Consider the following 45,283-nt stretch of genomic DNA (forward strand, 5'->3'; position numbering starts at 1 on the left):
CAAAGTTGTACCATATCCACGCTCAAGTGGTTCAACGACGAATTTGCCGTATTTGGCATCCTCGCTGATTTCAACCGTTTCGATTTTCGGCTTTTCGATTTCCAGCATTCCTTTAACCCTCCTTCAAAACGTCGAAACCCCGATTAAACCGATGACAGCTCAATCGAAATTCCCCCATGAATAAGTTCCCGAATGTGCACAACAACTGTTTTTCATTTCCCTGTAAGAATGACTATATCCCATTATTGACACATACGCAAATTCTATACAGAGAAATTAAACACGACGACGTTTTGGCGGACGGCATCCGTTATGTGGAACCGGTGTAACATCTTTAATTGCTGTAATTTCTAATCCAGCCGCTTGAAGTGCACGAATCGCTGCTTCACGACCAGCACCCGGACCTTTTACGTTTACTTCAACAGTTTTCATGCCATGCTCCATTGATGCTTTTGCAGCAGCTTCTGCAGCCATTTGTGCAGCAAACGGAGTAGACTTACGAGAACCTTTGAAGCCTAACGCACCTGCACTTGACCAAGAAATTGCATTTCCATGAACGTCTGTAATTGTGACGATTGTGTTGTTAAAAGTCGAACGGATATGAGCGATACCAGATTCAATATTCTTTTTTACACGACGTTTACGCGTATTCGTTTTACGTGCCATTCGTTCACGAACCTCCTTTACTTAATTATTTTTTCTTATTGGCTACTGTACGACGTGGACCTTTACGTGTACGAGCATTGTTTTTCGTATTTTGGCCACGAACTGGCAATCCGCGACGATGACGAAGACCACGGTAGCAACCGATCTCCATTAAACGTTTAATGTTTAAAGATACTTCACGACGAAGATCTCCTTCTACTTTTAAGCGATCTACGATTTCACGAATTTTTCCTAATTCTTCTTCTGTTAAATCGCGAACACGAGTGTCTTCAGATACGCCAGCTTCTGCTAAGATTTTTTGTGCAGTTGCTTTACCGATTCCGTAAATGTATGTTAATGAAATGACTACACGTTTGTCACGAGGAATATCTACACCTGCAATACGTGCCATGATTTGTACACCTCCTCAAGTTTTATCCTTGTTTTTGCTTATGCTTTGGATTTTCACAAATAACCATAACTTTTCCGCGTCTGCGAATGACTTTGCATTTTTCGCAAATCGGTTTTACAGATGGTCTAACCTTCATGTGAACTTACCTCCTTGTTCGTGCGGAGTGTTATTTATATCGATACGTAATTCTTCCACGTGTTAAATCGTAAGGTGATAATTCCACCGTCACTTTATCACCTGGTAAAATACGAATAAAATGCATACGAATTTTACCTGAAACGTGAGCTAAAACAGTATGACCGTTTTCAAGTTCCACTCGGAACATCGCATTAGGTAACGTTTCAACGACTGTACCTTCCACTTCAATTACATCGTCTTTCGCCATTGAACGGCTCTCCCTTCTTTTTTGAAATGAGTAACATGTTCAACTAACACGACCAGTTTAAAGCTTACGATGCGCATCCGCAAAGAAGGTTAAAGCGTTCAAAGTGTTGTTAAAATTTCATATCCCGTCTCAGTAATAGCAACCGTATGCTCAAAGTGAGCACAAAGTTTTCCATCTACTGTGACGACCGTCCAATTATCTTCTAACGTGCGAACATAACGGGTTCCTGCATTCACCATCGGTTCAATGCACAGAACCATGCCTGGCTTTAACCGCGGTCCTTTGTTTGGCGGACCGTAATGTGGAATTTGCGGATCTTCATGTAAGTCTTGACCAATTCCATGCCCAACATACTCACGCACAACGGAAAAGTTATGTGCCTCAACGTACGTTTGGATCGCATGGGAAATGTTCGTTAACCGTGCGCCAGGTTTCGCTTCTTCCAATCCGCGATACAATGACTGTTCTGTCACTTCTAATAGTTTTTTTGCCTCTTCGGAGATGACCCCGACCGGATATGTCCAGGCCGAATCGCCATGATATCCATTATATTTTGCGCCGATATCGATGCTAATAATGTCTCCTTCGCGAAGCACACGGTCTCCCGGAACGCCGTGAACGAGCTCTTCATTTACGGACGTACAAATGCTCCCTTGGAATCCATTATATCCTTTAAACGAAGGAATTGCATCATGTTTACGAATGAACGTTTCAGCAATATGATCGAGCTCTCTTGTCGTGATGCCTGGCTCGATATATTTTTGTAGTTCTTGATGAGTTAAGGCAACAATCCGGCCAGCTTCACGCATAATTTCAATTTCGCGTGGGGTTTTGCAAATGATCATTATTGTAAGCCCCCAAGTAATTCACAAATGTCAGCAAACACTTGATCAATATGTTGTTGTCCATTAATGTTGCGCAAGTACCCTTTCGCTGCATAAAAGTCAAGTAACGGCTGCGCTTGTTTCATATTAACTTCAAGACGATTTGCTACGGTTGCTTCGTTATCATCTGCGCGTTGATACAACTCTCCACCGCATTTATCGCAAACACCTGCTTGAGCTGGTGGATTGAATACGAGATGATACGTTGCGCCACATTCTTTACAAATGCGTCTGCCCGTTAAACGTTCCATTAAAATGCTCTTATCTACTTCGATGTTAATGACATAGTCAATGGAACGGTCTAATTGTTGAAGAAGTGTTTCTAACGCTTCTGCTTGAGCGACTGTTCGCGGAAAACCGTCAAGCAAAAATCCGTTTTGGCAATCGTCCTTGCTTAATCGTTCACGAACAATGCCAATAGTCACTTCGTCTGGAACAAGATCACCGCGATCCATATATGACTTCGCCTGTAAACCGAGCTCTGTTCCTTCTTTGATCGCTGCTCGAAACATATCCCCAGTAGAGATGTGAGGAATTTTGTATTTCTCGACAATTTTTTCTGCCTGTGTCCCTTTTCCAGCTCCTGGCAGACCCATTAATACTAAATTCATCAATTTCTCCCCCTCAGCTCTATATGAGGTAGAGGGAATAAAATTCCCAACACCTCTTTTTATTTAATAAAGCCTTTATAATGTCGCTTCACTAATTGGCTTTCTAGCTGTTTCATCGTCTCTAAAGCAACGCCGACGACGATCAGCAAACTCGTTCCTCCAATTTGAGCAGAAGGCGGTAGTTTAGCGAACTCGATAAAGAAGACAGGAAGAACAGCGATTGCTGCTAAAAATAGAGCTCCGACGAAAGTTAATCGATATAAAACGCGTGTAATGAATTCTTGCGTGTTCTTTCCTGGACGAATGCCTGGAATATAACCACCTTGCTTTTTCAAATTGTCCGCCATTTGTTCCGGATTAACTTGAACAAACGCATAAAAATACGTAAAGGCAACAATTAAAGCGATGTATATAATCATCCCAACTGGTTGTGTGTAGTCAAAAACTTTTTTAATCCACAATGTTACATCATTCGAGCCGAAAAACGATGCAATCGTCGGTGGAGTAATAATGAACGACACCGCAAAAATAACCGGAATAACACCTGCCGGATTGACTTTTAACGGAATGTGTGTCGAATGACCACCTACCGGACTACGTCCTTCTAATCGCTTCGCATACTGAATCGGAATTTTCCGAAACGCTTGTTGCATATAAATGACACCAACGATGACTGCAACAACTGCTAAAGCGACTAACAGTACTGTGACGATGCGTAAAAACAACTGATCGCCAGCATTTTGAAACTGCTGCACGTAAATTTGATTAAGCGTTGTTGGGATACCTGAGACAATCCCTGCAAAAATCAAAACAGAAATGCCGTTCCCAACACCTTTAGCTGTAATTTGCTCACCGAGCCACATTAAAAAAGCTGTGCCTGCTGTTAAAACGAGCGCAATAAGCAAATATGTCGGGATGCCTGGATTTTTAATAAGCACACCACCAGACATATTATGAAAACCGTATGACATAGCGAACGCTTGGATAAAACCAAGCACAATCGTAAAGTAGCGAGTAAACTGAGCGAGCTTACGGCGGCCTACTTCTCCTTGTTTCGACCATTCCGTAAATTTAGGAACAACATCCATCTGCAATAGTTGTACGATGATGGATGCCGTGATATATGGCATGACGCCCATCGCAAAAATAGAGAAATTTTTCAAGGCGCCACCGCCGAATGTGTTCAATACGCCAAAGGCATTGAACTGATCCTGCATTTTCAAGACGTCTGCATTTACGCCCGGCACAGGAATGAACGTACCGATGCGAAATACAATGAGCATAAGAAGGGTGAACATAATTTTTCTTCTTATATCACCCACGCGCATAAAATTGGAGATTGTTCGAAACATTAAATCACCTCAGTTGTACCGCCAGCAGCTTCGATCGCTTCTTTTGCAGAAGCAGAGAATTTATGAGCTTTTACTGTTAATTTTTTCGTAAGCTCACCGTCTCCAAGAACTTTGATGCCTGCTTTTAACTTGCTTACTACGCCTGTTTCAAGCAACAATTCTGGTGTTACTTCCGTACCGTCTTCAAAGCGATTTAATGCTTCAAGGTTAACGATCGCATATTCTTTACGATGAATGTTTGTAAAGCCGCGTTTTGGTAAACGACGGAATAAAGGTGTTTGACCACCTTCAAAGCCAATGCGTACACCGCCGCCAGAACGAGCGTTTTGCCCTTTGTGACCTTTACCAGAAGTTTTTCCGTTACCAGAGCCGATACCACGACCAACACGGTTGCGTTCTTTACGGGAACCCGGTGCTGGTTGTAATTCATGTAGCTTCATGTCTAGGCACCTCCTTATTCTTCTAATTCTTTTACTGTTACAAGGTGAGAAACTTTATTGATCATTCCACGAATGGCTGGATTGTCGTTATGAACAACTGTTTGATGCAATTTCCGTAAACCTAATGTTTTAACCGTCACGCGTTGGTCTTGCGGACGACCAATTACGCTGCGAGTGAGGGTAATTGCTAATTTTTTCGCCATCATTTTTCCCTCCCTTATCCTAACAGTTCCTCAACTGTTTTACCGCGCAATTTTGCTACCTCTTCAGCACGTTTCAATTGCTTCAAACCGTCGATTGTTGCGCGTACCATGTTGATTGGTGTGTTGGAACCGATTGACTTCGATAAAATATCGCTAACACCTGCTAACTCTAATACCGCACGCGCAGGACCTCCAGCGATAACCCCAGTACCTTCAGATGCTGGTTTTAAAATGATTTCACCTGCACCGAAATGTCCGATGACTTCATGTGGAATTGTTGTACCAACGATCGGTACAGTAATTAAGTTTTTCTTCGCGTCTTCAATCGCTTTGCGAATAGCATCTGGAACTTCTTGAGCTTTTCCTGTTCCAAAGCCGACATGACCGTTTTTGTCACCAACAACGACTAACGCAGCGAAACGGAAACGACGTCCACCTTTTACAACTTTAGCTACGCGGTTAACGGCAACAACGCGTTCTTCTAGTTCAAGTTTATTTGGATCAATGCGACGCATCTCTGTCCCTCCTTCTTAATTAGAATTGTAATCCAGCTTCACGAGCAGCGTCTGCAAGTGCTTTAACACGTCCATGATATAAATATCCGCCACGGTCAAATACAACCGATGTAATTCCTTTTTCAAGCGCACGTTTAGCAATCAATTCGCCCACTTTTTGAGCTGCTTCAACATTACCTGTTGACTCTAAATCGAATTCTTTATCTAACGTTGACGCACTAACGAGCGTCACAGCTTTCATATCGTCAATAATTTGTGCGTAAATGTGTTTGTTTGAACGGAACACATTTAAGCGTGGACGTTCCGCAGTTCCTACTACTTTACGACGAACACGAGCGTGTCTTTTTTTGCGAACTGCATTTTTATCAAGCTTAGTGATCATTCGTGTCACTCCTTTCATTTACCTAAGCAGCATTATTTCTTACCTGTTTTACCTTCTTTACGACGTACAACTTCGCCTTCGTAGCGAATACCTTTTCCTTTATAAGGCTCTGGTGAACGAACGGCACGAATGTTTGCTGCTAATTCACCAACACGTTGTTTGTCCGCACCTTTAACGATGATTTTTGTTTGTGAAGGAACTTCAATTTCAAGGCCTTCTTCTGGTTCGATTTCAACAGGATGAGAGTATCCTACGCTTAACACAAGCTTTTTACCTTGTTTTGTCGCACGATAACCGACACCAACAAGCTCAAGCGCACGCTCATAACCTTTTGAAACACCTTCAACCATGTTCGCAAGTAAGCTGCGAGTCGTTCCGTGAAGCGCACGATGATGCTTTTCATCGCTTGGACGCTCAACTGTTAAAACGTTGCCTTCTAATTTAATGACCATATCTGGATGGAACGTACGAGTAAGTTCACCTTTCGGACCTTTTACAGTAACTGTGTTACCGTTTAATGTAACTGTAACACCAGCTGGAATTTCCAATGGTTTTTTACCAACACGTGACATGTACTACACCTCCATTCGTTGCAAAATAATTACCAAATGTATGCTAACACTTCGCCGCCAGTACGTTTTTGACGTGCTTCTTTGTCAGTTAAAATACCTTGAGATGTTGAAAGAATTGCGATTCCTAAACCGTTCAATACGCGTGGTACTTCATCAGCTTTTGCATATACGCGCAAACCAGGTTTGCTAATGCGTTTAAGGCCTGTAATTACGCGCTCGTTGTTTGGACCGTACTTTAAGAAAATTCGAAGAATACCTTGTTTGTTATCTTCAATGTATTCGACATCACGAATGAAACCTTCACGCTTTAAAATTTCAGCGATTTCTCTTTTAATTTTTGAAGCAGGAACTTCAAGTTTCTCGTGACGCACCATGTTCGCATTACGAATGCGAGTAAGCATATCTGCAATTGGATCTGTCATCACCATTATGTTTTACCTCCTTCCCAACTCATGGGTTTATTACCAGCTTGCTTTTTTCACACCAGGAATTTGACCTTTATACGCTAATTCACGGAAACAAATACGGCAAAGTTTAAATTTGCGATATACAGAGTGTGGACGTCCACAACGCTCACAACGAGTGTACGCTTGCACTTTAAACTTTGGTGTGCGTTTTTGTTTCGCGATCATTGATTTTTTAGCCACGTTTTCGCCTCCCTCTTTTTACGAATGGGAATGATTATTTTTGGAATGGCATACCGAGCAACGTAAGTAATTCACGAGCTTCCTCGTCTGTTTTCGCAGTTGTAACGATGACGATGTCCATACCGCGAACTTTGTTTACTTTATCGTAGTCAATTTCAGGGAAAATTAATTGCTCTTTTACACCTAATGTGTAGTTGCCGCGTCCGTCAAAAGATTTTTTAGAAACACCACGGAAGTCGCGAACACGCGGTAAAGAAACAGACACGAGCTTATCGAAAAACTCGTACATACGCTCACCGCGAAGCGTTACTTTCGCACCGATTGGCATTCCTTCACGAAGACGGAAACCAGCGATTGATTTTTTCGCGCGTGTAACAACTGGTTTTTGACCAGAAATTAATGCGAGTTCTTCTACTGCGTTATCTAACGCTTTTGCGTTTTGCACCGCATCACCAACACCCATGTTGATGACAATTTTCTCGATTTTTGGAACTTGCATCACAGATTTATAGTTAAACTTGCTCATCAGAGCAGGAACAACTTCTTTCACATACTTTTCTTTAAGGCGGTTCATTTGAGTACCTCCCTTCCTCGATCACTTCATTATTTGTCTAAAATTTCACCAGAACGTTTCGCATAGCGAACTTTTTTACCGTCAACCACTTTGTATCCAACACGAGTTGGTAATCCTGTTTTTGGATCAAGAGGCATTACGTTTGATACGTGGATTGGCGCCTCTTGGCTGATGATGCCGCCTTGTGGATTTGCTTGAGAAGGTTTTACGTGTTTTTTCACGATATTTACACCTTCAACAAGCACTCGGTTTTTCTTTGGAAACGCAGCGAGAATAACGCCTTGTTTACCTTTATCTTTACCAGAGATTACTTGTACTTTATCACCTTTTTTTACATGCATCTGAATCGCACCTCCTTAAAAGGCTTTTCCTTTTCATTAAATCACTTCTGGAGCTAAAGAAACGATTTTCATAAAGTCTTTTTCACGCAATTCGCGAGCAACTGGTCCGAAAATACGTGTACCACGTGGGCTCTTGTCATCACGAATGATTACGCAAGCATTTTCATCAAAACGGATGTAAGAACCGTCTGTACGGCGCACACCACGTTTCGTGCGAACGACAACCGCTTTAACGACTTGACCTTTTTTAACAACGCCACCTGGTGTTGCATCTTTAACTGTCGCCACAACGATGTCGCCAACGTTCGCATAACGACGACCAGAACCACCTAGCACTTTAATGACAAGCACTTCACGTGCACCAGAGTTATCAGCAACTTTCATACGAGTTTCTTGTTGAATCATTGACGAAACCTCCTTTCGGATTTGTATCCATCATTCCGAACATATTCATTAAACAATAACAGCTTTCTCGACTACTTCAACAAGACGGAAACGTTTTGTCGCAGAAAGAGGACGTGTTTCCATGATTTTGACGATATCGCCCACTTTTGCTACGTTGTTTTCGTCATGTGCCTTATATTTTTTCGAATACTTTACGCGCTTGCCGTAAAGAGGATGCTTTTTATAAGTTTCTACAAGAACCGTAATTGTTTTATCCATTTTATCGGAAACAACACGGCCGACGAGAACTTTACGATTGTTGCGTTCACTCATTGTGCGAACCTCCTCTCGATTTCAATTATTTATTAGCAGCGATCTCTCTTTCGCGAATAACAGTTTTCATACGCGCAATCGCTTTGCGTACTTCACGAATACGAGCAGTATTCTCTAATTGACCTGTTGCCAATTGGAAGCGAAGGTTGAATAACTCTTCTTTCAACGCTTTAATTTTTTGTTCAATCTCGGCAGTGGTAAGTTCACGAATTTCTTTAGCTTTCATTTGATTCACCACCAATTTCTTCACGTTTTACGAATTTACATTTGATTGGAAGTTTGTGAGAAGCAAGACGTAACGCTTCGCGAGCTACTTCTTCAGAAACTCCCGCGATTTCAAACATCACTTTACCAGGCTTAACTACAGCTACCCAACCTTCAGGAGCACCTTTACCGGAACCCATGCGCACTTCAAGTGGTTTTGCTGTATATGGCTTTGAAGGGAAAATTTTAATCCATACTTTACCGCCACGTCTCATGTAACGAGTCATCGCACGACGAGCAGCCTCGATTTGACGGTTTGTAATCCATGCTGGCTCTAACGCTTGTAAGCCGTACTCACCAAAATGTACTTCTGTACCGCCTTTTGCGCGACCTTTCATGCGACCGCGATGTTCACGACGATATTTTACGCGTTTTGGCATTAACATGATTAATTTCCTCCTTCCTCAGTTTTCTTTTTCGTAGGAAGGACCTCTCCACGATAAATCCATACTTTCACGCCGATTTTTCCGTATGTTGTGTCCGCTTCTGCTGTTGCATAATCAATGTCAGCGCGAAGAGTATGAAGTGGAACTGTTCCTTCGCTGTAATGTTCTGAGCGAGCGATATCTGCTCCACCTAAACGACCAGATACCATCGTTTTAATTCCTTTAGCACCTGCGCGCATTGTGCGTTGAATTGCTTGTTTTTGCGCACGACGGAATGATACGCGGTTTTCAATTTGACGCGCGATATTTTCAGCGACAAGTTTTGCTTCTAAGTCTGGCTTTTTAATTTCAACGATGTTGATATGAACACGTTTGCCAGTTAATTCGTTCAACGCTTTACGAAGCGCTTCAACTTCAGATCCGCCTTTACCAATTACCATACCTGGTTTCGCTGTATGGATTGTAATATTTACACGGTTTGCTGCACGCTCGATTTCAATGCGAGAAACAGCTGCATCACTTAAGCGCTTTGTGAGGTACTCACGAATTTTAAGATCTTCGTGTAAAAGGTCCGCGTAATCTTTTTCAGCGTACCATCTTGATTCCCAATCACGGATAATACCAATGCGAAGACCGATTGGATTTACCTTTTGACCCACTGATTATCCCTCCTTCTTTTCTGAAACAACGATCGTGATATGGCTTGTGCGTTTGTTAATTGCGCTCGCACGACCTTGTGCACGAGGACGGAAACGTTTCAATGTTGGTCCTTCGTTCACATAAGCTTCTGTAACAACAAGTTTGTTCACGTCCATGTCATAGTTATGTTCTGCGTTTGCCACTGCAGATTTTAATACTTTCTCGATAATCGGAGAAGCAGCTTTTGGTGTATGGCGAAGAATCGCAACTGCTTCACTCACTTGCTTTCCTCGAATTAAATCAATCACTAAACGAGCTTTACGAGGAGCAATTCGAACCGTTCTAGCAACAGCTTTAGCTTGCATAAATGAAGCCTCCTCTCATATTAACGTTTTGTTTTTTTGTCATCAGCAGCGTGACCTTTGTACGTGCGCGTTGGCGCGAACTCACCGAGCTTATGACCGACCATGTCCTCTGTGATGTAAACTGGAACGTGTTTACGACCATCGTAAACAGCGATTGTGTGACCAATGAATTGTGGGAAAATTGTCGAACGACGAGACCATGTTTTGATCACTTGTTTTTGTCCAGTTTCATTCAACTTCTCAATTTTTTTCATTAAATGATCATCACAAAAAGGACCTTTTTTCAAGCTGCGACCCATAAGTGAACCTCCTTTCGTGATTGCTCTACGGTTCTTGTGAACCGTAGCTCAACCCCGTTATTTTTTACGACGACGTACGATAAATTTATCGGATTTGTTTTTCTTCTTACGCGTTTTGAATCCAAGCGTTGGTTTACCCCATGGAGTCATTGGAGACTTACGTCCGATTGGTGCTTTACCTTCACCACCACCATGTGGGTGATCTACTGGGTTCATAACAGAACCACGAACAGTTGGACGAATGCCTAACCAACGAGCGCGTCCAGCTTTACCGATGTTCACAAGCTCATGTTGTTCGTTACCAACTTGACCGACTGTTGCACGGCAAGTTGCTAAAATCATACGAACTTCACCTGAAGATAAACGAACGAGTACGTACTTGCCTTCTTTACCAAGCACTTGTGCAGATGTACCTGCAGCGCGCACTAACTGTCCGCCTTTACCAGGTTTTAATTCGATGTTGTGAATAACTGTACCGACTGGAATGTTTGCTAAAGGTAATGCGTTACCCACTTTAATGTCCGCATCTGGACCTGACATGATTTCCATGCCAACTTCTAAGTTTTTCGGTGCGATGATGTAACGTTTTTCACCATCAGCGTAATGAATTAACGCGATGTTCGCAGAACGGTTCGGATCGTATTCGATTGTAGCAACGCGTCCTGGAATGCCATCTTTATCGCGTTTAAAGTCAATAATACGATATTGACGTTTATGACCGCCACCTTGGTGACGAACTGTTAATTTACCTTGGTTGTTACGACCGCCTTTTTTCTTTAAAGGCGCAAGCAACGATTTTTCCGGCTTATCTGTTGTAAGCTCAGAGAAGTCTAAAACCGTCATACCACGACGACCGTTAGACGTTGGCTTATATTTTTTAATCGCCATGTCCGTTTCCCTCCTTCACTTTTAAACTTATACTTCAAATAGTTCGATTTCTTTGCTGTCTGGCGTTAACGTAACAATCGCTTTGCGACGACGATTTGTCAAACCACTATAGCGACCAACACGTTTGAACTTTCCTTTATAGTTCATAATGTTAACTTTCGCTACTTTCACGCCGAAAATCGCTTCGATCGCGTCTTTTACCTCTGTTTTGTTCGCTTTCACATCAACTTCGAACGTATATTTTTTCTCAGTCATTAACTCTGTTGAACGTTCAGTGATGACGGGGCGCTTAATAATATCGCGAGGATCTTTCATTATGCAAGCACCTCCTCTACTTTTTCCACAGCAGCTTTCGTAATGACAAGCTTGTCGTGGTTGAGTACATCAAGAACGTTAATTCCGCTTGCTGTCACAACTGTGACTCCTGGGATGTTGCGAGCTGAAAGAATAACGTTCTCATTTGCATCTGCTGTTACAATTAACGCTTTGCGATCAACAGAAAGATTGTTTAAAATTTTAACCATTTCTTTTGTTTTCGGTGCTTCAAGCGTTAAATTATCTAATACAACAATGCTGTTTTCAAGCACTTTTGAAGATAATGCCGATTTAATCGCTAAGCGACGAACTTTTTTCGGAAGTTTATAGCTGTAGCTGCGTGGAACTGGACCGAATACAACACCACCGCCGCGCCATTGTGGAGAACGAATTGATCCTTGGCGAGCGCGTCCAGTACCTTTTTGGCGCCATGGCTTACGGCCACCGCCACTTACTTCTGCACGATTTTTTGTTTTATGAGTTCCTTGACGTAAGGAAGCACGTTGCATAATTACCGCTTCAAATAACACATGTTTGTTCGGTTCAATACCAAATACGGCATCGTTTAATTCGATTTCACCGATGTTTTCTCCGTTTTGGTTGTACAATGCTACTTTTGGCATTGGGTATTTCCTCCTTTCTTAAAGAAATTATTTCGCTTTAACCGCGCTTTTAATGATGACAAGTCCTTTGTTTGGACCTGGCACGTTTCCTTTAATTAAGATTAAGTTGCGTTCTGGATCTACTTTAACAACTTTTAAGTTTTGTACTGTTACACGCTCGCCACCCATGCGGCCTGGAAGCTCTTTTGATTTAAATACACGGTTTGGAGCGATCGGACCCATTGAACCAGGACGACGATGGTAACGAGAACCGTGAGCCATTGGTCCACGAGATTGTCCGTGGCGTTTAATTACACCTTGGAAACCTTTACCTTTTGACGTGCCTGTTACGTCAACGATTTCACCTTCGTTGAAAATGTCCACTTTTACTTCTTGACCTACTTCATACTCTGCAAGATTCACACCACGAATTTCACGAATGAAGCGCTTAGGTGTGGTGTTTGCCTTCGCAGCATGACCTTTTTGAGGCTTGTTCGCTAACTTCTCACGTAAATCTTCAAAACCTAATTGAATCGCTTCATAGCCATCGTTTTCAACCGTTTTCTTTTGAAGAACTACGTTTGGAGTCGCTTGAATAACCGTTACAGGAATAAGATCTCCGTTTTCAGCGAACACTTGAGTCATGCCGATTTTTCTTCCTAAGATTCCTTTCATCTTTCACACCTCCTATATCGCAATTACAACTTGATTTCAATATCGACACCAGACGGTAAGTCTAAACGCATTAAAGAATCTACTGTTTGTGGAGTCGGATTAACGATGTCAATTAAGCGTTTATGCGTGCGCATTTCGAATTGCTCACGAGAGTCTTTGTATTTATGAACCGCACGTAAGATCGTGTACACCGTTCTCTCAGTTGGTAACGGAATCGGTCCAGATACAGTTGCGCCTGAACGCTTTGCAGTTTCCACAATTTTCTCAGCAGATTGATCAAGAATTCGATGATCATATGCTTTTAAACGAATACGAATTTTTTCTTTTGCCATTATTTTCCCTCCTTCTTCGCCTATTTTCAAAATAGACATTCTCCATGGAAATTTCCTTCACACTCGCCATGGCAAAGCGGCCGGGTGTGTCAGCAACCTTCCACTTCATCGCAGTCAAAGACCAACGTTTATTATTATATATAATTTTTATACTCAATGCAAGTTTTTTATTTCTTTTCTTCGCAAACTGCCTTTCTTATTATACATATTTCATCATGCATTTTCAATGGAGTAAAAAATAAGTGGTCTAGCTGACCGCTAGACCACTTTCATCGATTACTCGATGATTTCAGATACAGAACCTGCACCTACTGTACGTCCACCTTCGCGGATCGAGAATTTTGTACCTTCTTCGATCGCGATTGGCGCGATTAATTCTACTGTCATTTCGATGTTGTCACCAGGCATAACCATCTCAACACCTTCTGGAAGTTGGATGATACCTGTTACGTCCGTTGTACGGAAGTAGAATTGTGGACGGTAGTTAGAGAAGAATGGAGTATGACGTCCACCTTCTTCTTTTGTTAATACGTAAACTTGCGCTTTAAATTTTGTGTGTGGAGTGATTGTTCCTGGTTTTGCTAATACTTGACCGCGTTGTACTTCATCACGAGAAACACCGCGAAGAAGTGCACCGATGTTGTCACCAGCTTCAGCTTGGTCAAGAAGCTTACGGAACATTTCAACACCTGTAACAGTTGTTGCTTTTGGCTCTTCAGAAAGACCGATGATTTCTACTTGGTCACCAACTTTTAAGATACCGCGCTCAACGCGACCAGTAGCAACTGTACCACGACCAGTGATTGAGAATACGTCCTCAACTGGCATCATGAATGGTTTGTCGATTTCGCGTTGTGGAGTTGGGATGTACTCATCAACAGCGTTCATAAGCTCGATGATTTTTTCTTCCCAAGCTGGATCTCCTTCAAGAGCTTTTAACGCAGAACCTTTGATTACAGGAACTTCATCTCCTGGGAAGTCGTATTCAGATAATAGATCGCGAACTTCCATTTCAACAAGCTCTAAAAGCTCTTCATCGTCTACCATGTCGCATTTGTTTAAGAATACAACGATGTAAGGTACGCCTACTTGGCGAGAAAGAAGAATGTGCTCACGAGTTTGTGGCATTGGACCGTCAGCAGCAGATACAACAAGGATCGCGCCGTCCATTTGCGCTGCACCTGTGATCATGTTTTTCACGTAGTCAGCGTGACCTGGGCAGTCAACGTGTGCATAGTGACGGTTGTCAGTTTCGTACTCAACGTGTGCAGTTGAGATTGTAATTCCGCGCTCACGCTCTTCTGGAGCAGCGTCGATTTGATCATACGCGCGCGCTTCTGCTTTACCTTGTTTCGCAAGAACTGTTGTGATTGCAGCTGTTAAAGTTGTTTTACCATGGTCAACGTGGCCGATTGTACCAATGTTGACGTGTGGTTTCGTGCGTTCGAATTTCGCTTTAGCCATTATAATATCCTCCTTAGTGTTTTTTATTTAAGTATAGAATGCTCGGAAGTGAAAGTGCACAGCACGTCCACTTCCAAGTCTTACATAAGTATTTATACTTGAACAATGCTAGAAAATCAATTATTCACCTTTATTTTTTTTGATGATTTCCTCAGCAATGCTTTTCGGAACTTCTTCATAATGGTCGAATACCATTGTGAATGTTCCACGACCTTGTGTATTGGAGCGCAATGAAGTTGCGTATCCAAACATTTCAGAAAGTGGAACCATCGCGCGAACAACTTGCGCGTTACCGCGAGCTTCCATACCTTCGACGCGACCGCGACGAGAAGTGATGTCACCCATGATGTCACCTAAATATTCTTCAGGGACGATGACTTCTACTTTCATGATTGGCTCAAGCAATACAGGGTCACATTTTGCTGCTGCGTTTTTCAACGCCATAGAAGCAGCGATTTTGAACGCCATTTCGCTTGAGTCAACATCGTGGTAAGAACCGTCGAATAATTTCGCTTTAATATCAACAACTGGGTATCCAGCAAGAACACCGTTTTGCATTGCATCTTCAAGACCTGCTTGAATTGCAGGGATGTATTCTCTCGGAACAACCCCACCGACGATCGCGTTTTCGAATTCGAAGCCTTTTCCTTCTTCGTTTGGTGAGAATTCGATCCAAACGTGACCGTATTGACCGCGACCACCAGACTGACGCACAAATTTACCTTCAACTTGTGCCGATTTACGGAATGTTTCGCGGTACGCAACTTGAGGAGCACCAACGTTTGCTTCTACCTTAAACTCGCGACGCATACGGTCAACGATGATGTCAAGGTGAAGCTCACCCATACCCGCGATGATTGTTTGACCTGTTTCTTGGTCTGTCCATGCGCGGAATGTTGGGTCTTCTTCTTGAAGTTTTTGTAGCGCTGTGCTCATCTTATCTTGGTCAGCTTTTGACTTCGGTTCGATCGCGATTTGAATAACTGGCTCTGGGAATTGCATAGACTCCAAGATGACTGGGTCTTTTTCATCACATAATGTGTCACCAGTTGTTGTATCTTTTAAACCTACAGCTGCCGCAATGTCACCTGCGTAAACTTGTGCAATTTCTTCGCGGTGGTTTGCGTGCATTTGTAGAATACGACCGATACGTTCACGCTTACGTTTTGTTGAGTTCAACACGTAAGAACCAGAGTTTAATGTACCAGAGTACACGCGGAAGAATGTCAACTTACCAACGTAAGGGTCTGTCATAATTTTGAACGCTAACGCTGCAAACGGAGCATCGTCACGCGCTTCACGAACTGTCTCTTCTTCTGTATCAGGAACAGTTCCTTTAATCGCCGGGATGTCGACTGGTGATGGTAAGTAGTCAACAACTCCATCAAGCATTAATTGAACACCTTTGTTTTTGAATGCAGAACCACAGAATACTGGGAAGAATTGAACAGAAACTGTCGCTTTACGAATCGCCGCTTTTAGCTCTTCTTTTGTAATTTCTTCCCCTTCTAAATATTTCATCATTAATTCTTCGTCAAGCTCTGCAACTGCTTCAATTAATTTCCCGCGATATTCTTCCGCCATATCACGATAGTCTTCAGGAATCTCGATGCGCTCGATGTTTTTTCCTAATTCATCGTGATAGTGATATGCGCACATTTCAACAAGGTCAATGATACCCGTAAATTGATCTTCTGCACCAATCGGTAATTGGACAGGGTGCGCATTCGCTTGTAAACGTTCATGAAGCGTTTTTACAGAGTATAAGAAGTCTGCGCCAATCTTGTCCATTTTGTTTACGAAAACGATACGCGGAACACCGTATGTAGTCGCTTGGCGCCATACTGTTTCTGTTTGCGGCTCTACGCCTGATTGTGCGTCTAATACCGCGACTGCACCGTCTAATACACGCAATGAACGCTCAACTTCTACTGTGAAGTCGACGTGTCCAGGTGTATCGATGATGTTAATGCGATGGCCTTTCCATTGAGCTGTTGTCGCTGCGGACGTAATTGTAATTCCGCGCTCTTGTTCTTGCTCCATCCAGTCCATCGTTGCTGCGCCCTCATGAACTTCACCGATTTTATGAACGCGTCCTGTGTAGAAAAGGATACGCTCTGTTGTTGTCGTTTTACCGGCGTCAATATGGGCCATGATTCCAATATTGCGAGTGTTTTCCAAGGAGAACTGTCTTGCCATATGGATTTTTTCTCCTTCCTTAAATGAAGTATCGTAATTTAATTTACATATAGGAATATAGGCGAACGAGCGATGGGCATGCTTTTTTATTTTCAACCGCATCGCTCTCACCTATTCTTAATTGAACGAAAAAATTACCAACGATAGTGTGCAAACGCTTTGTTTGCTTCTGCCATTTTGTGCGTATCTTCGCGTTTTTTCACAGCTGCACCTGTATTGTTTGCTGCATCCATGATTTCGTTCGCCAAACGCTCTTCCATCGTTTTTTCCCCACGAAGACGAGCGTAGTTCACGAGCCAACGAAGACCTAATGTTGTGCGGCGCTCTGGGCGCACCTCAACAGGAACTTGATAGTTTGCACCACCAACACGGCGTGCGCGAACTTCAAGAACTGGCATAACGTTTTTCAACGCTTGCTCAAACACTTCCATTGGATCTTTACCTGTGCGCTCACGGATGATATCGAACGCTGTGTAAAGAATTTTTTGCGCTTTACCTTTTTTACCGTCAATCATGATTTTATTGATTAAACGTGTAACTAGCTTTGAATTGTAAATTGGATCTGGTAACACATCTCGTTTAGGAACCGGACCTTTACGTGGCATAGTTTTTCCTCCTTTCAGTAAAAATCAACGAAAAATGTTGAATGTTATTTCTTAGCTGCTTTTGGTTTTTTCGCACCGTATTTAGAACGACCTTGCATACGGTTCGCTACACCTGCTGTGTCTAAAGCACCGCGAACGATATGGTAACGTACCCCTGGTAAGTCTTTTACACGTCCACCGCGAATTAATACAACGCTGTGTTCTTGTAAGTTATGACCGATACCTGGGATGTATGCAGTTACCTCGATACCGTTAGATAGACGTACACGGGCATATTTACGAAGCGCAGAGTTTGGCTTCTTTGGTGTCATTGTACCTACACGTGTACATACTCCACGTTTTTGCGGAGAGTAAACAGTTGTTTGAACTTTTTTGAAGCTGTTGTACCCTTTATTTAACGCAGGTGATTTAGATTTCACTACCTTTTTTGTACGACCTTTACGTACAAGTTGGTTAATTGTAGGCATGGTAAATTTCCTCCCTTCACAATCAAATTCAAGCCCACACATCCAGGTGGCTCATTTTTATGCAAAAACAAAGTTTTTGTAGTAACCCACAAAAACAGTTTTTAACGAATAATTGCAACAGCAGCCGCTCCTACGTCGATTTTACATGCTTTCCCGAGCTTTTTCATCGAGTCCACTTTACAAACAGGTACATTTGCTTCTTTTGCCGCTTCCAGCACTTTTTCGATAATTGCTGCATCCGCATCTTCGGCAATCACGATCTCATGTACCTTTCCATCTTTCAGAGCTCGCACTGTTTGTTTCGTTCCTACAATAATTTGTTTTGCCTGTGCGACTTTTTCATAAGACATGTAACATATCCTCCAAAGTGACAGGTTTTCGGAACACCTTTATTATGCTATCACTTTCTGAGTGCTGTGTCAACTATTATTTTTGGACCTATTGCTAGCATCGCTCGCTAGCAATAGGTCTATCATTATTTCGTTGTAACAACATCTTCGTCTTTTGCTGTTTTAATTATCGGCTTTACTTTGCGGTAACGAGCCATACCTGTTCCTGCTGGAACAAGCTTACCGATGATGACGTTTTCTTTTAGTCCAAGTAATTCGTCGCGTTTTCCTTTGATTGCTGCATCCGTTAAGACGCGTGTCGTTTCTTGGAATGATGCTGCAGACAAGAACGAATCTGTTTCAAGCGATGCTTTCGTAATTCCAAGTAATACTGGACGGGCCGTTGCTGGTCGTTTGCCTTCCATCAACACTTTCGCGTTTGCATCTGTGAATTGATGGATATCAAGTAATGTACCAGGCAACAAGTCTGTATCACCTGCATCAATGACACGCACTTTACGAAGCATTTGACGAACCATAACTTCGATATGTTTATCGCTAATTTCTACCCCTTGCATGCGGTACACTTTTTGTACTTCACGCAACAAGTATTCTTGTACAGCGTTCATATCTTTGACTCTCAACAACTCTTTCGGGTCGATCGAGCCTTCTGTTAATTCTTGGCCACGCTCGACTTTCTGCCCTTCTTGCACTTTCAAGCGCGCACTGTAAGGGGCTGTATACGTACGTGTCTCGACTTCGCCCTGGATGACAATCTCGCGTTGACGGTCACGCGTTTCGTTAATCGCCACAACAACACCATCTATTTCTGAAATGACGGCTTGACCTTTTGGATTACGCGCTTCAAATAACTCTTGTACACGCGGCAAACCTTGTGTGATATCGTCTCCTGCTACCCCACCTGTGTGGAACGTACGCATTGTAAGCTGTGTACCTGGCTCGCCGATCGATTGGGCTGCAATAATACCGACCGCTTCACCAACTTCGACTTCCGTACCGGTCGCCAAGTTACGTCCGTAACATTTTTTACATACACCATGACGCGTGTTGCATGTAAATGCCGAACGAATCCATACTTCTTCAATGCCTGCTTTGACAATCGCGTTCGCGATGTCTTCTGTAATCATTTCATTTTCGCGTACAAGCACTTCACCCGTTTCCGGATGTTTTACCGTCTTACGCGCATAACGTCCAATGAGACGATCTTCAAGCTTCACGATCACTTCTGTGCCGTCTTTTAACGCACGGATCAACGTACCACGATCTGTACCACAGTCATCTTCACGAATAATGACGTCTTGTGCAACGTCAACAAGACGACGTGTTAAATAACCAGAGTCCGCTGTTTTTAACGCTGTGTCCGCAAGACCTTTACGCGCTCCGTGTGTTGAAATGAAGTACTCAAGTACTGTTAAACCTTCACGGAACGAAGATTTAATCGGAAGCTCGATAATACGTCCAGCTGGGTTTGCCATTAACCCACGCATACCTGCAAGTTGCGTAAAGTTCGATGCGTTACCGCGGGCTCCAGAGTCACTCATCATGAAAATTGGATTTCGTTTGTCAAGCGACTCCATTAAGCGACCTTGAATTTTGTCTTTCGCCGCACTCCAAATCGAAATAACACGTTCATAACGTTCTTCATCAGTAATTAAACCGCGTCTGAATTGTTTTAATACCGTATCAACTTTTGCTTGTGCTTCTTCTAAAATTTCTTGTTTTTCAGGCAAGACAACAATATCCGCTACACCAATTGTAATACCGGCTTTTGTTGAGTACTTAAAGCCGAGATCTTTCATGCGGTCAAGCATTTTAGACGTTTCGGTAATTTTGAAACGTTTAAATACTTCTGCAATGATGTTACCGAGAATTTTCTTCTTAAACGGCGGAACGAGTGGACGCTTACGGATTTCTTCTTTCACGTTCACACCTTTATCTAAGAAATACTTATCCGGTGTTCGCTCTTCAATGTTTTCTTGCGTCGGTTCATTAATATACGGGAATGACTTCGGCAAAATCTCATTGAAGATTAACTTCCCAACTGTTGTGATAAGCAATTTATTATTTTGCTCTTCTGTAAACGTTTCGTTTTTCAACGAACCAGCATGAACAGCGATGCGTGTATGCAAATGAACATAACCGTTATGGTAAGCTAGCAACGCCTCGTCCGTATCTTTAAATACCATTCCTTCCCCAACAGCACCTTCACGTTCCATCGTTAAATAGTAGTTTCCTAAAACCATGTCTTGTGAAGGCGTAACGACTGGCTTTCCATCTTTCGGATTCAAAATATTTTGTGCAGCAAGCATAAGTAGACGCGCCTCCGCTTGTGCTTCTGCCGAAAGCGGTACGTGCACAGCCATTTGGTCACCGTCAAAGTCCGCATTGTATGCCGTACATACAAGTGGATGTAAGCGAATCGCACGACCTTCTACAAGCGTCGGCTCAAACGCCTGAATACCAAGGCGGTGAAGCGTTGGTGCGCGGTTTAATAGCACCGGATGCTCTTTAATGACAGATTCTAAAACATCCCAAACTTCTGGATGAACGCGCTCAATTTTTCGTTTTGCACTTTTAATATTATGTGCTAAGCCGCGTTCTACTAATTCTTTCATAACGAACGGCTTAAACAACTCAAGCGCCATTTCTTTTGGTAAGCCGCATTGATACATTTTCAAATTTGGACCGACAACGATAACAGAACGACCAGAATAGTCAACGCGCTTACCGAGCAAGTTTTGACGGAAACGACCTTGTTTTCCTTTTAACATATGGGAAAGCGACTTCAGTGGACGATTTCCTGGTCCTGTAACAGGACGACCACGACGACCGTTATCAATTAACGCATCGACAGCTTCTTGAAGCATCCGCTTTTCATTTTGCACAATAATGTTCGGTGCCCCAAGGTCTAATAGACGTTTTAAACGGTTGTTCCGGTTAATGACGCGACGATATAAATCGTTTAAGTCAGATGTCGCAAAACGCCCACCGTCTAACTGTACCATCGGACGCAACTCTGGCGGAATAACAGGTAGTACATCCAAAACCATCCAAGACGGGTCGTTACCAGAGTTACGGAATGCTTCAAGAACTTCAAGACGCTTAATTGTACGAGCACGACGTTGGCCTTGTGCTGTTTTCAATTCCTCTTTTAACGTTTCTACTTCTTTTTCAAGGTCTATGTCTTGTAGTAATTTTTTAATCGCTTCCGCACCCATTGAAGCTTGGAACGAGTTTCCGTACTTCTCGCGATACGCGCGATATTCTTTTTCAGAAAGCAATTGTTTCTTTTCTAATGGCGTATCGCCTGGATCCGTCACAACGTAAGATGCAAAGTAAATGACTTCCTCTAGCGCGCGAGGGGACATGTCTAAGACAAGTCCCATGCGGCTAGGAATTCCTTTAAAGTACCAAATATGTGAAACAGGGGCTGCTAGTTCAATATGACCCATGCGCTCACGGCGAACTTTTGCACGTGTAACTTCGACACCACATCGGTCACAAACGACACCTTTATAACGAACGCGCTTATACTTTCCACAATGACATTCCCAGTCTTTTGTTGGACCAAAAATGCGTTCGCAAAACAGACCATCTTTTTCTGGTTTTAATGTTCGATAGTTAATCGTTTCTGGTTTTTTAACTTCACCATACGACCAAGAACGAATTTTCTCGGGTGAAGCGAGTCCGATCTTCATATATTCAAATTTATTTACATCTAACAAGGGGCCTACCTCCCTTTTAATATCCAGGTTTTACCCTTATGTCAACACACTATTCTTTTACAACAACGCCCTCATCTTCTTTGGCTGACTCATCTGTAGGTGGGATGATGTCAACTGGTTGAACGTCATCATCTTCCCCGAAGTTTTCCATACTAATTTCTTTTTCATCACTTGACAAAACTGTTACGTCCATACCTAAGCTTTGTAACTCTTTAATTAATACTTTGAACGATTCAGGAACGCCTGGTTCTGGAACGTTTTCACCTTTTACGATGGCCTCATATGTTTTCACACGACCAACGACATCGTCTGATTTGACAGTTAAAATTTCTTGTAACGTATAAGCTGCACCGTATGCTTCAAGCGCCCATACTTCCATCTCACCGAAACGCTGACCACCAAACTGCGCTTTTCCACCAAGTGGTTGTTGCGTCACAAGCGAGTACGGACCTGTCGAACGAGCATGCAATTTATCGTCAACCATGTGCGCGAGCTTAATCATGTACATAATGCCGACAGAAACACGATTATCAAACGGCTCTCCAGTGCGCCCGTCGTATAGAACGGTTTTCGCATCGCGTGCCATTCCTGCTTCTTCTAACGTTGCCCATACATCTTCTTCACGAGCACCGTCAAATACAGGCGAAGCCACATGAAGACCTAACTTTCTCGCCGCCATTCCGAGATGCAACTCGAGTACTTGCCCGATGTTCATACGCGAAGGTACGCCTAACGGGTTTAACATAATGTCAACCGGTGTACCATCTGGTAAAAACGGCATGTCTTCCTCAGGTAAAATACGAGAAATAACCCCTTTGTTTCCATGGCGTCCCGCCATTTTGTCACCTTCGGAAATTTTCCGTTTTTGTACAATATACACACGAACAAGCTGGTTTACACCTGGAGGTAGCTCATCACCGTCTTCGCGAGTAAACACTTTGACATCGAGAACAATTCCACCTCCACCGTGCGGTACACGTAAAGAAGTATCTCGAACTTCGCGTGCTTTCTCGCCAAAGATAGCGTGCAACAGGCGCTCTTCTGCGGTTAACTCAGTGACACCTTTTGGAGTGACTTTACCGACAAGCAAGTCCCCATCCTTCACTTCTGCACCGATGCGTACAATACCGCGTTCATCTAAGTTGCGAAGCGCATCTTCGCCGACGTTTGGAATATCACGCGTAATTTCTTCTGGACCGAGCTTCGTATCGCGCGCTTCGGATTCATATTCCTCAATATGAATGGATGTATACACATCGTCTTTAACGAGACGTTCGCTCATAATAATCGCGTCTTCATAGTTGTATCCATCCCATGTCATGAACGCAACAAGCACGTTGCGACCAAGCGCTAATTCACCTTTTTCCATCGATGGACCGTCAGCTAAAATCTCACCCTTCTCTACAATGTCACCCGCTTTAACGATCGGGCGTTGATTGTAGCACGTTCCTTGGTTTGAACGAACAAACTTCAACAAACGATATTTATCTAAATCACCTTTTACTTCTTTTCCATCGACTTCAATTAAACGGCGCACCCAAATCTCCTTCGCTTCGACGCGCTCGACAATTCCACGATGCTTACAAATGACTGCAGCACCAGAGTCTTTCGCTGCAACATACTCCATTCCTGTACCAACGATTGGAGCTTCCGGTTGCATAAGTGGAACAGCTTGACGTTGCATGTTCGCACCCATAAGCGCACGGTTCGAGTCATCGTTTTCTAAGAATGGAATGCAAGCCGTCGCTACGGACACGACTTGTTTTGGTGAAACGTCTACATAGTCCACGCGATCGCGTTTAACGACAATGTTTTCACCACGGAAACGAGCAACAACGTTTTCTTCTAAAAACGTTCCATCTTCGGCAATCGGAACATTCGCTTGGGCAACAACGTAGTTGTCTTCTTCATCTGCTGTTAAATAGTCAATTTGATTCGTTACTTTGCCTGTCTCCGGATCAACACGACGATAAGGCGTTTCAATAAAGCCGAATTTATTCACTTTCGCGTATGTCGAAAGCGAGTTAATTAATCCAATGTTCGGACCTTCTGGCGTTTCAATCGGACACATGCGGCCATAGTGCGAATAGTGAACGTCACGCACTTCAAAACCGGCACGTTCACGTGTTAAACCGCCCGGACCAAGCGCAGAAAGACGACGTTTATGTGTCAATTCTGCAAGTGGGTTTGTTTGATCCATGAATTGTGATAATTGTGAGCTTCCGAAAAACTCTTTAATAGCCGCAATGACCGGACGAATGTTAATGAGTTGCTGTGGTGTAATTGTGTTTGTATCTTGAATGGACATCCGTTCACGAACGACGCGCTCCATGCGCGAAAGACCAATCCGGAACTGATTTTGCAGCAACTCTCCAACAGAACGAAGGCGACGATTTCCTAAATGGTCGATATCGTCTGTATCACCGACGCCATGCAATAAGTTAAAGAAGTAGCTAATCGATGCAATAATATCTGCAGGTGTAATGTGTTTTACTGTTTCTGGAATATATCCGTTACTAATGACTGTGATGACTTTTTCGCCATCTGGATCGTTTGGAGCATAAATTTTGATTGCTTGCAAAGCAAACTCATCTTCGACAACGCCCCCAAGCGGCTGGTATTTACGTATACCGATCCCTTTTTCAAGCTCAGGTAAAATGCGGTCGAGCGTTCTACGATCGAGAACCGTTCCTTTTTCAGCAATTACTTCACCCGTTTCCGGATGAACAAGTGTTTCTGCTAAACGTTGACCGAATAAACGGTTTTTAATATGGAGCTTTTTGTTAATTTTATAACGACCAACGCTTGCTAAATCATATCGTTTTGGATCAAAGAAACGAGAGATCAACAAGCTTTTTGCGTTTTCAACGGTAGGCGGCTCCCCTGGACGTAACCGTTCATAAATTTCAAGCAACGCTTTTTCTGTACTTTCCGTATTGTCTTTTTCTAACGTATTACGAATATACTCGTTATCACCAAGTAAATCGACAATTTCTTGGTCTGAGCCAAAACCTAACGCCCGTAATAACACGGTCACAGGCAACTTACGCGTACGATCAATGCGAACGTACACAACGTCTTTTGCGTCTGTTTCGTATTCGAGCCATGCACCGCGGTTTGGAATGACGGTAGCTGTAAAGCCACGTTTTCCGTTTTTATCTACTTTTCCGCTATAATATACGCTTGGTGAGCGAACAAGCTGAGAAACGATAACACGTTCAGCGCCATTAATAATGAATGTGCCTGTTTCTGTCATTAATGGGAAATCACCCATAAACACATCTTGTTCTTTTACTTCGCCTGTTTCTTTATTGATTAGGCGCACTTTGACCCGAAGCGGTGCTGCGTATGTAACATCGCGTTCTTTTGATTCTTCGACAGAGTACTTCGGTTCTCCTAAGCTGTAATCAATAAATTCTAGTGACAAATTCCCTGTAAAATCTTCGATCGGTGAAATATCTTGAAACATTTCACGCAATCCTTCGTCGAGAAACCACTGGTAAGAAGAAGTTTGAATTTCGATTAAGTTTGGTAGTTCTAACACTTCACTAATGCGCGCATAACTTCTTCGTTGGCGGTGTCGTCCGTATTGAACTAGTTGACCTGTCAACTGATTCACCCCTCAAATCAAACATTAATAACTTGTCATCAGACAAAAAAGAAATGGTTTCTTATAAGAAAACCACATGTTTGACCTATTATATATTTTATAAGTTTTTCCTTTAAAACTAAAATTATACATACATACACAGCATACATAAACTAAAAAAAATACACATTTAGCATTTTATAATGGTATCATACACAAAATTGGACGTCAAGCTTTTTGTGCTCGAATAATAAAGTAACCTTTCTTCTTTTCTACAACATCTACTTGATCAAAAATCGTTTTTAACTTTTCTAAAGCGGACGGAGCACCCTGTTTCTTTTGAATAACAACCCATAGTTGCCCACCAGAAAGCAAGTAGTTCGCACTTTGCTCAAAAATGGAATGAACGACTGCTTTTCCTGCACGAATCGGCGGGTTTGTCACGATCGATGCAAATACCCCTTCTACTCGATCAAATAAGTTACTTATGTAAATCCGGGCATTTTCAATACCATTTTGCTGTTTATTTTTCTTGGCTAACTCAATGGCTCGCTCATTCACATCGATCATATGCACCGTTCGATGCGGAAAATCTTTTGCTAGCGCTAAACCGATTGGCCCGTATCCACAGCCAACATCAAGAATATTTCCATGCACATCTGGTTCCATGAATGCTTCAATTAGTAACCTCGAACCGAAGTCGACCTCCTTTTTTGAAAATACACCTTGATCAACGGTAAATAAAAACTGATGACCTCGCAACGTATACGTCCATTGAAACGGCTTACTTTCTACAGCAGGTCGCTCCGTATAGTAGTGATCACTCATCACTCTCACCTCTCTTTCCTTCATTGTAAACGAACGCACATGAAAATACAAAAAAGCTCGCCACCTCGAGCGAGCTTTTTTATATCATTACTTGATTTCAACTTTCGCGCCAGCTTCTTCAAGTTTCGCTTTAATTTCTTCAGCTTCTTCTTTAGAAACGCCTTCTTTAACTGGCTTTGGAGTGTTGTCTACTAAGTCTTTCGCTTCTTTTAAGCCAAGACCAGTAAGTTCGCGTACAACTTTGATAACTTTGATTTTTTGCGCGCCGCCATCTGCAAGGATAACGTCGAATTCAGTTTTTTCTTCAGCAGCAGCACCAGCAGCAGCACCGCCAGCAACTACTACAGGAGCAGCAGCAGTTACACCAAATTCTTCTTCGATTGCTTTTACTAAGTCGTTTAGTTCTAAAACAGTCATATTTTTAACCGCTTCAATGATTTGTTCTTTAGTCATGATCGATCTTCCTCCTTAATGTTTTAATTTTAGGCGATTTGTAAATTAAGCACCTTGTTCTTCTTTTTTCTCAGCAACTGCTTTTGTAACAAGCGCAAAGTTGCGGATTGGTGCTTGAAGAACGCTAAGCAACATAGAGAGCAAGCCTTCGCGAGATGGAAGCTCTGCAAGCGCCTTAACTTCTTCAAACGTTGCTACGTTGCCTTCGATGATACCTGCTTTAATTTTTAACGCTTCGTTCTTTTTCGCGAATTCGTTTAAAATTTTCGCAGGAGCAACGACATCCTCATTGCTGAATGCAATTGCATTCGGACCTGTTAACGTTTCGTCTAAACCTTCTAAGCCTAACTCAGCAACAGCACGACGAGTTAATGTGTTTTTATACACTTTGAACTCGATGCCTGCTTCACGAAGTTGCTTACGAAGTTCTGTAACTTGAGCGACATTTAAACCACGGTAATCAACGATGATCGTTGATTTGCTCGCGCGAAGCTTTTCAGCAATCTCCGCTACTAGCTGCTGCTTTTGTTCAAGTACGCTGCTCATGTCAACACCTCCTGTAGAAGTTGAGTTTCGACACCACTTATACCGCCCAATAAAAAACCTCCATGTCAACGCAGACATGGAGGCCCCCGAAAAGTGCAAGATGCACTTATTTATGAGTCTCAACACCTCGGTAGGAAATTAAGCCTATATGAGGCACCTACTGTCTACGGTACAAATGATATTCGTTTTTCAAACAATAGATAGTATACTAAAGCGTTTCTAAAAAGTCAATATCTATAATTAGTTAGTAACAGCAACAGTAGAAGGATCTACTTTTACGCCAGGGCCCATTGTTGAAGCGACTGTTACGTTTTTCACGTATGTGCCCTTCGCCGCTGCTGGTTTCACTTTTAAGATTGTCTCATAAATTGTTGCAAAGTTTTCTACTAATTTTTCAGTATCAAATGATACTTTACCGATTGGCACGTGGATGTTTCCTGCTTTGTCAACGCGGTATTCCACTTTACCAGCTTTAATTTCATTGACCGCTTTCGCAACATCAAATGTAACTGTTCCTGTTTTAGGGTTTGGCATTAAGCCTTTTGGTCCTAAAATACGACCGATTTTACCTACTTCACCCATCATATCTGGAGTCGCAACGATCACATCAAACTCAAACCAACCTTGTTGAATCTTGTTGATGTAATCTGTATCGCCTACGTAATCTGCGCCTGCTGCTTCTGCTTCCTTCGCTTTTTCTCCTTTTGCAAGCACTAATACGCGACGTACTTTACCTGTACCGTGTGGTAATACAACCGCACCGCGAATTTGTTGATCTGCTTTCTTCGGATCAACTCCTAAACGGAAAGCAACTTCTACAGTTGCATCAAATTTTGCAACGTTTGTCTTTTTCACTAATTCGATCGCTTCTTTTACGCCGTATGCTTTGGAGCGATCAATTAATTTCGCTGCCTCTAAGTAACGTTTTCCTCTTTTTGGCATTTTTATTTCCTCCTTTTGTGGTTTTAACGGAAAGACCTCCCACGAATAAAGGTTGCGAAAACTATATAGTTCGCTTCCGCAACCTTCTCCAGCCAGATCTTCATTAATCTTCGATGACGATACCCATGCTACGCGCTGTTCCTTCGATCATGCGCATAGCTGCTTCAATGCTCGCCGCGTTTAAGTCTGGCATTTTTGTTTCAGCAATCTCGCGCACTTTGTCGCGCTTTACTGTTGCCACTTTATTACGGTTTGGCTCACCAGAACCAGACTCGATACCAGCCGCTTTTTTAAGTAATACAGCAGCAGGCGGAGTTTTCGTAATAAATGTAAATGAACGGTCTTCATATACCGTAATTTCAACAGGAATAATTAAACCTGCTTGATCAGCTGTACGAGCGTTGAATTCTTTACAGAATCCCATGATGTTAACACCAGCTTGACCTAATGCTGGACCGACTGGTGGTGCTGGATTCGCTTTCCCTGCAGGAATTTGCAATTTGACAACTTTAATTACTTTTTTAGCCACGAGACACACCTCCTTAAGTCCGTGATGTGGTATTAGGGATATTCCCTCCCACTCCATATATGAAAACAATCATCGCATTCGTCTCAATGATTGAGACATACTGACCTTAAAATATTATCACTTTTCTTGCTCATTTGCAAGTTGTTTACTATTATATTTTTTCAATTTGTGAAAAGTCAAGCTCTACTGGTGTTTCACGTCCAAACATGTCAACGAGCACAGTCACTTTTTGCTTATCCATTTCGATTTCTTGGATCGTTCCAACAAAATTCGCAAACGGACCTTCCTTAATGCGCACAGCTTCATGTAATTCGAAATCAAAGTCTAATTCGATCAAATCAACGCCCATTCGTTTTAAAATCGCAGAAACTTCTTCTTCCAAAAGTGGCGTCGGCTTCGACCCAGCACCGGCTGAACCAACAAACCCCGTTACCCCCGGCGTATTACGAACGACATACCAAGAGTCGTCTGTCATAATCATTTCGACGAGTACGTAACCTGGAAAAACTTTCTTTTTAACAACTTTCTTTTTGCCGCCTTTTGTGTCTGTTTCTTCCTCCTCAGGCACAACGACGCGAAAAATTTTATCTTGCATACCCATCGACTCAACACGCTTTTCTAAGTTCGTTTTTACTTTATTTTCATAACCCGAGTACGTATGAATAACATACCAATTCTTTTCCATTCGCTGGGACGATATCGTCCTTCCCTCCCTGAACAAATCTTTTTTAGGCAAAATAAAAACCCGTTACCGGGCTTTATTTCTTGTTTGTTATCTTTCATTATACCATGGATATACTACTACTATTCAAGTATAAAACGAACTAACTCTGAAATTCCTAAGTCAATAACAGCAAAAAATACAGTGAAAAATGCCACTGTCGCTAAAACGGTAATCGTATAGTTCACTAGCTCTTTTCGTTTTGGCCAGCTGACTTTTTTCATCTCGCGAACAACTTCGCGGAAAAATTTCGTTACTCGTTGCATAGGAAACCCTCCAACATCTCGGGATCATCAACTACTTCGTTTCGCGGTGAATCGTATGCGTATGGCATGTTTTACAAAATTTTTTCATCTCTAGTCGCTCATGGTGATGAGCTATATTTTTCATCGTTGAATAATTTCGGCTTAAACATTGGCTACACGCTAAAATAACTTTTTGGCGCATACGTTTTCCTCCGGGATACTACGTCTTAAAAACTGTATCATACAATATTTTTTTATGTCAATATTATAAACGAATTCCTTGAATTTCTACATACTTTTCTAATTTGCGTTTCACGCGTTGCAATGCATTGTCAATGGATTTCACATGACGATTGAGCTCTTCCGAAATTTCTTGATATGATCGACCTTCTAAATAAAGGAGAAGCACTTTCCTCTCTAAATCGCTAAGTAGTTCGGTCATCTTCTCTTCAATATGATCGAACTCTTCTCTATTGATAATTAGCTCTTCAGGGTTTGTGATTTTCGTTCCAGAAAGAACGTCCATTAATGTACGGGCAGAATCATCTTCGTAAATCGGCTTGTCCAATGAAACATAGCAATTAAGTGGAATATGTTTCTGTCGCGTAGCCATTTTAATAGCTGTAATCATTTGCCGAGTAATACATAACTCCGCAAACGCCTTAAACGAAGACTGCTTATCTTCTTTAAAATCTCGAATTGCTTTATATAACCCAATCATTCCTTCTTGCACAATATCTTCGCGATCTGCACCGACTAAAAAATATGAACGTGCTTTCGCTCGGACAAAATTTTTATACTTATGAATTAAATAATCAAGCGCTTCACTATCACCTTGGTGTACGAGTTCTACAATCATTTCATCTTCTAGTTGTTCGTAACGGCTTTGTTGTTTTTCGTTTGCATTTGCGCTCACGCCGATCCCCCCGCCCTGCACATGGATAAAAGTATTATACAGTACATTTTTTTACAGGGTCAATCGTTCATTTTTCCCCTCTTCGCCATTTTTCGAAAATTTTTGCGACTTCATCTGTCAGAGGAATTTTTGATATCGGCTTTTTTTGTTGAATATGCTTGACGTTCGTTGAAATATTTCGCTGCACCGCATCCACTTCAATGAGTAGCTCCCGAGCTGATTTGCGTAACGCTCCTTGACCAAAAATCGCCCATTGTTCTGTATAGTCTGACGTAGCGACATATACTTTTGTCCGAACTTGCTGGAGCGATTTCGCCAATTTCTCGATATGTTCATCAGCCGTTTCGTTTTCCTTTGTGAAAATGACCTCTACTTGATGATCGACATATTTTTTTGTTGTTCCTTGTACGAGGTGTGCGTCGAAAACAATAATGACTTTACAACCAGTAAACGCTTGATATTCGGCCATTTTCTCGACAAGTCGGTCGCGCGCTAAAGCTAAATCCGCATCACGTAGTTCTCGCAATTCCGGCCAAGCACCGATGATGTTGTAGCCATCAACGATTAAAATGTCCATTCTACTCACCTAATGGATGACGCTTTCGGTACACCTCATACATTAGCAAGCTCGCCGCAACAGAAGCATTTAATGATGTGACATGTCCAATCATTGGCAAGCGAACGAGCACATCACATTTATCTCGTAATAAACGGCTTATTCCTTTCCCTTCACTACCAATAACTAGGGCTAACGGAATAACCCCATCAAGTTGACGATAATCTTCATTTCCTTTTGCATCTGTTCCAAAAATCCAAACTCCCCGCTCTTTTAATTCATCTACTGTTCGCGCTAAGTTTGTTACACGCACAACAGGCACATATTCAATCGCACCCGTGGACGCTTTCGCTACCGTTGCAGTTAAACCGACCGAGCGACGCTTCGGGATAATAATGCCATGAGCGCCTACTGCATCAGCTGTTCGCATAATCGATCCTAAATTGTGTGGATCTTCAAGTTCATCTAGAATAATAAAAAATGGTGCTTCCCCTTGCTCTTCTGCCTTTTTAAATAAATCGTCTATATCATAGTATCGATATGCAGCGACTTGTGCAATGACTCCTTGATGATTGCCCTCACTTAATTGATCCATCTTTTTTTTAGGAACATATTGTACTGTAATACCCATCTCTTTTGCGAGCTGAATGATCGATTGTATTTGACCACGTTGGGAGCCTTCAGCAATCCATATTTTATTCATTTCTCGCCCGGATTTTAATGCTTCTAACACGGGGTTTCTACCAATAATGAGATCCATGATTACATCCTCCTTTCTTCATCATTGCGATGTACGTCTAATGCCCACCGTATTAATTGATGGAGACGTTCTTCATTTCCACTTAAAAAATGGTAACCAATTAACGCTTCGAATCCTGTGCTTTGACGATATGTTTGTACGTCTGTATTTTTCGGGGTACTCCCTGATTTTGCATTACGACCTCTTCGAACAATAGCCACTTCCTGTTCAGAAAGCTGGTTATGATTGAGCAACCATTGCAACACTTGTGATTGCGCTTTAGCACAAACGTATGTTTTTGCTAGGTTGTGTAAATCGTTTGGTTTTACTTTCCCTAAGGTAAGGAGGTGATGCCGTACGAATAATTCGTATACGGCATCACCAATATAAGCTAACGTTAAACCGTTTAACTGTTCAAAATCCTTAATTTTGTTAAACAAATGTAACATCGTCTTATCCTCTTCTCCATCTCGTTCCTTGTGGTGTATCTTCTAGAACAATGTTTTTTGCCTTTAATTCATCACGAATACGGTCAGCTAAAGCGAAATCGCGATTTTTCCGCGCTTCAATTCGCTGTTGGATAAGCGCTTCAATTTCTTCATCAAGTAATTCATCTTGTTGTAAAGAAAGGCCTAGCACATCAAAAAGCTGTTCAAATTGTTGTAAAAATGATTGAATAACCTGTTTCGATGTATGCTTTTCCATTAAGTATACATTTGCCTGTTTCGCTAATTCAAACAAAATAGCGATCCCGTTTGCTGTATTAAAATCATCATCCATTTCGCGAATAAACTCGTCTCTTAGTCCTCCAATTTTCGCTAGCCATTGTTCATCATTCGTCGTTAAATTCGTGCTGCTTTCTAAACGATGTTTTAAGTTCGCATAAGCTGTCTTTAAGCGTTCCAATCCGCTTTTTGCACTTTCAAGTAAAGGTTGGCTATAGTTGATTGGATGACGATAATGAACTGAAAGCATAAAGAAACGTAACACTTGCGGATCAACTTGCTTAATAATGTCGTGCACTAAAATAAAGTTCCCAAGGGATTTCGACATTTTTTCATTATCGATATTAATGTAACCGTTATGCAACCAATATTTCGCAAAAGGCTTTCCTGTTAGCGCTTCAGACTGAGCAATTTCATTTTCGTGGTGTGGAAACGTTAAATCTTGTCCCCCAGCATGAATATCAATCGTATCCCCTAAATATTTACGTACCATAGCAGAGCATTCAATATGCCAGCCTGGACGCCCTTTCCCCCATGGGCTATCCCAGTAAATTCCACCTTCTTTCGCCGCTTTCCAGAGCGCAAAATCAAGAGGATCTTCTTTTTTCTCACCAATTTCAATCCGAGCACCTGATTTTAGTTCGTCAATTGATTGATGGGATAATTTACCATAATCTGAGAAGCGGCGCGTTCGATAATATACATCACCGTCAACTTCATACGCATACCCTTTTTCAATGAGTTGTTCAATAAATTGGATAATCGCATCCATGTTTTCTGTCACTCGTGGATGAACGTCTGCTTTTTTGCAGCCAAGCGCTGTAATATCTTCAAAGTATGCTTCAATGAAACGTTCTGCAATGGTCGGTACATCTTCTCCTAATTCTTTTGCTGCGCGAATGAGTTTATCGTCTACATCTGTGAAATTCGAGACGTATTGCACTTCATATCCACGAAATTGTAAGTAACGTCGAATCGTATCAAACACAATGGCCGGGCGAGCGTTGCCAATGTGAATGTAGTTGTATACTGTCGGACCGCATACATACATTTTCACTTTATTTGGTTCTAACGGAACAAATGTCTCCTTCTTTCGCGTTAACGTATTATACACTTGAATGCTCATGGTTCACCGTTCCTTTCTTTAGTTCTTCTAATTGTGCTTTTAGTTGTCCGATTTCTGCTTCTAACTCTTTAAAACGATCTGCAATCGGATCCGGCAAATCACAATGATTTAAATCTTTATTCACACGCACGCCATTTTGTACAACGACGCGACCTGGAATTCCGACGACCGTTGAGTTTGGTGGGACGTCTTTCAATACGACCGATCCTGCCCCAATTTTACTGTTCTCCCCAACAGTAATCGAACCAAGTACCTTTGCACCAGTAGCAATCAAACAATTGTCTTTAATTGTCGGATGGCGTTTCCCTTTCTCTTTTCCAGTTCCGCCGAGTGTAACACCTTGATACACCGTCACATTATCACCGATCTCGCACGTCTCTCCAATCACAACCCCCATGCCATGATCGATGAAAAAGCGGCGACCAATTTTTGCCCCTGGATGAATTTCAATGCCCGTAAAAAAGCGACTAATTTGTGAAATGAGGCGTGCTAAAAAATAAAATTTTCGCTTATAAAGCGCGTGGGCAATGCGGTGCGCCCAAATGGCATGTAAACCTGAGTACGTTAAAATAACTTCTAAATAACTTCTTGCTGCCGGATCTTGTTCGAAAATCACTTCAATGTCTTCTTTTAGTGTTTTAAACATGCTGTTCCCCCCTTTGTTATCTTTCAAACAAAAAGCGTCTCTGTGTACAATGACACAGAGACGCTTCGTTGCGCGGTTCCACTCTGTTTAGCCTTTAAGGCTCACTCTTGCCCTTATAACGGAAGGGAATCCGCTCCATTCTACTACAGAACGTCTCTGGTTCGAAAGGAGACTCCGAGGTGCATTTCAAAAGAATCAAACATAAACCACTTCCAGCCAAGGTGGTTCTCTCTGACATGCTGATTCTTTTTACTTCTCCTCATCAACGCTTTCACCGATATGACTTACACCTATTTTATTATATAAACAAGGAAATGTTAACGAATGAATTGAGTTAATCGGGACAGCACCGTTTCTTTTCCGAGCAAACGAATCGCCTCTGGAAGTTCTGGTCCATGCGTTTGCCCTGTAACCGCTACGCGAATTGGCATAAATAAGTTTTTCCCTTTTTGTCCCGTTTCTTTTTGTACCGCTTTAATCGCCATTTTAATGTGGTCACTATCAAACGTTGCAAGCTGCTCCACTTGCTCATAAAATGCTTTTAACACAATCGGTACTTGCTCACCTGCTAAAACAGCTTTTGCCTCTTCATCATACTCGATTTCCTGTTTAAAGAACAACTCTGATAGCTCAACAATTTCAGCACCGTAACTCATTTGCTCTTGATATAGTGCAATTAGATCACGCGCCCATTGCTTTTGTTGATCAGTCATTTGCTCCGGCAAACGCCCTGCTCGAATTAAATGAGGGAGCGATAGTTCAACTAACCGATCCAAATCAAGTTTTTTGATATATTGGTTGTTCATCCATGTGAGCTTTTGTTTATCAAACATCGATGGCGATTTTGATAAGCGGGAAACATCAAACATGCGAATAAGTTCTTCTTTCGTGAAAATTTCTTCTTCTCCTTCTGGCGACCAACCTAATAGTGCAAAAAAGTTAAACATCGCTTCTGGTAAATATCCAAGTTCTTTATATTGAGAAACGAATTGAATAATTGACTCATCGCGCTTCGATAACTTTTTACGATTTTCATTTACAATCAACGTTAAATGTGCATATTTTGGTGGCTCCCAACCAAAATATTCATACACCATTAGCTGCTTCGGTGTGTTTGATAAATGCTCTTCACCGCGAAATACATGTGTAATTTTCATGAGATGATCATCAATGACAACAGCGAAGTTATACGTTGGGATACCATTCGCTTTGACGATCACCCAATCGCCAATATCTTTCGATTCAAACGATACGCGACCGCGCACCATATCTTCAAATTCATACACTTTTCCTTCTGGCACTTTTAAACGAATCGTATATGGTTTCCCCTCTGCTTCAAGCTGTGCGACTTGCTCTGGCGTTAGGTGACGGCATTTGCCGCTATACTGTGGCGCTGCAATACCTGCCGCTTTCTGTGCTTCACGCTCTTGTTCTAGTTCCTCAGGTGTACAAAAACATTTATATGCATGTCCTTTTTCTAACAATTCGTTTGTATATTGGCGATATATGTGCAGACGCTCCGTTTGACGATAAGGACCGTATCCCCCATCTTTATCGACCGATTCATCATATTCAATACCAAGCCATTTCAAGTTTTCGAGTTGTGACTGTTCGCCACCTTCTACATTGCGCTCAATATCTGTATCTTCAATGCGAACGATAAATTTTCCATGATGATGACGAGCAAACAAATAGTTAAATAACGCTGTGCGCGCACCACCAATATGTAAATGACCCGTCGGACTCGGCGCGTAGCGCACCCTTACTTCCTGTGACATGTCATGACCTCCATCTACCTAATTTCTGTACCCCATTGTACCGTAAACGCCATACAAAATCCATCATTCATTGTTTTTTTGTAACAAAACAACGGCTTGTGCGGCAATTCCTTCTTCTCTCCCTGTAAATCCAAGCTTTTCCGTCGTCGTCGCCTTTACGTTAACTTGTGAAACGTTTCCTTCTAATAATTCAGCAATTCTTTTTTGCATGTTTGGGATATATGGAGCCATTTTTGGTTTTTGAGCAATAATCGTACAGTCAATATTGACAAGCGTATACCCATGTTGACGCACAAGCTCCCATACACGTTGTAAAAGAATAGCAGAGTCAGCATCTTTGTATGCTTTATCTGTGTCAGGGAAATGCTTCCCAATATCGCCTTCACCGATAGCTCCTAAACAAGCATCAGCAATTGCATGTAACAGCACATCCGCATCGGAATGTCCAAGCAGTCCTTTCTCATACGGAATATTGATTCCACCAATAATAAGCGGCCGCCCTTCAGCAAACTGATGGACATCAAACCCTTGTCCAATTCGATACATCATTGATCCCCTCTCGCACGTAAAATAGCCTCTGCAAATAATAAATCTTCTGGTGTTGTAAGTTTAATGTTCGTATATTCGCCTTCTACAACGACGACGCGATGACCGATCCGCTCAACAAGACTTGCATCATCTGTTCCGATAAACTGTTCTTTTTTTGCGCGCTCATGAGCGTCGAGAATTAATGGCATGGAAAAAGCTTGTGGCGTTTGTACAGCCCACAAGCTCGATCGATCGACCGTTTTTTGAACATGGCCATCGATCACCTGTTTCATCGTATCCTTGACAGGAACAGCGAGCACGGCTGCTCCCGTCTCTTTTGCAACCTGAACAAGTTCGTGAATTTTTTTGATTGTTACAAACGGACGCGCACCATCATGGATGAGCACAATATGGCCATCATTCACCGCTTGTAATCCATTGTAGACGCTCTCTTGTCTTTCTTCCCCCCCTGAAACGAGGGTTTTCACTTTTTTTATTTCAAAATAACGAAGCATACGAACAAATTGCTCACGTTCTTGATTATTAATAACTAATACAATGCCTTGACATGAATCATCTCTTTCAAATACACGTAACGTATGAATAATAACGGGTACTCCTTCAAGCTCAATAAACTGTTTGTTTATTCCTGCATTCATTCGTCTTCCTTGGCCAGCTGCCGGTATAACGACATGGTAATTCATTTCCCTATCTCCTAACAGCTCATAATGCTTTTTCAAGTAGTTTTAATTTGGCAAAAATCATTCTTCCAGCCGAAGTTTGTAAGACGCTCGTCACAAGCACATCAACTCGTTTTCCGATGTAGTCTTTTCCGTCCTCTACAACGATCATCGTTCCATCATCTAGATAAGCAACACCTTGATTTTGTTCTTTTCCGTCTTTAATGACGTGAACATTCAATTCTTCCCCTGGAAGAACGATCGGTTTCACTGCGTTCGCTAAATCGTTAATATTTAATACCGGAACATTTTGCAACTCACATACTTTATTTAAATTAAAATCGTTTGTAACAACCACGCCTGATGTCAATTGAGCCAATTTGACAAGCTTACTGTCGACTTCTTGAATTCCTTCAAAATCGCCTTCATATATCTCAACGTTAATGGCTAACTCTTTTTGGATACGATTTAAAATATCTAGACCTCTTCTTCCACGATTTCTTTTTAGTGCATCCGAAGAATCGGCGATATGTTGCAATTCTTCGAGAACAAACCTTGGAATGACAATCGTCCCTTCCAAAAAGCCCGTTTGACAAATATCCGCAATACGACCGTCAATGATAACACTCGTATCTAAAATTTTTAGCGATTTCCCCTTTTTTTCTTCTTCCTCGCTGCCTTTTTTCTTTCCACTTCGATTCGGTAAAGAAAATAGATTCATTAGCTCATCGCGTTTTTTAAATCCGACTTGAAATCCTAAATAACCTAGCAATAGCGTAAGAAAAATCGGCAACATTGTGTTAACAAACGGAAATTGAATCGACTTTAACGGAATGACAACTAAAAAGGCAACAATGAGCCCAAAAATTAAACCGAGACTCCCGAATAATAAGTCTGTTACAGGTGCTTTGACTAACGTTTCTTCCATCCAATGAATAAGTCCAACCACATGATCGACTAACCAAAACGTGAGAAGGAATACGATGATCGCACCAACTGGGGCGGCTACATATGGGCTATCGACATAAGGAAGATCGTTTAGATGCAATAGTTTTAACAAAGTAGGAAAGAAAATAATTCCTAACATTCCCCCAGTAATTAAAAAAGATGCTTGCACAATTCGTTTTAACACGTTTTTCACCTCCTCTATTACATTATAAACAGTTTCCAATGTTTGAAACCAATCTGAACATCATTTTTAATTATTTTTTAATGGTTTTGTTAAAATATTGGGCGATTTTTCCCTTCCCCTAATGCATAATATAACGCCTCTTCTACATTAGTTACCCCAATAACTTCAACACCTTTTGGAATGTTCCAACCGCTGACGTTGCTTTTCGGAATAATAATACGCTGAAAGCCAAGTTTAGCAGCTTCCTGCACGCGCTGTTCAATGCGAGATACACGACGCACTTCACCTGTCAATCCGACCTCTCCGATCACAACGTCTGTATGGTTTGTTGGTTGATCACGAAAACTAGATGCAATGCTTACCGCAATTGCTAAGTCAATCGCAGGTTCGTCTAACTTTATGCCACCAGCCACTTTTAAATAGGCATCTTGGTTTTGAAGAAGTAGGCCGACCCTTTTTTCAAGCACCGCCATTAGTAAAGACACTCGATTGTGATCTATTCCTGTTGCCATTCGACGCGGCGTTCCAAAACTTGTCGGTGATACTAATGCTTGAATTTCCACTAACACAGGTCTTGTACCTTCCATGGAAGCGACAACCGTTGACCCTGCCGCACCTTTTGAACGCTCTTCTAAAAAGATTTCTGATGGGTTTTTGACTTCTGTAAGCCCCATTTCTTTCATTTCGAAAATACCGATTTCATTTGTGGAACCAAATCGATTTTTCACCGCCCGTAAAATGCGATACGTATGATGACGCTCTCCCTCAAAATATAATACAGTATCAACCATATGTTCTAAAATGCGCGGCCCTGCAAGCGCACCTTCTTTTGTAACATGCCCAACTATAAAAATCGCAATGCCTTTTGTTTTAGCTAGTCTCATCAACTCTGCCGTACATTCACGGACTTGCGAAACACTTCCTGGAGCTGATGTAATTTCTGATCGATATATTGTTTGAATCGAGTCAATGACGACAAAAGCCGGCTTCATCTCATCTATCGTTTGGATAATATGTTCTAAATTTGTCTCAGATAAAACATATAAATGTTCAGCTGTCACATCTAACCGTTCAGCACGCAACTTCGTTTGTTTTACCGATTCTTCTCCGGAAATATATAACACAGGGTGTGTATCACTTGCGAGTTGAGCACAAATTTGTAACAACAACGTCGATTTCCCAATACCCGGATCCCCACCGATCAAAACAAGAGAACCACGAACAATTCCGCCTCCTAACACGCGATTAAACTCCGTAAACTTCGTATCAATTCTCGGTTCCTGCGTCGTTTCTACTGTCGTAATCGATACAGGTTTAGCTGCTATCCCTTCTGTATGCACAAATAGTGCTCGGTTATGATGTTTTACAACCTCTGTTTCTTCGACCATCGCATTCCATGAATCACACCCTGGACATTTTCCCATCCACTTCGCCGTCTCATATCCACAGTGTTGACAAACGAATTTCGTTTTCCGTTTAACCATGATTCCATTCCTTTCATGATGAAAAACAAGGTATGCGTGTAAGCATACCTTGTTTTTTGTTATTTTACTGTCTCTTTTGTTAACACAACAAACTGACCGTCTTTTACATCCATGACAACTTTTTGTCCGCTGCTAATCGTTCCTTTTAACAATTCTTCAGATAAACGGTCTTCAACATGTTTTTGAATCGCTCGACGCAATGGGCGTGCACCGTATTCTAAGTCATAACCTTCTTCCGCTAATTTCTCAATCGCTGCATCCGTTAACTCTAAATCAATTTGTTGTTCTTGTAGACGTTTTTTCAGTTGCTCAACCATTAGTGATACAATTTCCTTCAAATGTTTCTTCTCAAGGGAATGGAACACAATAATTTCGTCAATTCGGTTTAAAAATTCCGGACGGAACGCTTTCTTCAACTCGTCCATCACTTTCCCTTTCATATCTTTGTACTGTTGGCTCTCGTCTTGCACATTAAAACCAACGTACTTATTTCTCTTCAACGCATCCGCACCAACGTTTGATGTCATAATAATGATCGTATTTCGGAAATCAACTGTCCGTCCTTTCGAATCCGTTAAACGTCCATCTTCTAACACTTGCAATAAAATGTTAAACACATCTGGATGTGCTTTTTCAATCTCATCTAATAAAATGACAGAATACGGCTTGCGACGAACTTTTTCTGTTAATTGTCCACCTTCTTCATAACCAACATATCCTGGAGGCGAACCGACAAGGCGAGATGTCGAATGTTTCTCCATATATTCAGACATGTCGATTCGAATCATCGCATCTTCATCACCGAACATCGCTTCCGCAAGCGCACGTGCCAATTCCGTTTTCCCTACACCCGTTGGACCGAGGAAAATAAACGAACCGATTGGACGTTTTGGATCTTTTAATCCAGCGCGTGCGCGACGAACCGCTTTTGCAACTGCTTTTACAGCTTCTTCTTGTCCGATCACACGGGAATGCAGAATCTCTTCTAGCTTTAATAATCGTTCGGTTTCTGTTTGAGCTAATTTGGAGACTGGGATTCCCGTCCAACTTGATACAACAGCTGCAATATCCTCCACAGTCACTTCTGAGTTTTCTTGACCTTGTTTTTCTTTCCATGCTCGTTTTGTTTCTTCAAGCTGTTCGCGCAGTTTTTGTTCCGCATCTCGTAACGATGCTGCTTTTTCAAACTCTTGGCTTTGCACTGCCGCATCTTTTTCTTTGCGAATTTCCTCGAGTTTTTGCTCGAGCTCTTTTAAATTCGGTGGGGTTGTAAACGAACGTAAACGTACTTTCGAACACGCTTCATCAATTAAGTCGATTGCTTTATCTGGTAAAAATCGATCCGAGATGTAACGATCTGAAAGTTTTACAGCCTGCTCAATCGCCTCATCTGAAATAGAGACGCGATGATGAGCTTCATAACGATCGCGTAGTCCTTTTAAAATTTGGATTGATTCCTCAACTGTTGGTTCACCAACATGAATAGGTTGGAAACGTCTTTCTAACGCAGCATCTTTTTCAATATATTTTCGGTATTCATCTAATGTTGTTGCCCCAATACATTGCAACTCCCCACGCGCAAGGGACGGTTTTAAAATATTTGATGCATCAATCGCTCCTTCCGCACCACCGGCTCCGATGAGCGTATGCAATTCATCAATAAACAAAATGATGTTGCCTGCTTGGCGAATTTCATCCATCACTTTTTTCAAACGATCTTCAAATTCACCACGATATTTTGTACCTGCAACGACCGTTCCCATATCGAGCGTCATCACGCGCTTATCGCGAAGGGTCTCTGGCACCTCGTTATTGACAATTTGTTGAGCTAGTCCTTCGGCGATGGCCGTTTTCCCTACACCTGGCTCCCCGATTAAAACAGGGTTATTTTTCGTTCTACGGCTTAACACTTCAATGACACGTTGAATTTCTTTACTTCTTCCAATGACAGGATCTAAACCACCTTCACGTGCGATCGCTGTTAAATCGCGAGCTAAACTGTCTAACGTTGGCGTATTCGCATGCGTTGTTCCCCCATGATGTCCTGAAGCAGACTCATTGCTTCCTAATAGTTGAAGTACTTGTTGACGAGCTTTATTTAAGCTTACCCCTAAATTGTTTAAAACGCGAGCGGCTACACCTTCTCCTTCTCGAATAAGACCGAGCAAAATATGTTCTGTGCCAACGTAAGAATGCCCAAGTTTCCTAGCTTCATCCATCGACAATTCAATCACTTTTTTGGCACGAGGTGTGTAATGAATCGTTTGCCCCACTTCATTTCCGCGCCCAATGAGGGATTCTACTTCTTTTTGGATTTTATCTGGTCCTAATCCGAGCGCCATAAGCGCTTTTGCTGCAATTCCTTCCCCTTCTCGAATAAGACCAAGCAAAATGTGCTCTGTCCCAATATTGTTATGTCCTAATCGAACAGCTTCTTCTTGTGCTAGTGCTAACACCTTTTGTGCCCGTTCTGTAAAACGTCCGAACATCATTTTCATCAACCTCCTTTAATTCACTTCCATTGGTATAATCGTTCACGAATAAGCGATGCACGACGCACATCCCGTTCTTGCGGGCGTAATGCACCACCAGCATATTTTTGTAAAAAGCCGGGCTGCGTCAAAATCATTAGCTCTGTTAAAATTGTTTTTGGCACGTTCGTAATATATCCGAGATCAATGCCTAACCGTACATCAGATAAACATTGGGCAGCTTCTTTTGAACCGATGATTCGACTGTTCGTTAACACACCGTAAGAACGATATACCCTATCTTCTAATTGTATGTTAGAAGTTTTGACTAATGCCTCACGTGCCATTCGTTCTTGTTCAATTAATTGACGAACAACCCCTGTCAAGTCTTCAACAATATCCTCTTCACTTTTTCCTAATGTAATTTGGTTTGAGATTTGAAAAATGTTTCCTAACGCTTCACTACCTTCTCCATACGTGCCACGAACAACTAGACCAAGCTGATTAATTGCAGGAATAATTTGATTCATTTGCTGCGTTAACACAAGGCCTGGCAAATGCATCATAACAGATGCGCGCAGTCCTGTTCCGACATTCGTAGGGCAACTCGTCAAATAACCGTACTTTTCATCAAAAGCATAGTCAATGTGTTGTTCAATCCAATCATCTAAGGCATTGGCCACTTTCAATGCTTCTTTCAACTGAAAACCAGCAAACAAACATTGAATACGAATATGATCTTCCTCATTGATCATAATACTTGCTTCTTCTTGCTCTGATAATAAACATGCACCAAATGTACAATCCTCAGCTAAATGAGGGCTGATCAAGTGCTTTTCAACTAACACACGCTTGTCAATAGTTTGTAATTCATTCATTTTTAATAAGACGAAAGGACCAAGATTACCGAAACGCTTTTGCGAAAACAAATGTTCAAACAGTTGAACAATTTGCATAGCCTCTTCATTTGTAAATACGGTCGGAAAAGAATATTGTTTCATATTTCTCGCCAAACGAATACGGCTGCTTAACACAATATCAGAATCTGGTCCCTCTTCGTTCATCCATGGACTGAGAGCGCGTTGAAAAAACAAATGTTCATTCATATAATGAAGCGCCCCCTCCCGCATTTAATTTTGCCTCCAGTTCTCGTATTTGATCACGCACTTCAGCAGCTTTCTCGAATTGTTCTTTAGCAATAAGCTCCTGTAACATTTGTTTCAACTGTCCGATTTGCTTACGGACGTACAACGTACCCCCTACTCGCTTCGGAATTTTTCCTTCATGTGCTACATGTCCTCCATGTAATTTTCGAAAAATAGGTGGTAAATGATTGCGAAACGTTTCATAACAACTCGCACAACCAAAACGACCGACTTTAACAAATTGGGCGTATGTCATTTTACAACGCTCGCATTGTAATATATGTTCGTTGTGAAAAGAGGGAGCTTTTGGTTCTTTCAGTGATGCATCCATATTTAATAGCCCTGCAATTAAATTATTAATTGAAAAAGCGCCTTGATGTGGGAACATAAACATTTCACCTTTTTCATGAGCGCACTGTTCACAAAGATGAATTTCTGTTTTTTCCCCATTAACAATTTTAGTGAAATGAAGCGTTGCTGGCCGTTGATTACACTCTTGACATATCAAAGTGTTCACCCTCTCTACATATACTTTAAAGATGTCAGCATCGCTTTTAATATGCGCGCACGCAGCTCATCACGATGAGGAAGGTCAATAGACAGAACCGTGCGATCAATAATGCTTAACATCATATTCGCTTCTCGTTTTGAAATTACCTTTTCATCCAATAAGCGTTGAATAATATGTTCTCCATTTGTTTGGCTAATTCGGTCTTGAACAAGCGACAATAAATGGTCAACAAGCTGAGAGGCACTTTGAGTCTTCACTTTCATTATGCGGATATAACCACCGCCTCCTCGTTTACTCTCAACAATGTACCCTCTTTCTAATGTAAACCGTGTATTAATGACATAGTTAATTTGAGAAGGAACACACTGAAACTTGTCTGCAATTTCGCTGCGCTTAATCTCAACGATATCTTTTCCGCTCATATTTAATACTTGCTTTAAATACTGCTCAATGACATCAGAGATATTCCTCACATAATCCCTCCTCTGTTGTCAGTTGACTTTGACTATATTTGACTTTAATTTTAATATATACGGATTTCTTCAAAAATGCAAGGATTCCCTTCTTTTTCTCATATATTTTCCCCATTGCATTTATTCAATAAAACAAAAAGACCAAGACAATTTTTGTCTTGGTCTTTTTGTTTGCCCGGCAACGTCCTACTCTCGCAGGCGGTGTCCCGCCAACTACCATCGGCGCTGGAGAGCTTAACTTCCGTGTTCGGGATGGGAACGGGTG

Annotated in this window: 58 protein-coding genes, 1 rRNA gene, 1 pseudogene and 2 other annotated features; all 60 genes and pseudogenes read right to left on the reverse strand. The window is 41.9% G+C overall.

Annotation, left to right across the window (positions count from 1 at the left end):
* Positions 1-108 (reverse strand): annotated as a pseudogene (locus HNR43_RS14200) (DNA-directed RNA polymerase subunit alpha); the annotation flags it as partial.
* Positions 109-276: 168 nt separating this feature from the next.
* Positions 277-666 carry a 30S ribosomal protein S11 gene (gene rpsK, locus HNR43_RS12205; protein WP_003397692.1) on the reverse strand — a complete coding sequence of 130 codons (390 nt, stop codon included), beginning with the start codon at positions 664-666 and terminating at the stop codon, positions 277-279.
* 25 nt (positions 667-691) lie between these two features.
* Positions 692-1,057 carry a 30S ribosomal protein S13 gene (gene rpsM / locus HNR43_RS12210; protein ID WP_003397691.1) on the reverse strand — a complete coding sequence of 122 codons (366 nt, stop codon included), beginning with the start codon at positions 1,055-1,057 and terminating at the stop codon, positions 692-694.
* A gap of 22 nt (positions 1,058-1,079) precedes the next feature.
* Positions 1,080-1,193 (reverse strand): 50S ribosomal protein L36, encoded by a 114-nt coding sequence (rpmJ, locus tag HNR43_RS12215; RefSeq protein ID WP_000868344.1) that lies wholly within the window; start codon positions 1,191-1,193, stop codon positions 1,080-1,082.
* 30 nt (positions 1,194-1,223) lie between these two features.
* Entirely contained in the window at positions 1,224-1,442 is a 219-nt protein-coding gene (infA, locus tag HNR43_RS12220; RefSeq protein ID WP_003247618.1) for a translation initiation factor IF-1, read from the reverse strand.
* A gap of 98 nt (positions 1,443-1,540) precedes the next feature.
* Positions 1,541-2,287 carry a type I methionyl aminopeptidase gene (gene map, locus HNR43_RS12225; protein WP_183244213.1) on the reverse strand — a complete coding sequence of 249 codons (747 nt, stop codon included), beginning with the start codon at positions 2,285-2,287 and terminating at the stop codon, positions 1,541-1,543.
* A complete protein-coding gene (locus tag HNR43_RS12230; RefSeq protein ID WP_183244215.1) occupies positions 2,287-2,937 on the reverse strand; it encodes an adenylate kinase in 651 nt (216 codons plus the stop codon). Before HNR43_RS12230 ends, map begins: the two co-directional genes overlap by 1 nt.
* Before the next feature lie 59 nt (positions 2,938-2,996).
* Complete coding sequence (gene secY, locus HNR43_RS12235; protein ID WP_183244217.1) at positions 2,997-4,289, reverse strand: preprotein translocase subunit SecY; 1,293 nt, start codon at positions 4,287-4,289, stop codon at positions 2,997-2,999.
* On the reverse strand, positions 4,289-4,729 hold the full coding sequence (rplO, locus tag HNR43_RS12240; RefSeq protein ID WP_006322638.1) for a 50S ribosomal protein L15: 441 nt from the start codon (positions 4,727-4,729) through the stop codon (positions 4,289-4,291). The genes secY and rplO overlap by 1 nt, the downstream gene beginning before the upstream one ends.
* A gap of 14 nt (positions 4,730-4,743) precedes the next feature.
* Positions 4,744-4,932 (reverse strand): 50S ribosomal protein L30, encoded by a 189-nt coding sequence (rpmD, locus tag HNR43_RS12245; protein WP_003397685.1) that lies wholly within the window; start codon positions 4,930-4,932, stop codon positions 4,744-4,746.
* Between the two features lie 14 nt (positions 4,933-4,946).
* Positions 4,947-5,447, reverse strand: coding sequence for a 30S ribosomal protein S5 (gene rpsE, locus HNR43_RS12250; RefSeq protein ID WP_055442040.1), 501 nt, complete (start codon positions 5,445-5,447; stop codon positions 4,947-4,949).
* A gap of 19 nt (positions 5,448-5,466) precedes the next feature.
* Positions 5,467-5,829 (reverse strand): 50S ribosomal protein L18, encoded by a 363-nt coding sequence (gene rplR / locus HNR43_RS12255; protein ID WP_009361496.1) that lies wholly within the window; start codon positions 5,827-5,829, stop codon positions 5,467-5,469.
* A gap of 32 nt (positions 5,830-5,861) precedes the next feature.
* On the reverse strand, positions 5,862-6,401 hold the full coding sequence (rplF, locus tag HNR43_RS12260; protein WP_006322642.1) for a 50S ribosomal protein L6: 540 nt from the start codon (positions 6,399-6,401) through the stop codon (positions 5,862-5,864).
* Positions 6,402-6,430: 29 nt separating this feature from the next.
* Positions 6,431-6,829 carry a 30S ribosomal protein S8 gene (gene rpsH / locus HNR43_RS12265; protein WP_003397680.1) on the reverse strand — a complete coding sequence of 133 codons (399 nt, stop codon included), beginning with the start codon at positions 6,827-6,829 and terminating at the stop codon, positions 6,431-6,433.
* Positions 6,830-6,862: 33 nt separating this feature from the next.
* Entirely contained in the window at positions 6,863-7,048 is a 186-nt protein-coding gene (rpsN, locus tag HNR43_RS12270; protein ID WP_003397678.1) for a 30S ribosomal protein S14, read from the reverse strand.
* 34 nt (positions 7,049-7,082) lie between these two features.
* Positions 7,083-7,622: a 50S ribosomal protein L5 gene (rplE, locus tag HNR43_RS12275; RefSeq protein ID WP_032101421.1), complete on the reverse strand. Its 540-nt coding sequence runs from the start codon at positions 7,620-7,622 to the stop codon at positions 7,083-7,085.
* A gap of 29 nt (positions 7,623-7,651) precedes the next feature.
* Complete coding sequence (gene rplX, locus HNR43_RS12280; protein ID WP_003397676.1) at positions 7,652-7,963, reverse strand: 50S ribosomal protein L24; 312 nt, start codon at positions 7,961-7,963, stop codon at positions 7,652-7,654.
* A 36-nt stretch (positions 7,964-7,999) separates the two neighbouring features.
* Entirely contained in the window at positions 8,000-8,368 is a 369-nt protein-coding gene (gene rplN / locus HNR43_RS12285; RefSeq protein WP_003397675.1) for a 50S ribosomal protein L14, read from the reverse strand.
* A gap of 48 nt (positions 8,369-8,416) precedes the next feature.
* Positions 8,417-8,680 (reverse strand): 30S ribosomal protein S17, encoded by a 264-nt coding sequence (gene rpsQ, locus HNR43_RS12290; protein ID WP_003397674.1) that lies wholly within the window; start codon positions 8,678-8,680, stop codon positions 8,417-8,419.
* A gap of 25 nt (positions 8,681-8,705) precedes the next feature.
* Entirely contained in the window at positions 8,706-8,906 is a 201-nt protein-coding gene (gene rpmC, locus HNR43_RS12295) for a 50S ribosomal protein L29 (protein ID WP_003397671.1), read from the reverse strand.
* Positions 8,896-9,330, reverse strand: coding sequence for a 50S ribosomal protein L16 (rplP, locus tag HNR43_RS12300; RefSeq protein WP_003397670.1), 435 nt, complete (start codon positions 9,328-9,330; stop codon positions 8,896-8,898). The genes rpmC and rplP overlap by 11 nt, the downstream gene beginning before the upstream one ends.
* A 2-nt stretch (positions 9,331-9,332) precedes the next feature.
* The gene (gene rpsC, locus HNR43_RS12305; RefSeq protein ID WP_003397666.1) at positions 9,333-9,989 is read right to left on the reverse strand and encodes a 30S ribosomal protein S3; all 657 of its coding nucleotides are present in this window, start codon (positions 9,987-9,989) and stop codon (positions 9,333-9,335) included.
* A gap of 3 nt (positions 9,990-9,992) precedes the next feature.
* Positions 9,993-10,334: a 50S ribosomal protein L22 gene (gene rplV, locus HNR43_RS12310; RefSeq protein WP_006322652.1), complete on the reverse strand. Its 342-nt coding sequence runs from the start codon at positions 10,332-10,334 to the stop codon at positions 9,993-9,995.
* A 20-nt stretch (positions 10,335-10,354) separates the two neighbouring features.
* The gene (gene rpsS, locus HNR43_RS12315) at positions 10,355-10,633 is read right to left on the reverse strand and encodes a 30S ribosomal protein S19 (RefSeq protein WP_004888674.1); all 279 of its coding nucleotides are present in this window, start codon (positions 10,631-10,633) and stop codon (positions 10,355-10,357) included.
* A gap of 57 nt (positions 10,634-10,690) precedes the next feature.
* Positions 10,691-11,521, reverse strand: coding sequence for a 50S ribosomal protein L2 (gene rplB / locus HNR43_RS12320; protein ID WP_003397662.1), 831 nt, complete (start codon positions 11,519-11,521; stop codon positions 10,691-10,693).
* A gap of 27 nt (positions 11,522-11,548) precedes the next feature.
* Complete coding sequence (rplW, locus tag HNR43_RS12325; protein ID WP_003397660.1) at positions 11,549-11,836, reverse strand: 50S ribosomal protein L23; 288 nt, start codon at positions 11,834-11,836, stop codon at positions 11,549-11,551.
* Positions 11,836-12,459: a 50S ribosomal protein L4 gene (rplD, locus tag HNR43_RS12330; protein WP_006322654.1), complete on the reverse strand. Its 624-nt coding sequence runs from the start codon at positions 12,457-12,459 to the stop codon at positions 11,836-11,838. Before rplD ends, rplW begins: the two co-directional genes overlap by 1 nt.
* 27 nt (positions 12,460-12,486) lie before the next feature.
* Positions 12,487-13,113: a 50S ribosomal protein L3 gene (gene rplC / locus HNR43_RS12335; RefSeq protein ID WP_009361490.1), complete on the reverse strand. Its 627-nt coding sequence runs from the start codon at positions 13,111-13,113 to the stop codon at positions 12,487-12,489.
* Positions 13,114-13,136: 23 nt separating this feature from the next.
* Positions 13,137-13,445: a 30S ribosomal protein S10 gene (rpsJ, locus tag HNR43_RS12340; RefSeq protein WP_009361489.1), complete on the reverse strand. Its 309-nt coding sequence runs from the start codon at positions 13,443-13,445 to the stop codon at positions 13,137-13,139.
* Positions 13,446-13,721: 276 nt separating this feature from the next.
* Complete coding sequence (gene tuf, locus HNR43_RS12345) at positions 13,722-14,909, reverse strand: elongation factor Tu (RefSeq protein ID WP_021095336.1); 1,188 nt, start codon at positions 14,907-14,909, stop codon at positions 13,722-13,724.
* Positions 14,910-15,029: 120 nt separating this feature from the next.
* Entirely contained in the window at positions 15,030-17,108 is a 2,079-nt protein-coding gene (gene fusA, locus HNR43_RS12350) for an elongation factor G (RefSeq protein ID WP_035020779.1), read from the reverse strand.
* Positions 17,109-17,242: 134 nt separating this feature from the next.
* Positions 17,243-17,713 carry a 30S ribosomal protein S7 gene (rpsG, locus tag HNR43_RS12355; RefSeq protein WP_004888658.1) on the reverse strand — a complete coding sequence of 157 codons (471 nt, stop codon included), beginning with the start codon at positions 17,711-17,713 and terminating at the stop codon, positions 17,243-17,245.
* Positions 17,714-17,757: 44 nt separating this feature from the next.
* A complete protein-coding gene (rpsL, locus tag HNR43_RS12360; RefSeq protein ID WP_003397652.1) occupies positions 17,758-18,180 on the reverse strand; it encodes a 30S ribosomal protein S12 in 423 nt (140 codons plus the stop codon).
* A gap of 101 nt (positions 18,181-18,281) precedes the next feature.
* Positions 18,282-18,530, reverse strand: a complete 249-nt coding sequence (locus HNR43_RS12365; RefSeq protein WP_183244219.1) for a 50S ribosomal protein L7ae-like protein — start codon at positions 18,528-18,530, stop codon at positions 18,282-18,284.
* Positions 18,531-18,655: 125 nt separating this feature from the next.
* Positions 18,656-22,255: a DNA-directed RNA polymerase subunit beta' gene (rpoC, locus tag HNR43_RS12370; protein WP_183244221.1), complete on the reverse strand. Its 3,600-nt coding sequence runs from the start codon at positions 22,253-22,255 to the stop codon at positions 18,656-18,658.
* Between the two features lie 49 nt (positions 22,256-22,304).
* Positions 22,305-25,865, reverse strand: coding sequence for a DNA-directed RNA polymerase subunit beta (rpoB, locus tag HNR43_RS12375; RefSeq protein ID WP_035020781.1), 3,561 nt, complete (start codon positions 25,863-25,865; stop codon positions 22,305-22,307).
* Positions 25,866-26,072: 207 nt separating this feature from the next.
* A complete protein-coding gene (locus HNR43_RS12380; protein ID WP_183244223.1) occupies positions 26,073-26,672 on the reverse strand; it encodes a class I SAM-dependent methyltransferase in 600 nt (199 codons plus the stop codon).
* A gap of 87 nt (positions 26,673-26,759) precedes the next feature.
* Positions 26,760-27,125, reverse strand: a complete 366-nt coding sequence (rplL, locus tag HNR43_RS12385) for a 50S ribosomal protein L7/L12 (protein ID WP_003397647.1) — start codon at positions 27,123-27,125, stop codon at positions 26,760-26,762.
* A gap of 45 nt (positions 27,126-27,170) precedes the next feature.
* Positions 27,171-27,671, reverse strand: coding sequence for a 50S ribosomal protein L10 (gene rplJ, locus HNR43_RS12390; RefSeq protein ID WP_003397646.1), 501 nt, complete (start codon positions 27,669-27,671; stop codon positions 27,171-27,173).
* 42 nt (positions 27,672-27,713) lie between these two features.
* Positions 27,714-27,859: a sequence feature (ribosomal protein L10 leader region), on the reverse strand.
* A gap of 52 nt (positions 27,860-27,911) precedes the next feature.
* Positions 27,912-28,613 (reverse strand): 50S ribosomal protein L1, encoded by a 702-nt coding sequence (gene rplA, locus HNR43_RS12395; RefSeq protein WP_183244225.1) that lies wholly within the window; start codon positions 28,611-28,613, stop codon positions 27,912-27,914.
* A 103-nt stretch (positions 28,614-28,716) separates the two neighbouring features.
* A complete protein-coding gene (gene rplK, locus HNR43_RS12400) occupies positions 28,717-29,142 on the reverse strand; it encodes a 50S ribosomal protein L11 (RefSeq protein ID WP_003397643.1) in 426 nt (141 codons plus the stop codon).
* A gap of 151 nt (positions 29,143-29,293) precedes the next feature.
* Positions 29,294-29,827 (reverse strand): transcription termination/antitermination protein NusG, encoded by a 534-nt coding sequence (gene nusG / locus HNR43_RS12405; RefSeq protein ID WP_183244227.1) that lies wholly within the window; start codon positions 29,825-29,827, stop codon positions 29,294-29,296.
* A 119-nt stretch (positions 29,828-29,946) separates the two neighbouring features.
* Complete coding sequence (secE, locus tag HNR43_RS12410; RefSeq protein ID WP_032101432.1) at positions 29,947-30,129, reverse strand: preprotein translocase subunit SecE; 183 nt, start codon at positions 30,127-30,129, stop codon at positions 29,947-29,949.
* 31 nt (positions 30,130-30,160) lie between these two features.
* Positions 30,161-30,310: a 50S ribosomal protein L33 gene (gene rpmG, locus HNR43_RS12415; RefSeq protein ID WP_183244229.1), complete on the reverse strand. Its 150-nt coding sequence runs from the start codon at positions 30,308-30,310 to the stop codon at positions 30,161-30,163.
* 63 nt (positions 30,311-30,373) lie between these two features.
* Positions 30,374-31,024 carry an RNA polymerase sporulation sigma factor SigH gene (gene sigH, locus HNR43_RS12420; protein WP_035046894.1) on the reverse strand — a complete coding sequence of 217 codons (651 nt, stop codon included), beginning with the start codon at positions 31,022-31,024 and terminating at the stop codon, positions 30,374-30,376.
* A gap of 67 nt (positions 31,025-31,091) precedes the next feature.
* Positions 31,092-31,601, reverse strand: a complete 510-nt coding sequence (locus HNR43_RS12425) for an NYN domain-containing protein (protein WP_183244231.1) — start codon at positions 31,599-31,601, stop codon at positions 31,092-31,094.
* Position 31,602: 1 nt separating this feature from the next.
* Positions 31,603-32,340 carry a 23S rRNA (guanosine(2251)-2'-O)-methyltransferase RlmB gene (gene rlmB / locus HNR43_RS12430; RefSeq protein ID WP_183244233.1) on the reverse strand — a complete coding sequence of 246 codons (738 nt, stop codon included), beginning with the start codon at positions 32,338-32,340 and terminating at the stop codon, positions 31,603-31,605.
* A gap of 2 nt (positions 32,341-32,342) precedes the next feature.
* A complete protein-coding gene (locus HNR43_RS12435; protein ID WP_183244235.1) occupies positions 32,343-32,768 on the reverse strand; it encodes a Mini-ribonuclease 3 in 426 nt (141 codons plus the stop codon).
* Between the two features lie 4 nt (positions 32,769-32,772).
* On the reverse strand, positions 32,773-34,170 hold the full coding sequence (gene cysS, locus HNR43_RS12440; protein ID WP_183244237.1) for a cysteine--tRNA ligase: 1,398 nt from the start codon (positions 34,168-34,170) through the stop codon (positions 32,773-32,775).
* Positions 34,151-34,816 carry a serine O-acetyltransferase gene (gene cysE / locus HNR43_RS12445; protein WP_183244239.1) on the reverse strand — a complete coding sequence of 222 codons (666 nt, stop codon included), beginning with the start codon at positions 34,814-34,816 and terminating at the stop codon, positions 34,151-34,153. The genes cysS and cysE overlap by 20 nt, the downstream gene beginning before the upstream one ends.
* 53 nt (positions 34,817-34,869) lie before the next feature.
* Positions 34,870-35,091: a binding site (T-box leader), on the reverse strand.
* 42 nt (positions 35,092-35,133) lie between these two features.
* Positions 35,134-36,594, reverse strand: coding sequence for a glutamate--tRNA ligase (gene gltX, locus HNR43_RS12450; RefSeq protein ID WP_183244241.1), 1,461 nt, complete (start codon positions 36,592-36,594; stop codon positions 35,134-35,136).
* 63 nt (positions 36,595-36,657) lie between these two features.
* Positions 36,658-37,140, reverse strand: coding sequence for a 2-C-methyl-D-erythritol 2,4-cyclodiphosphate synthase (gene ispF / locus HNR43_RS12455; protein WP_183244243.1), 483 nt, complete (start codon positions 37,138-37,140; stop codon positions 36,658-36,660).
* Positions 37,140-37,826 (reverse strand): 2-C-methyl-D-erythritol 4-phosphate cytidylyltransferase, encoded by a 687-nt coding sequence (gene ispD / locus HNR43_RS12460; protein WP_183244245.1) that lies wholly within the window; start codon positions 37,824-37,826, stop codon positions 37,140-37,142. The genes ispF and ispD overlap by 1 nt, the downstream gene beginning before the upstream one ends.
* Before the next feature lie 19 nt (positions 37,827-37,845).
* The gene (locus tag HNR43_RS12465) at positions 37,846-38,934 is read right to left on the reverse strand and encodes a PIN domain-containing protein (RefSeq protein ID WP_183244247.1); all 1,089 of its coding nucleotides are present in this window, start codon (positions 38,932-38,934) and stop codon (positions 37,846-37,848) included.
* Positions 38,935-39,023: 89 nt separating this feature from the next.
* Positions 39,024-40,418 (reverse strand): DNA repair protein RadA, encoded by a 1,395-nt coding sequence (radA, locus tag HNR43_RS12470; RefSeq protein WP_183244249.1) that lies wholly within the window; start codon positions 40,416-40,418, stop codon positions 39,024-39,026.
* Between the two features lie 59 nt (positions 40,419-40,477).
* The gene (gene clpC, locus HNR43_RS12475) at positions 40,478-42,910 is read right to left on the reverse strand and encodes an ATP-dependent protease ATP-binding subunit ClpC (protein WP_035046904.1); all 2,433 of its coding nucleotides are present in this window, start codon (positions 42,908-42,910) and stop codon (positions 40,478-40,480) included.
* Between the two features lie 20 nt (positions 42,911-42,930).
* Positions 42,931-43,995, reverse strand: a complete 1,065-nt coding sequence (mcsB, locus tag HNR43_RS12480) for a protein-arginine kinase McsB (protein ID WP_183244250.1) — start codon at positions 43,993-43,995, stop codon at positions 42,931-42,933.
* Positions 43,988-44,542 (reverse strand): protein-arginine kinase activator protein McsA, encoded by a 555-nt coding sequence (gene mcsA / locus HNR43_RS12485; RefSeq protein ID WP_183244252.1) that lies wholly within the window; start codon positions 44,540-44,542, stop codon positions 43,988-43,990. Before mcsA ends, mcsB begins: the two co-directional genes overlap by 8 nt.
* A gap of 14 nt (positions 44,543-44,556) precedes the next feature.
* Positions 44,557-44,967 carry a CtsR family transcriptional regulator gene (locus tag HNR43_RS12490; protein WP_221248308.1) on the reverse strand — a complete coding sequence of 137 codons (411 nt, stop codon included), beginning with the start codon at positions 44,965-44,967 and terminating at the stop codon, positions 44,557-44,559.
* A gap of 224 nt (positions 44,968-45,191) precedes the next feature.
* Positions 45,192-45,283: ribosomal RNA gene (gene rrf / locus HNR43_RS12495) — 5S ribosomal RNA — on the reverse strand; the annotation flags it as partial.

The organism is Anoxybacillus mongoliensis, from assembly GCF_014201515.1.
In the GTDB taxonomy this organism is placed as follows: Bacteria; Bacillota; Bacilli; order Bacillales; family Anoxybacillaceae; genus Anoxybacillus; species Anoxybacillus mongoliensis.

Excerpts from the sequence above, each read along its gene's own strand:
- rplE (WP_032101421.1), bottom strand. The coding sequence starts at position 7,622 with ATGAACCGCCTTAAAGAAAAGTATGTGAAAGAAGTTGTTCCTGCTCTG.
- rplW (WP_003397660.1), bottom strand. The coding sequence starts at position 11,836 with ATGAAAGATCCTCGCGATATTATTAAGCGCCCCGTCATCACTGAACGT.
- rpsK (WP_003397692.1), bottom strand. The coding sequence starts at position 666 with ATGGCACGTAAAACGAATACGCGTAAACGTCGTGTAAAAAAGAATATT.
- rplA (WP_183244225.1), bottom strand. The coding sequence starts at position 28,613 with ATGCCAAAAAGAGGAAAACGTTACTTAGAGGCAGCGAAATTAATTGAT.
- secE (WP_032101432.1), bottom strand. The coding sequence starts at position 30,129 with ATGCAACGAGTAACGAAATTTTTCCGCGAAGTTGTTCGCGAGATGAAA.
- rplX (WP_003397676.1), bottom strand. The coding sequence starts at position 7,963 with ATGCATGTAAAAAAAGGTGATAAAGTACAAGTAATCTCTGGTAAAGAT.
- rplR (WP_009361496.1), bottom strand. The coding sequence starts at position 5,829 with ATGATCACTAAGCTTGATAAAAATGCAGTTCGCAAAAAAAGACACGCT.
- ispF (WP_183244243.1), bottom strand. The coding sequence starts at position 37,140 with ATGTATCGAATTGGACAAGGGTTTGATGTCCATCAGTTTGCTGAAGGG.
- rpsL (WP_003397652.1), bottom strand. The coding sequence starts at position 18,180 with ATGCCTACAATTAACCAACTTGTACGTAAAGGTCGTACAAAAAAGGTA.
- tuf (WP_021095336.1), bottom strand. The coding sequence starts at position 14,909 with ATGGCTAAAGCGAAATTCGAACGCACGAAACCACACGTCAACATTGGT.
- HNR43_RS12230 (WP_183244215.1), bottom strand. The coding sequence starts at position 2,937 with ATGAATTTAGTATTAATGGGTCTGCCAGGAGCTGGAAAAGGGACACAG.
- map (WP_183244213.1), bottom strand. The coding sequence starts at position 2,287 with ATGATCATTTGCAAAACCCCACGCGAAATTGAAATTATGCGTGAAGCT.
- mcsB (WP_183244250.1), bottom strand. The coding sequence starts at position 43,995 with ATGAATGAACATTTGTTTTTTCAACGCGCTCTCAGTCCATGGATGAAC.
- rplO (WP_006322638.1), bottom strand. The coding sequence starts at position 4,729 with ATGAAGCTACATGAATTACAACCAGCACCGGGTTCCCGTAAAGAACGC.
- rplV (WP_006322652.1), bottom strand. The coding sequence starts at position 10,334 with ATGCAAGCTAAAGCTGTTGCTAGAACGGTTCGAATTGCTCCTCGTAAA.
- HNR43_RS12435 (WP_183244235.1), bottom strand. The coding sequence starts at position 32,768 with ATGTTACATTTGTTTAACAAAATTAAGGATTTTGAACAGTTAAACGGT.
- rpmD (WP_003397685.1), bottom strand. The coding sequence starts at position 4,932 with ATGGCGAAAAAATTAGCAATTACCCTCACTCGCAGCGTAATTGGTCGT.
- HNR43_RS12365 (WP_183244219.1), bottom strand. The coding sequence starts at position 18,530 with ATGTCTTATGAAAAAGTCGCACAGGCAAAACAAATTATTGTAGGAACG.
- rpmJ (WP_000868344.1), bottom strand. The coding sequence starts at position 1,193 with ATGAAGGTTAGACCATCTGTAAAACCGATTTGCGAAAAATGCAAAGTC.
- rplF (WP_006322642.1), bottom strand. The coding sequence starts at position 6,401 with ATGTCACGTGTTGGTAAAAAACCATTGGAAATTCCAGCTGGTGTTACA.
- cysE (WP_183244239.1), bottom strand. The coding sequence starts at position 34,816 with ATGTTTAAAACACTAAAAGAAGACATTGAAGTGATTTTCGAACAAGAT.
- fusA (WP_035020779.1), bottom strand. The coding sequence starts at position 17,108 with ATGGCAAGACAGTTCTCCTTGGAAAACACTCGCAATATTGGAATCATG.
- rplC (WP_009361490.1), bottom strand. The coding sequence starts at position 13,113 with ATGAAAGGAATCTTAGGAAGAAAAATCGGCATGACTCAAGTGTTCGCT.
- HNR43_RS12490 (WP_221248308.1), bottom strand. The coding sequence starts at position 44,967 with ATGAGCGGAAAAGATATCGTTGAGATTAAGCGCAGCGAAATTGCAGAC.
- cysS (WP_183244237.1), bottom strand. The coding sequence starts at position 34,170 with ATGAGCATTCAAGTGTATAATACGTTAACGCGAAAGAAGGAGACATTT.
- clpC (WP_035046904.1), bottom strand. The coding sequence starts at position 42,910 with ATGATGTTCGGACGTTTTACAGAACGGGCACAAAAGGTGTTAGCACTA.
- ispD (WP_183244245.1), bottom strand. The coding sequence starts at position 37,826 with ATGAATTACCATGTCGTTATACCGGCAGCTGGCCAAGGAAGACGAATG.
- HNR43_RS12425 (WP_183244231.1), bottom strand. The coding sequence starts at position 31,601 with ATGGACATTTTAATCGTTGATGGCTACAACATCATCGGTGCTTGGCCG.
- rplB (WP_003397662.1), bottom strand. The coding sequence starts at position 11,521 with ATGGCGATTAAAAAATATAAGCCAACGTCTAACGGTCGTCGTGGTATG.
- rpsE (WP_055442040.1), bottom strand. The coding sequence starts at position 5,447 with ATGCGTCGCATTGATCCAAATAAACTTGAACTAGAAGAACGCGTTGTT.
- rpsQ (WP_003397674.1), bottom strand. The coding sequence starts at position 8,680 with ATGAGTGAACGCAACAATCGTAAAGTTCTCGTCGGCCGTGTTGTTTCC.
- radA (WP_183244249.1), bottom strand. The coding sequence starts at position 40,418 with ATGGTTAAACGGAAAACGAAATTCGTTTGTCAACACTGTGGATATGAG.
- rpsM (WP_003397691.1), bottom strand. The coding sequence starts at position 1,057 with ATGGCACGTATTGCAGGTGTAGATATTCCTCGTGACAAACGTGTAGTC.
- rlmB (WP_183244233.1), bottom strand. The coding sequence starts at position 32,340 with ATGGATCTCATTATTGGTAGAAACCCCGTGTTAGAAGCATTAAAATCC.
- secY (WP_183244217.1), bottom strand. The coding sequence starts at position 4,289 with ATGTTTCGAACAATCTCCAATTTTATGCGCGTGGGTGATATAAGAAGA.
- nusG (WP_183244227.1), bottom strand. The coding sequence starts at position 29,827 with ATGGAAAAGAATTGGTATGTTATTCATACGTACTCGGGTTATGAAAAT.
- rpsH (WP_003397680.1), bottom strand. The coding sequence starts at position 6,829 with ATGGTGATGACAGATCCAATTGCAGATATGCTTACTCGCATTCGTAAT.
- gltX (WP_183244241.1), bottom strand. The coding sequence starts at position 36,594 with ATGTCACAGGAAGTAAGGGTGCGCTACGCGCCGAGTCCGACGGGTCAT.
- rpsJ (WP_009361489.1), bottom strand. The coding sequence starts at position 13,445 with ATGGCAAAAGAAAAAATTCGTATTCGTTTAAAAGCATATGATCATCGA.
- rplP (WP_003397670.1), bottom strand. The coding sequence starts at position 9,330 with ATGTTAATGCCAAAACGCGTAAAATATCGTCGTGAACATCGCGGTCGC.
- rplJ (WP_003397646.1), bottom strand. The coding sequence starts at position 27,671 with ATGAGCAGCGTACTTGAACAAAAGCAGCAGCTAGTAGCGGAGATTGCT.
- HNR43_RS12380 (WP_183244223.1), bottom strand. The coding sequence starts at position 26,672 with ATGAGTGATCACTACTATACGGAGCGACCTGCTGTAGAAAGTAAGCCG.
- rpmG (WP_183244229.1), bottom strand. The coding sequence starts at position 30,310 with ATGCGCCAAAAAGTTATTTTAGCGTGTAGCCAATGTTTAAGCCGAAAT.
- rpmC (WP_003397671.1), bottom strand. The coding sequence starts at position 8,906 with ATGAAAGCTAAAGAAATTCGTGAACTTACCACTGCCGAGATTGAACAA.
- rpsS (WP_004888674.1), bottom strand. The coding sequence starts at position 10,633 with ATGGGTCGCAGCTTGAAAAAAGGTCCTTTTTGTGATGATCATTTAATG.
- infA (WP_003247618.1), bottom strand. The coding sequence starts at position 1,442 with ATGGCGAAAGACGATGTAATTGAAGTGGAAGGTACAGTCGTTGAAACG.
- rpsG (WP_004888658.1), bottom strand. The coding sequence starts at position 17,713 with ATGCCACGTAAAGGTCCGGTTCCTAAACGAGATGTGTTACCAGATCCA.
- rplL (WP_003397647.1), bottom strand. The coding sequence starts at position 27,125 with ATGACTAAAGAACAAATCATTGAAGCGGTTAAAAATATGACTGTTTTA.
- rplD (WP_006322654.1), bottom strand. The coding sequence starts at position 12,459 with ATGCCAAAAGTAGCATTGTACAACCAAAACGGAGAAAACATCGGTGAA.
- rplN (WP_003397675.1), bottom strand. The coding sequence starts at position 8,368 with ATGATTCAACAAGAAACTCGTATGAAAGTTGCTGATAACTCTGGTGCA.